The 54,771-nt window shown below is 67.3% G+C and carries 54 protein-coding genes (1 of these 54 only partly in view); 26 read left to right on the top strand and 28 right to left on the bottom strand.

Annotation, left to right across the window (positions count from 1 at the left end):
* On the bottom strand, positions 1-769 hold the beginning of the coding sequence (locus tag HMPREF3014_RS06645) for a UvrD-helicase domain-containing protein (protein ID WP_019726021.1). Its footprint begins 1,187 nt before the window's first position; 769 of the gene's 1,956 nt are visible here — the first part of the coding sequence; the start codon lies at positions 767-769; its stop codon lies beyond the left edge, outside the window.
* Between the two features lie 170 nt (positions 770-939).
* Here HMPREF3014_RS06645 and HMPREF3014_RS06640 point away from each other — a divergent pair, with 170 nt between their 5' ends.
* Positions 940-1,167, top strand: coding sequence for a hypothetical protein (locus HMPREF3014_RS06640; RefSeq protein WP_003082927.1), 228 nt, complete (start codon positions 940-942; stop codon positions 1,165-1,167).
* A gap of 130 nt (positions 1,168-1,297) precedes the next feature.
* On the opposite strand, the gene HMPREF3014_RS06635 is transcribed toward HMPREF3014_RS06640, so the two are convergent.
* Positions 1,298-1,930 carry a TetR/AcrR family transcriptional regulator gene (locus tag HMPREF3014_RS06635; RefSeq protein WP_017148881.1) on the bottom strand — a complete coding sequence of 211 codons (633 nt, stop codon included), beginning with the start codon at positions 1,928-1,930 and terminating at the stop codon, positions 1,298-1,300.
* Between the two features lie 92 nt (positions 1,931-2,022).
* On the opposite strand from HMPREF3014_RS06635, the gene HMPREF3014_RS06630 reads away from it, so the two are divergent.
* Complete coding sequence (locus HMPREF3014_RS06630) at positions 2,023-2,688, top strand: O-methyltransferase (protein WP_003082920.1); 666 nt, start codon at positions 2,023-2,025, stop codon at positions 2,686-2,688.
* A gap of 77 nt (positions 2,689-2,765) precedes the next feature.
* Positions 2,766-3,173, top strand: coding sequence for an ester cyclase (locus HMPREF3014_RS06625; protein ID WP_003145185.1), 408 nt, complete (start codon positions 2,766-2,768; stop codon positions 3,171-3,173).
* Positions 3,174-3,200: 27 nt separating this feature from the next.
* On the opposite strand, the gene HMPREF3014_RS06620 is transcribed toward HMPREF3014_RS06625, so the two are convergent.
* Positions 3,201-6,488, bottom strand: a complete 3,288-nt coding sequence (locus HMPREF3014_RS06620) for an acetyl-CoA carboxylase family protein (RefSeq protein ID WP_023087627.1) — start codon at positions 6,486-6,488, stop codon at positions 3,201-3,203.
* 204 nt (positions 6,489-6,692) lie between these two features.
* On the opposite strand from HMPREF3014_RS06620, the gene HMPREF3014_RS06615 reads away from it, so the two are divergent.
* On the top strand, positions 6,693-7,613 hold the full coding sequence (locus HMPREF3014_RS06615; RefSeq protein ID WP_016851841.1) for a LysR family transcriptional regulator: 921 nt from the start codon (positions 6,693-6,695) through the stop codon (positions 7,611-7,613).
* 15 nt (positions 7,614-7,628) lie between these two features.
* Here HMPREF3014_RS06615 and HMPREF3014_RS06610 read toward each other — a convergent pair whose 3' ends face one another.
* Both HMPREF3014_RS06610 and HMPREF3014_RS06605 read right to left on the bottom strand, forming a co-directional pair.
* A complete protein-coding gene (locus HMPREF3014_RS06610) occupies positions 7,629-7,970 on the bottom strand; it encodes a hypothetical protein (protein ID WP_003082903.1) in 342 nt (113 codons plus the stop codon).
* Positions 7,971-8,050: 80 nt separating this feature from the next.
* A complete protein-coding gene (locus HMPREF3014_RS06605; RefSeq protein WP_003082901.1) occupies positions 8,051-8,683 on the bottom strand; it encodes a response regulator in 633 nt (210 codons plus the stop codon).
* A 145-nt stretch (positions 8,684-8,828) separates the two neighbouring features.
* Between HMPREF3014_RS06605 and HMPREF3014_RS06600 the strand changes: the two genes are divergently transcribed.
* Entirely contained in the window at positions 8,829-10,451 is a 1,623-nt protein-coding gene (locus HMPREF3014_RS06600; RefSeq protein WP_014603138.1) for a two-component system sensor histidine kinase, read from the top strand.
* A gap of 26 nt (positions 10,452-10,477) precedes the next feature.
* On the opposite strand, the gene HMPREF3014_RS06595 is transcribed toward HMPREF3014_RS06600, so the two are convergent.
* From HMPREF3014_RS06595 to HMPREF3014_RS06585, 3 genes are all read right to left on the bottom strand, one after another.
* A complete protein-coding gene (locus HMPREF3014_RS06595) occupies positions 10,478-10,894 on the bottom strand; it encodes a hypothetical protein (protein WP_003082897.1) in 417 nt (138 codons plus the stop codon).
* 15 nt (positions 10,895-10,909) lie between these two features.
* The gene (locus HMPREF3014_RS06590) at positions 10,910-11,164 is read right to left on the bottom strand and encodes a hypothetical protein (RefSeq protein ID WP_009314835.1); all 255 of its coding nucleotides are present in this window, start codon (positions 11,162-11,164) and stop codon (positions 10,910-10,912) included.
* Positions 11,165-11,507: 343 nt separating this feature from the next.
* Positions 11,508-12,473, bottom strand: a complete 966-nt coding sequence (locus HMPREF3014_RS06585) for an AraC family transcriptional regulator (RefSeq protein ID WP_073647861.1) — start codon at positions 12,471-12,473, stop codon at positions 11,508-11,510.
* 91 nt (positions 12,474-12,564) lie between these two features.
* Here HMPREF3014_RS06585 and HMPREF3014_RS06580 point away from each other — a divergent pair, with 91 nt between their 5' ends.
* Positions 12,565-13,398 carry an oxidoreductase gene (locus HMPREF3014_RS06580; protein WP_023087629.1) on the top strand — a complete coding sequence of 278 codons (834 nt, stop codon included), beginning with the start codon at positions 12,565-12,567 and terminating at the stop codon, positions 13,396-13,398.
* A gap of 89 nt (positions 13,399-13,487) precedes the next feature.
* Here the strand turns inward: HMPREF3014_RS06580 and HMPREF3014_RS06575 are convergent, their stop codons facing one another.
* Positions 13,488-13,850, bottom strand: coding sequence for a hypothetical protein (locus HMPREF3014_RS06575; RefSeq protein ID WP_003082890.1), 363 nt, complete (start codon positions 13,848-13,850; stop codon positions 13,488-13,490).
* 142 nt (positions 13,851-13,992) lie between these two features.
* Positions 13,993-14,526: a GNAT family N-acetyltransferase gene (locus HMPREF3014_RS06570; protein WP_003082887.1), complete on the bottom strand. Its 534-nt coding sequence runs from the start codon at positions 14,524-14,526 to the stop codon at positions 13,993-13,995.
* 135 nt (positions 14,527-14,661) lie between these two features.
* On the opposite strand from HMPREF3014_RS06570, the gene aceK reads away from it, so the two are divergent.
* On the top strand, positions 14,662-16,395 hold the full coding sequence (gene aceK / locus HMPREF3014_RS06565; RefSeq protein WP_003082886.1) for a bifunctional isocitrate dehydrogenase kinase/phosphatase: 1,734 nt from the start codon (positions 14,662-14,664) through the stop codon (positions 16,393-16,395).
* Positions 16,396-16,429: 34 nt separating this feature from the next.
* Here the strand turns inward: aceK and pdxB are convergent, their stop codons facing one another.
* Positions 16,430-17,572, bottom strand: a complete 1,143-nt coding sequence (gene pdxB / locus HMPREF3014_RS06560) for a 4-phosphoerythronate dehydrogenase PdxB (protein WP_003102011.1) — start codon at positions 17,570-17,572, stop codon at positions 16,430-16,432.
* Positions 17,573-17,786: 214 nt separating this feature from the next.
* Entirely contained in the window at positions 17,787-18,293 is a 507-nt protein-coding gene (locus HMPREF3014_RS06555; protein WP_003086962.1) for a winged helix-turn-helix transcriptional regulator, read from the bottom strand.
* A gap of 108 nt (positions 18,294-18,401) precedes the next feature.
* On the opposite strand from HMPREF3014_RS06555, the gene fabF reads away from it, so the two are divergent.
* Entirely contained in the window at positions 18,402-19,670 is a 1,269-nt protein-coding gene (fabF, locus tag HMPREF3014_RS06550) for a beta-ketoacyl-ACP synthase II (RefSeq protein ID WP_023087630.1), read from the top strand.
* A gap of 319 nt (positions 19,671-19,989) precedes the next feature.
* Complete coding sequence (locus HMPREF3014_RS06545; protein WP_031633398.1) at positions 19,990-20,550, top strand: hypothetical protein; 561 nt, start codon at positions 19,990-19,992, stop codon at positions 20,548-20,550.
* Positions 20,551-20,949: 399 nt separating this feature from the next.
* Here HMPREF3014_RS06545 and HMPREF3014_RS33165 read toward each other — a convergent pair whose 3' ends face one another.
* A complete protein-coding gene (locus tag HMPREF3014_RS33165; protein WP_071535056.1) occupies positions 20,950-21,417 on the bottom strand; it encodes a GNAT family N-acetyltransferase in 468 nt (155 codons plus the stop codon).
* Positions 21,418-22,067: 650 nt separating this feature from the next.
* Here HMPREF3014_RS33165 and HMPREF3014_RS06535 point away from each other — a divergent pair.
* A complete protein-coding gene (locus tag HMPREF3014_RS06535; RefSeq protein ID WP_023087631.1) occupies positions 22,068-22,904 on the top strand; it encodes a PhzF family phenazine biosynthesis protein in 837 nt (278 codons plus the stop codon).
* Between the two features lie 160 nt (positions 22,905-23,064).
* Here the strand turns inward: HMPREF3014_RS06535 and HMPREF3014_RS06530 are convergent, their stop codons facing one another.
* The 4 genes from HMPREF3014_RS06530 to HMPREF3014_RS06515 all read right to left on the bottom strand — a co-directional run bounded on the left by HMPREF3014_RS06530 (position 23,065) and on the right by HMPREF3014_RS06515 (position 27,499).
* Positions 23,065-25,506, bottom strand: a complete 2,442-nt coding sequence (locus HMPREF3014_RS06530; protein WP_003086926.1) for a TonB-dependent receptor — start codon at positions 25,504-25,506, stop codon at positions 23,065-23,067.
* 77 nt (positions 25,507-25,583) lie between these two features.
* Complete coding sequence (locus HMPREF3014_RS06525; protein ID WP_017002032.1) at positions 25,584-26,426, bottom strand: FecR family protein; 843 nt, start codon at positions 26,424-26,426, stop codon at positions 25,584-25,586.
* Positions 26,423-26,947, bottom strand: a complete 525-nt coding sequence (locus tag HMPREF3014_RS06520) for an RNA polymerase sigma factor (protein WP_003109590.1) — start codon at positions 26,945-26,947, stop codon at positions 26,423-26,425. Before HMPREF3014_RS06520 ends, HMPREF3014_RS06525 begins: the two co-directional genes overlap by 4 nt.
* 228 nt (positions 26,948-27,175) lie before the next feature.
* On the bottom strand, positions 27,176-27,499 hold the full coding sequence (locus HMPREF3014_RS06515; RefSeq protein WP_003082848.1) for a hypothetical protein: 324 nt from the start codon (positions 27,497-27,499) through the stop codon (positions 27,176-27,178).
* A gap of 412 nt (positions 27,500-27,911) precedes the next feature.
* Here HMPREF3014_RS06515 and pmpM point away from each other — a divergent pair, with 412 nt between their 5' ends.
* Positions 27,912-29,345: a proton-coupled multidrug efflux MATE transporter PmpM gene (gene pmpM, locus HMPREF3014_RS06510; protein WP_023087632.1), complete on the top strand. Its 1,434-nt coding sequence runs from the start codon at positions 27,912-27,914 to the stop codon at positions 29,343-29,345.
* Here pmpM and rhtA read toward each other — a convergent pair.
* Entirely contained in the window at positions 29,328-30,221 is an 894-nt protein-coding gene (rhtA, locus tag HMPREF3014_RS06505) for a threonine/homoserine exporter RhtA (RefSeq protein ID WP_003086919.1), read from the bottom strand. The two genes, pmpM and rhtA, sit on opposite strands and share 18 nt — an antisense overlap.
* Here rhtA and HMPREF3014_RS06500 point away from each other — a divergent pair.
* Positions 30,220-30,870, top strand: a complete 651-nt coding sequence (locus HMPREF3014_RS06500; RefSeq protein WP_003082844.1) for a helix-turn-helix domain-containing protein — start codon at positions 30,220-30,222, stop codon at positions 30,868-30,870. The genes rhtA and HMPREF3014_RS06500 overlap by 2 nt on opposite strands.
* A gap of 37 nt (positions 30,871-30,907) precedes the next feature.
* Positions 30,908-31,306, top strand: coding sequence for a VOC family protein (locus tag HMPREF3014_RS06495; RefSeq protein WP_003106807.1), 399 nt, complete (start codon positions 30,908-30,910; stop codon positions 31,304-31,306).
* Positions 31,307-31,321: 15 nt separating this feature from the next.
* Here HMPREF3014_RS06495 and HMPREF3014_RS06490 read toward each other — a convergent pair whose 3' ends face one another.
* The 3 genes from HMPREF3014_RS06490 to HMPREF3014_RS06480 all read right to left on the bottom strand — a co-directional run bounded on the left by HMPREF3014_RS06490 (position 31,322) and on the right by HMPREF3014_RS06480 (position 33,263).
* The gene (locus HMPREF3014_RS06490) at positions 31,322-31,798 is read right to left on the bottom strand and encodes a YbaK/EbsC family protein (RefSeq protein ID WP_003086914.1); all 477 of its coding nucleotides are present in this window, start codon (positions 31,796-31,798) and stop codon (positions 31,322-31,324) included.
* Between the two features lie 68 nt (positions 31,799-31,866).
* The gene (locus HMPREF3014_RS06485; protein ID WP_003123007.1) at positions 31,867-32,973 is read right to left on the bottom strand and encodes a WD40/YVTN/BNR-like repeat-containing protein; all 1,107 of its coding nucleotides are present in this window, start codon (positions 32,971-32,973) and stop codon (positions 31,867-31,869) included.
* Positions 32,974-32,993: 20 nt separating this feature from the next.
* Positions 32,994-33,263: a MoaD/ThiS family protein gene (locus tag HMPREF3014_RS06480; protein WP_003106812.1), complete on the bottom strand. Its 270-nt coding sequence runs from the start codon at positions 33,261-33,263 to the stop codon at positions 32,994-32,996.
* A gap of 257 nt (positions 33,264-33,520) precedes the next feature.
* On the opposite strand from HMPREF3014_RS06480, the gene HMPREF3014_RS06475 reads away from it, so the two are divergent.
* The 3 genes from HMPREF3014_RS06475 (at position 33,521) to HMPREF3014_RS06465 (ending at position 35,777) form a co-directional block, all read left to right on the top strand.
* Positions 33,521-33,946, top strand: coding sequence for a YciI family protein (locus HMPREF3014_RS06475; protein ID WP_003086910.1), 426 nt, complete (start codon positions 33,521-33,523; stop codon positions 33,944-33,946).
* Positions 33,947-33,982: 36 nt separating this feature from the next.
* The gene (locus HMPREF3014_RS06470; protein WP_003082839.1) at positions 33,983-34,396 is read left to right on the top strand and encodes a VOC family protein; all 414 of its coding nucleotides are present in this window, start codon (positions 33,983-33,985) and stop codon (positions 34,394-34,396) included.
* Positions 34,397-34,565: 169 nt separating this feature from the next.
* Positions 34,566-35,777: an MFS transporter gene (locus HMPREF3014_RS06465; RefSeq protein ID WP_016253673.1), complete on the top strand. Its 1,212-nt coding sequence runs from the start codon at positions 34,566-34,568 to the stop codon at positions 35,775-35,777.
* Between the two features lie 7 nt (positions 35,778-35,784).
* On the opposite strand, the gene HMPREF3014_RS06460 is transcribed toward HMPREF3014_RS06465, so the two are convergent.
* The 4 genes from HMPREF3014_RS06460 to HMPREF3014_RS34780 all read right to left on the bottom strand — a co-directional run bounded on the left by HMPREF3014_RS06460 (position 35,785) and on the right by HMPREF3014_RS34780 (position 38,821).
* Positions 35,785-37,008 carry an RNA polymerase sigma factor gene (locus HMPREF3014_RS06460; RefSeq protein WP_003082803.1) on the bottom strand — a complete coding sequence of 408 codons (1,224 nt, stop codon included), beginning with the start codon at positions 37,006-37,008 and terminating at the stop codon, positions 35,785-35,787.
* A gap of 17 nt (positions 37,009-37,025) precedes the next feature.
* Positions 37,026-37,775 (bottom strand): DUF899 domain-containing protein, encoded by a 750-nt coding sequence (locus HMPREF3014_RS06455; protein WP_003107663.1) that lies wholly within the window; start codon positions 37,773-37,775, stop codon positions 37,026-37,028.
* A 174-nt stretch (positions 37,776-37,949) separates the two neighbouring features.
* Positions 37,950-38,300, bottom strand: a complete 351-nt coding sequence (locus HMPREF3014_RS06450) for a YciI family protein (RefSeq protein ID WP_003082795.1) — start codon at positions 38,298-38,300, stop codon at positions 37,950-37,952.
* A 182-nt stretch (positions 38,301-38,482) separates the two neighbouring features.
* Positions 38,483-38,821: a hypothetical protein gene (locus tag HMPREF3014_RS34780; RefSeq protein WP_003112384.1), complete on the bottom strand. Its 339-nt coding sequence runs from the start codon at positions 38,819-38,821 to the stop codon at positions 38,483-38,485.
* A gap of 434 nt (positions 38,822-39,255) precedes the next feature.
* Between HMPREF3014_RS34780 and HMPREF3014_RS06440 the strand changes: the two genes are divergently transcribed.
* Both HMPREF3014_RS06440 and HMPREF3014_RS06435 read left to right on the top strand, forming a co-directional pair.
* Positions 39,256-39,948 (top strand): helix-turn-helix transcriptional regulator, encoded by a 693-nt coding sequence (locus HMPREF3014_RS06440; protein WP_003082787.1) that lies wholly within the window; start codon positions 39,256-39,258, stop codon positions 39,946-39,948.
* Between the two features lie 65 nt (positions 39,949-40,013).
* The gene (locus tag HMPREF3014_RS06435; RefSeq protein ID WP_017002034.1) at positions 40,014-41,579 is read left to right on the top strand and encodes an aminotransferase class I/II-fold pyridoxal phosphate-dependent enzyme; all 1,566 of its coding nucleotides are present in this window, start codon (positions 40,014-40,016) and stop codon (positions 41,577-41,579) included.
* Positions 41,580-41,589: 10 nt separating this feature from the next.
* On the opposite strand, the gene HMPREF3014_RS06430 is transcribed toward HMPREF3014_RS06435, so the two are convergent.
* The 3 genes from HMPREF3014_RS06430 to pagP all read right to left on the bottom strand — a co-directional run bounded on the left by HMPREF3014_RS06430 (position 41,590) and on the right by pagP (position 44,711).
* Positions 41,590-43,179 (bottom strand): RimK family protein, encoded by a 1,590-nt coding sequence (locus HMPREF3014_RS06430; RefSeq protein WP_023087633.1) that lies wholly within the window; start codon positions 43,177-43,179, stop codon positions 41,590-41,592.
* Between the two features lie 183 nt (positions 43,180-43,362).
* Positions 43,363-44,157, bottom strand: a complete 795-nt coding sequence (locus HMPREF3014_RS06425) for an SDR family NAD(P)-dependent oxidoreductase (protein WP_003082773.1) — start codon at positions 44,155-44,157, stop codon at positions 43,363-43,365.
* 95 nt (positions 44,158-44,252) lie between these two features.
* Positions 44,253-44,711 (bottom strand): palmitoyltransferase PagP, encoded by a 459-nt coding sequence (gene pagP / locus HMPREF3014_RS06420; protein WP_003082771.1) that lies wholly within the window; start codon positions 44,709-44,711, stop codon positions 44,253-44,255.
* A 451-nt stretch (positions 44,712-45,162) separates the two neighbouring features.
* Here pagP and HMPREF3014_RS06415 point away from each other — a divergent pair, with 451 nt between their 5' ends.
* From HMPREF3014_RS06415 to HMPREF3014_RS06380, 8 genes are all read left to right on the top strand, one after another.
* Positions 45,163-46,071: a glutamate/aspartate ABC transporter substrate-binding protein gene (locus HMPREF3014_RS06415; RefSeq protein WP_003082770.1), complete on the top strand. Its 909-nt coding sequence runs from the start codon at positions 45,163-45,165 to the stop codon at positions 46,069-46,071.
* 202 nt (positions 46,072-46,273) lie between these two features.
* Positions 46,274-47,020, top strand: coding sequence for an amino acid ABC transporter permease (locus HMPREF3014_RS06410; protein WP_003082767.1), 747 nt, complete (start codon positions 46,274-46,276; stop codon positions 47,018-47,020).
* Positions 47,017-47,685: an amino acid ABC transporter permease gene (locus HMPREF3014_RS06405; RefSeq protein ID WP_003082765.1), complete on the top strand. Its 669-nt coding sequence runs from the start codon at positions 47,017-47,019 to the stop codon at positions 47,683-47,685. Before HMPREF3014_RS06410 ends, HMPREF3014_RS06405 begins: the two co-directional genes overlap by 4 nt.
* Positions 47,682-48,416: an amino acid ABC transporter ATP-binding protein gene (locus tag HMPREF3014_RS06400; protein ID WP_003082761.1), complete on the top strand. Its 735-nt coding sequence runs from the start codon at positions 47,682-47,684 to the stop codon at positions 48,414-48,416. The genes HMPREF3014_RS06405 and HMPREF3014_RS06400 overlap by 4 nt, the downstream gene beginning before the upstream one ends.
* Before the next feature lie 77 nt (positions 48,417-48,493).
* Positions 48,494-50,167, top strand: coding sequence for a gamma-glutamyltransferase (gene ggt / locus HMPREF3014_RS06395; protein WP_003086881.1), 1,674 nt, complete (start codon positions 48,494-48,496; stop codon positions 50,165-50,167).
* Positions 50,168-50,250: 83 nt separating this feature from the next.
* Entirely contained in the window at positions 50,251-51,339 is a 1,089-nt protein-coding gene (locus HMPREF3014_RS06390) for an asparaginase (protein ID WP_003104093.1), read from the top strand.
* Between the two features lie 95 nt (positions 51,340-51,434).
* Positions 51,435-53,336: a sensor histidine kinase gene (locus HMPREF3014_RS06385; protein WP_003140368.1), complete on the top strand. Its 1,902-nt coding sequence runs from the start codon at positions 51,435-51,437 to the stop codon at positions 53,334-53,336.
* Positions 53,333-54,658 (top strand): two-component response regulator AauR, encoded by a 1,326-nt coding sequence (locus HMPREF3014_RS06380; protein ID WP_003104097.1) that lies wholly within the window; start codon positions 53,333-53,335, stop codon positions 54,656-54,658. The genes HMPREF3014_RS06385 and HMPREF3014_RS06380 overlap by 4 nt, the downstream gene beginning before the upstream one ends.
* Positions 54,659-54,771 lie beyond the last annotated feature (113 nt).

Genomic DNA, 54,771 nt, shown 5'->3' with positions numbered 1-54,771 from the left:
AGCACTGCTGGTAGGCCTGCTTCAGCAGGCGCTGCTGGGCCGGACGCAGGCGTCCGGCGGCAAGGGGGTTGTCCGGCTCGGCGGCGGGGTCGCGGTCGTCCAGTTGTTCGAACCAGCGCGGATTGCCGAGCACCTCGCGGGCCAGGCTGCCGAGCGCCGAATGGAAAGTGCGCACGCACTGCCGCGCCTGGGCCGCGTCGAACGGGTACTGCCAGTGCGCGAGCAGCCGCAGCAATTGTTCGCGCAACTGCGTACAGGAGGCGTTGGTGAAGGAAATCACTGTCAGCCGCTGCGGCTCGACGCCCAGGTGGCAGAGCATGAACACCACCCGCAGGACCAGGGTGGTCGACTTGCCCGAGCCGGCACCGGCAAAGATCCGCGCCAGCGGCTGGCGGCAGAGGATCATCGCCCACTGTTCCTCGGACGGCGGGCTGACCACACCGAGCGTCACGGCCTGCGCCACCTGCTCGCGCATGGTGCGCTCCTGGGATTCGTCGACCTTCAGTGCGGCAGCCGGATAGATTCCCTGCGGCGCGCCCTGCGAGGCGGCAGCGGGCTTGCGTGGGGTCCCCCGAACGGCGCCCTTCGCAGGCTTGCCGGCGGCCTTGGCCGGAGCCTTCGCGGCGTTCTTCCTGGAGCGGGCCTTGGCCGGCTGCAACAAGGCTTCGCGAGCCTCGCGCTCGGCCTGCAGGTAGGCGGTGGTACGCGGGAAACAACGCGCCAGGGCGCTGGAGAGCATCGACTTGTAGCGCCGTACGGCAGACAGCATCGGGGACCGGTCCAGACAAAGCATGTGGCTGAATCATAAGTGTTTTCCGCCCTCGGCCGACAGTCGGACGCGGACCGCCCATCGCGCCAGGGCAACCCTTGCGCGACCGCGCCGGTCTACCCTTCGGGCCCTGCCGGCCTGCCAACTCAGCGAAAACAAGGAGCCTACCCATGAGCGATTGGGCAATCACCTACAGCAAGGACGAAGCCACCGAGCGCCAAGTCCTGCCGTTCCCCCACAAGCCGAGCCCCGAAGAGGTCGCCGAGCACCTGCTGGAATGGGCCGAGGCCAACCTCAAGCCGGGCCACTACAGCACCGGCAAGCTGGAAAGCGACGAGCCGGCGGAACTGCTGCTGCGCCGCTTCGGCATCGTCGTCACCGGCATCGCCGAAGCCTGATCCCTCCCGCGACCGGCAGACGCCGGTCGCTTCCGCCGATAAACGCCTGCTCCGCCAAGCCTACGCACGCGCCAGCCGCGTACCTGGGCCGCTGGGCCAAGCGACGGTTTTGCTCCGGCCACCCGGCACCTCAGCGCTCGTCAAGGGCGGCGAGATAGGCGCAGAGCATATCGGCCAGGGCCTCGGCGTAACGCTCGATCTCCGCCTCGCTGCGCGGCTGTTCGGAGAACTGCTTGCCGACCGCGCCGAGGGTGGTGGTGAGCAAGTCGCCGGCCAGGCTGCGCTCGGCCTCGGCGACCTCCGGCAAGGCCTCCCGGAGAAACACCTGGAACACCCGCGCGCCCTCCGCCTTCACCTCCCGCGCCTCGTCGGCGTCGCGATACAGCGGCGCCGCGTCGCTCAGCGCCACGCGTATCGCCGCCTCTTCGCACTCCGAGCGCACGAATGCCAGCACCAGCCGGCGCAAGCGCGCCAGCGGCGGCCGGGTGGTGTCCTCGAGGATCTCGCCGAGCAGACGCGTGGTGCGCCGCCACTCGTCGCTTTGCAGGCGGAAGAGGATCGCCGCCTTGTTCGGAAAATACTGGTACAGCGAACCGATGCTCACCCCGGCGCGCTCCGCCACCCGCGCGGTGGTGAAACGTTGCGCGCCTTCGCTGGCCAGAACCTGAACAGCCGCCTCCAGGATGCTCGCCACCAACTCACTGGAACGGGCCTGCTGCGGCTGCTTGCGCGAGGAAATACGCGGGTTTCGCTTGTCGCTCATGGAAGGCTCCGGAATGCGAATGGCGGAATGCGATGAATCCGTCGCATTCTAGGTCCACGCACTTACGCGCTCAAACATTCCCGGAGCCATCCATGAATACCCTCACCAACGCCCCGCTCGCCGATCTCCTGCAACGCCTGTTCGCCGAAGCCGAAGCCAGCGCACCGGGCGACAGTCCCGCCCTCGCCGACCTCTCGGAGGCCGAACTGAAGCGCCTCATGGGCAGCAAGACCGAATACCGCGAGTTCTACGGTCGCCTGAAGGACCTGGCGCTGCCCGTCTCCCGCGAAACCGGCTGCCTGCTCTACATGCTGGCGCGCAGCAGCTCGGCGCGCAGCATCGTCGAGTTCGGCACGTCCTTCGGCCTGTCCACCCTGCACCTCGCCGCAGCGCTGCGGGACAACGGCGGTGGCCGCCTGATCGGCAGCGAGTTCGAACCCTCCAAGGCCGAGCGGGCACGGCGCAACCTGGCCGCCGGGGGGCTGCTCGACCTGGTGGAACTGCGCGAGGGCGACGCCCTGCAAACCCTCGCCAAGGACCTGCCGGACAGCATCGACCTGGTCCTGCTGGACGGCGCCAAGGCGCTCTACCCGGAGGTCCTCGCCCTGCTGGAAAGCCGCCTGCGCCCCGGCGCGCTGGTGATCGCCGACAACGCCGAGCATAGTCCCGAGTACCTGGCCCATGTCCGCTCGCCGGCCAACGGCTACCTGTCGACGCCCTTCGCCGAGGATGTCGAGCTGTCCATGCGCCTGGGCTGAAGCCTAGCGACTGACGGCGTCTCGCGGGTTTGCTAGGGTCTGGCTCACGCCGCCCGGACAGCTCGAAGGAGACCCGCATGACCCGTGACCGACTCGCCGAGCGCTACCGCGCCTACATCGACTGCCTGAACCGTCAGGACTGGGCGCGCCTGGGCGACTTCGTCCATGACCGGGTGCGCTACAACGACGTGCAGATCGGACTCGACGGCTACCTGCGGATGCTCGAAGGCGACTTCCTGGCAATCCCCGACCTGCGCTTCGAGATCGAACGCCTGCTCGTCGATCCGCCGGGCGTCGCCTGCCGCCTGCACTTCGACTGCACACCCGGCGGCCGGCTGTTCGGCATCCCGGTCAACGGCCAGCGGGTACGCTTCGCCGAGAACGTCTTCTACGAATTCGAAGACGAGCGCATCGCCGGCGTCTGGTCGGTGATCGACAAGGCGGCGGTCGCCGCGCAGGTTCAGGCGACGCCGCCGTCGTCCTGAGGCGCCAGGGCACTGCGGGCCGACCATCTACCAGGTATCCACGAACGGCCGCTTGCGCCCCGCCCTCGGCGCCGGTTCTCCGGCGACGGCCAGGCCGCGCAGGAGCCAGGCGCGGGTCTCCGCCGGGTCGATCACCGCGTCGATCTCCAGGTAGCTGGCCATGTTCAGCGCCTTGCCGTTGCGGTAGGCCGTGTCCACCATGCCGCGGAACAGCGCCTCGCGCCGCTGGGGATCTTCCTCGGCCGCCAGCTCCTTGGCGAAGCCCAGCCGCACCGCGCCTTCCAGGCCCATGGCGCCGAACTCGCCGCTGGGCCAGGCGACGGTGAACAGCGGCGAATGGAAGCTGCCCGCCGCCATGGCCTGGGCTCCCAGTCCGTAGCCCTTGCGCAGGACCACGGTGAAGAACGGCACCGTCAGGCTGGCGGCGCTGACGAACATCCGCGAGACGTGGCGCACCGTGGCCTGTTTTTCCGCCTCCGGGCCGACCATGAAGCCAGGGGTGTCGCAGAGCGAGACGATCGGGATGTCGAAGGCGTCGCACAACTGCATGAAGCGCGCGGCCTTGTCGCCAGCCGCGGCATCGATGGCGCCGCCGAGATGGCCAGGGTTGTTGGCGATCAGGCCGAACGCCCGGCCCTCGATGCGCAGCAGCGCGGTGACCAGGCCGGGAGCGAACTGGCGCCGCAGTTCCAGCACGCTGCCCCGGTCGGCCAGGACCTCGATCGCCTGGCGGATGTCGTAGGCACGCAGGCGGTTCTCCGGCACCAGGTGGCGCAACTCGCGCTGGTCGGCGCAACTCCAGTCGGGCAGCGGGCCCTGGAAATAGCCGAGATAGCGCCTGGCCACCGCGACCGCTTCGGCCTCGTCCTCCACCAGTACGTCGATCACTCCGTTGGGCCCCTGCACGCCCGTCGGACCGACCTCCTCGGCGGCGAAACGGCCCAGGCCGCCGCCCTCGATCATCGCCGGGCCGGCCATGCCGATGGTGGCGTCGCGGGTGGCGATGATCACATCGCAGCAGCCCAGCAACGCGGCATTGCCGGCGAAGCAGCGACCGGAGACCACTCCCACCAGCGGCACCAGCCCGGAGAGCCGGGCCATGCCGACGAAGGTATGGCAATCGAGGCCGGCGACGCCGACGAAATCGGTATCGCCCGGGCGCCCGCCGCCGCCCTCGGCGAACAGCACCAGCGGCAAGCGCCACTGTTCGGCCAGGCCGAGCAGGCGGTCGGTCTTCTTGTGGTTCATCACCCCCTGGGTGCCGGCGAACACCGTGTAGTCGTAGGCCAGTACCAGGCAACGCGCGGCCTGCACGCCGAAGCTGGCGGCCCCCACCGTACCGGTGCCGGCGACCAGGCCATCGGCGGGGCTCAGCTCCAGCAACTCCTCGGCGGAGCGCCGGCGACGCTGGGCGGCCAGGGCGAAACCGCCATATTCGCTGAAGCTGCCCTCGTCCAGCAGGTCGAGCACGTTCTCCCGCGCGGTACGCTGTCCGGTCTTGCGCCGCCTGGCCAGCGCCTGCGGACGACGCTCGTCGCCCAGCGCTGCCTGGCGCTCGAGTACCTCGGCGAGATCGGCGCGGATATGCGCCAGGTCCAGCGCCTGTTCGGTCGGTGCCTGCTCGTCGTCATCCTCCGTCGGTTCGAGGAACAGCAGCGTCGCGCCCTCCTCCAGAGGCTCCCCGAGGCTCGCCGCGAGTCGCCGGACGATACCGCCGCCGGGTGCCTTGACCTCGAATTCCATCTTCATCGCTTCCAGGATCGCGACCCGCTGGCCGGCACGCACCCGTTCGCCCTCGGCCACTTCCAGGGCCACCAGCACCCCGCTGCTCGGCGCAGACAGCGGCAGGCTGCCGAGTGGCGCCTCGACCCGCGCAGGCGCGGCGTCCTCGGCGAGCGGGCACTCGGCGCGGAGCCGCGGATGGCTCGCCGGGATAGGCGCCAGCAGTGTCTCCAGGTGGCTTTCGACGAAGCGGGTGTCGACCCGGTTGGCCTGTACCGCCGGATGCAGCAGAAGGTTGCGCAGCAGATCCAGGTTGCTCGCCACGCCCTCCAGGCGGAATTCGCAGAGCGCCCGGTAGGCCCGGCGCAACGCGGCGGGATAATCCGCACCGCGCACGACCAGCTTGGCCAGCAGCGAATCGTAGCTGGGGCTGACCCGATAGCCGGCATAGCCGTAGCCGTCCACCCGCAGGCCGGGACCGCTGGGCGGTTCGTAGGCGCCGATAGTGCCCACCGCCGGACGGGCGCTGCCGTCGGCCGCCAGGGTCTCCAGGTTGATCCGCAGTTGCACCGCGCAGCCGCCGATCGCCGGCGGTCGCTCCAGGCCGAGGGCGGCAAGCTCCATGCCGGCGGCGAGACGCAACTGGGCGTGCAGCAGGTCGACCCCGGTGACTTCCTCGGTGACGGTGTGCTCCACCTGGATGCGCGGATTGGCTTCCATGAAATAGAAGCGCCCGGGGCGCTCGTCGTCGACCAGGAACTCGAAGGTACCGATCCCCCGATAGCGCACCGCGCCGGCCATGCGCAGGGCGCAATCGATCAGCGCCTCACGAGTGGCCTCCGGCAGGTCCGGGCTGGGGGCGATCTCCAGCAGCTTCTGCTGGCGCCGTTGCAGGCTGCAATCGCGCTCCCAGAGGTGGCTGACCGCACCGCTGCCGTCGCCGAGCACCTGCACCTCGATGTGCCGCGCCCGCGCTACCCGTTGCTCGACGTATAACTCGTCCCGGCCGAACGCCGCCTGCGCCTCGGCACGGCAGCGGCGGTAGGCATCGGCCAGTTGCGCAACCTCCTCCACCGCGCGCATGCCACGTCCGCCGCCGCCGGCAAGGGCCTTGAGCATCACCGCGGCGCCATCGCCGAGCCCTTCCAGGAACGCCTCGGCCTCTTCGACGCTGACCGCACGGTTGATCCCGGCCACCAGCGGCACCTCCAGGCGCTCGGCCAGGGCGCGCGCGGCAGCCTTGTCGCCGAACAGGTCGAGCACTTCCGCTTGCGGCCCGACGAAGTGGATGCCCGCGCGCTGGCAGCGACGGGCGAATTCGCCGTTCTCGGCGAGGAAACCGTAGCCCGGATGGATCGCCTCGCAGCCCTGCTCCAGGGCCAGCGCGACCAGCCGATCCATGTCGAGATAGGCCGCCACGCCACGGCCGGCCAGCGGCAGCGCGACATCGGCCTTGCGCACGTGCAGGGACGCGGCATCGTCTTCCGCGAACACCGCCACCGAGCGGATACCCAGGTCGGCGCAGGCGCGGGCGATGCGAATGGCGATCTCGCCGCGGTTGGCGATCAGCAAGGCGTTGAAGGGAGCGGTCACGGCAGGTTCTCCGGGGAGCGGGTCAGGCGGCCGGCGAAAGGAACTGGCCCGGCGGCGCGTTGGTCATCGTCGCAGGCATCTTAGGCAGCCGAAGGAAGCGGCAGAACTGAGGCTTATTCATCGAAATCCATGAAGCCTATGCATGGTTCTATCGGCGAGCATGCCTGCTAGGCTGGCGCCTTCCCCAGACAGGCGCGCGCAAACATGAATCAGCCACATGAATGGTCGCCCCTCAGCCGTTTCGATCTGAACCTGTTCCGGGTCTTCGAAGTGGTCTATCGAGAACGCAACCTGACCCGCGCGGCGGGCCTCCTGCATCTCAGCCAGTCGGCCGTCAGCCACGCCCTGGCGCGCCTGCGCGACCAGCTCGGCGACCCGCTGTTCGTCCGCCAGGGGCGCGGGGTTGCGCCGACGCCGCTGGCCGAGCGACTGGCGCCGGGCATCCATGACGCCCTCGCCGGCCTGCACCGCAGCATGAATCGCTGCCAGACGTTCGACCCTCGGCGCGACGCGCGGACCTTCCAACTGAACATGCCGGAGCAACTGGAGCCGCTGGTGCTCCCGGCGATCCTCGCCCACCTGCGCCAGGCCGCGCCGCGCATCGAGATACGCTGCAACAGCCTGCACTGGGCGGACCTGAAGGCGGAACTGGGCGCCGGACGCATCGACCTCGCCATCGAGATCGCCCGGCCCACCGACGCCGCCCTGCGCCGCCAGCACCTGCTCGACGACAGCCTGTGCGTGATGGCCGGGCCGGGCTTCGCCGGCGACCTGAGTGCGGAGGAGTACCTGGCGGCGGACCATGTCGCGGTGACCTCGCGGCGACGCGGCATCTGCATCGAAGACCTGGCCCTCGGCCACCTCGGCCTGGCCCGCCAGGTGCGCCAGCGCTGCCAGCACTACCTGTCGGCGGCGTTGCTGGTGGCCCAGGGCGGCTACCTGCTGACCCTGACCCGAGGCTACGCCGAACTGATCAACCGCGGCCTGGGCAACCGCCTGCTGCCGATGCCGCTGGCCCTGCCAGCGGTGACTCTGAATCTCTACTGGTCGCGCCAGGCCGACGACGAAGCCGGCAGCCTCTGGCTGCGCGGCGAACTGGCGGAGCTGGCGACGCGCCTGCGCTGAGCGCGGGCGCTGCGACTAGGGCTTCGCCGCCTTGGCGCGGGCCTTCTGCAGCCACTGCCCGGCCTTCGCCGAACACTCCGTGACATAGGTCGTATCGATCGCGCAGCGCTCCCCGGTGGCCTTGAGCAGGTAGGCGGCATCGGCTACCTCGTAGTCGGTGTGCCGGCGCGGCGTACCGTTCGCCTGGGATTCGCGTTCGTCCTCGCGGATGTCGCAGTACAGCGCATTGCTGCGGGCGAACAGTTCGAGGCACTCGGCATCCTTGCCCAGCAATGGGTTGGCGCTGTCCTCGGCGGACTTGGAGCAGCCGCCGAGCAGCAGGCAGGCACAGGCGATCGTGGCAAGCGGGCTACGCATGTGTCCGTTTCCTTGGCCATGGAGAGTGCGCCATTAAAACAGCCCCGGCGCCTCGGCGCATCCGCGGCGTGCCCATGGTGCTACTCCGCATCCCCCTGCCCCAGCAGCGCCCGGTACTTCACCGCCGCCGCGGTCCGCGACGGCACGTCCAGTGCCCGCAGCAGCGACGACACATGGATGCGCACCGTGTAGTGGGAGATGTCCAGGGCGCGGCCGATCTCCTTGTTGCTCTTGCCCTGGGCCAGCAGGCGCAGGACATCCAGCTGGCGCTCGGTGAGCCCCTCCAGGCGCGGGCTGGGCTGCAGCGGCAGGAGACCGGAGGGTTCGTAGCGCACCAGCACTTCCCCGGCGCGGATGGCCAGAATCGCCTGGCCGAGTTCCTCGGGCGCGATGCTCTTGCCGAGGAAGCCGTCGGCCCCTGCATTCATCACTTCGCCGATGAGCTGCGGGTCGTCGACCATCGAGACGACGATCAGGGTGGTGCGCGGGAACTGGCGGCGCAGGTCGGCGAGCATCTCGATGCGGGTCAGGCCGGGGAAACGCAGGTCGAGGATCAGCGAATCGGGCTGCTCGCCTTCGCCAGCCAGGCGCAGGACCCCGGCGAGATCGCCGGCCTCCTCGATCCTGGCCTCGGGCAGCAGGCGCTGGAGGATACTCAGCATGCCCTCGCGAAACAGCGGATGATCATCGGCGACGATGATGCGGCCAGTCATTCTTGTAGTCTCCAGGAGTCGCAGTTTCCGCCGCGCATGCTACCTTAGCCCGCTACCGCCGCGCCCACCCTTCGTCCGTCTTCGTGACGAAGGGGGCGAAACAGAGGAAAAGGCGCGCGGCGCTCCCATGCACACGGAGGTGCACATGAAGTTCGAGAAGAATACCGAGCTGGACCAGGCCAACCTGCGTTTGATCGTGGCCACCTGCGCGATTCTCTACGTGGTGCTGATCGGCCTGCTGCCCGGCCTGAAGGTCGAGACCTACCTGCCGATCGTTGCCTACTACGGCCTGTTCCTGATCGCCTCCATATTGCTGCGCCAGGCCATCGTGCGCTGGCCGGGGCACTACCCGGCGCGGCGGATCTTCTGCATGCTGCACGACTACGCCGGCACCTCGTTCGGCCTGATCGTGGGCGGCGAGGCAGCGCTGCCGCTGTACGCGGTGATGGTCTGGATCAACCTGGGCAACGGCATGCGCTACGGCTCGCGCTACCTGGCCATCGCCACCGCCCTGGCGCTGCTCGCGCTACTGGTCATCTATCGACTGACCCCGGCCTGGCAGGCTCAGCCGTTCATGGTGCTGATGCTGATGACCACCAGTACCGTCATTCCCTTCTACGCGCACCTCCTGCTGGAGCGCACGCGCAAGGCCACCGAGGAAGCGTTGCAGGCGAACCAGGAGAAATCGCGCCTGCTGGCCCAGGCCAGCCACGACCTGCGCCAGCCGATCCACTCCATCGGCCTGTTCACCGCCTGCCTGCGCGACGCCCGCCTGGGCGACGAGGAACGGCGCCTGGTGGACAACATCGACCGCTCGCTGCTCAACGTCTCGCAACTGTTCCGCTCCATCCTCGATCTCTACACCCTCGACAACGGCCGGCTCCAACCCAAGCAGGAGAACGTCCACCTGGGCGAGTTGCTGCGCGACCTGGTCCGGCGCAACGCCGAAGCGGCGCGCTGGGCCGGGGTGGAACTGCGCCTGCGCCCTTGCCGCCTGTGGACGCGAACCGATCCGGGGCTGCTGTCCACCATGCTGCAGAACCTGCTCTCCAACAGCCTCAAGTACGCCGCCGAGCGCCCGCTGCTGATCGGCGTGCGGCGGCGAGGCGACGGCCTGGCCGTAGCCATCTACGACCAGGGCAGGGGGATCGCGGAGGAACACCTGCCGCGGGTGTTCGAGGAGTTCTACCGGGTACGCGAGACGCGCGACCGCGACGTCGAGGGAATCGGCCTGGGGCTGTCCATCGTCCGCCGCCTGGGGCAGTTGACCGGGATCGAGGTGACGCTGCGCTCGCGGGTCGGACGCGGCACCGCGGTGACCCTGCACGGCCTGCCGGCGGTCGCCGCGCAAGCCCTGCCCCGCCGCGACGATCCCCTGCAGGCCGGCCTGCTCACCGGCTTGCGGGTGTGCCTGGTGGAAGATGATCGCAACGTCCTGCGCGCCACCTCGGCGTTGCTCGAACGCTGGGGCTGCACGGTCCAGGCGGAAACCGAGGCGGACGGCTGGCGAACCGATTGCGACATCCTCGTCGTCGACTACGACCTCGGCCCCCACGCCTCCGGCGTCGAGTGCATCGAGCGGGTACGGCGGCAACGCGGAGAGGCGATACCGGCGCTGGTGATCAGCGGCCACGACATCGAGCGTATCCAGGCCAGCGTCGAAGACACCGACATCGCCCTGCTCTCCAAGCCCGTGCGCCCCACGGAATTGCGCGCCACCCTGCGCGCCCTGCGCGAGCGCCCGGTGGCCGCCAGCCACGCTTCCTGAGACAAGGCAGGTCGAGGAGTTCAGGCCTACGGCGGGCCGTACTTGATGCCGGCGCAGCCGTGGGACAGCAGCAACTCGCCGTCGTCGGCCTCGAACTGGGTGATCCGCTTGCTCTTGTCGACGGTGACGGAAATGATGCAGCGATTGGGGTGGTTGACGGTATCCCAGTAGTTGGTGTTCACCATCACGTTGCCCTGCATCTCCGAGCTGGAGCCCACCACTTCATAGCGGGAATAGCTGGTGTCGGTGTACCACTGCATCACCACCTGCGAGCCGTCGGCGGTGCGCTCCATGTTCTGCGGCGTACCGAAGAAGGCTATCGCTTCCTCGGCGGAACGGCCCTTCCACTGGCTGCGGGCGTAGACCTCGGGCAGCGTGTCCATCTGGATGCAGCCGCCCAGGGAAAGCGACGCCAGTAACGGCGCGATGAATATCCGGCGCATGGGTTGACTCCGTGTCTAAGGGTTCTTCGGCGGGTTGCCAGGCAGCAGGTCGAAGGCTCGCAGGCCCGGCGCGGCGTCCTGCCCGGACGCTTGCGCGCGGTTCGCCTGCTCGGCCACGGCCATTCCGCTCTGTGCGCCGACGGGTTTCCTCGACGCCGCAAGCGAACGCCCACCGGCAGAGAACGACTCGCGCGCCGGCTCGTCGCCGCTGCCGAAGCACCACCAATCGCTGGCCTCCGGGCCGGTGGCGAGTACGGATTGCCGAGTCATGGTTCCTTCCAAGTCGCGTGCGTCCTGCACAACCGGTTTCCGCGAAACGCGGGGATCAAGGGCGGGACTATAGCGTCGCGGCGAAGAAGCTCGAATAGCACAGAGGTACTATTTTCGGTTCGGGCCCTTGACCACGCAGCCACTTCAAAGCAGCCCCTGTTGAAGCTTGTGGCGGGCCTTGCAACGCGACGGGGTCGTGTCGTCCGAGCTCAATCTGCCTGTAGTGGAACTGAAAAGTGTTGCATGACCGGTTGGATCCGTTCCTTTTTCCTCGTCCGAACCCATCCGGGCACCACTAGGCCGATTTTCTATGGCAAGGGCCCACCTCAGCGTCCGCTCCCCACTAATGCGACGACACGTACTCCTCTCCCCCCTGCGCCGGCGGCAGCGAGAATCCCGCGCGCAGGCGCCGGGCCTCGACCAGTGGCGAACGGCCGAACAGACGCTTGAATTCGCGGTTGAACTGCGAAGCGCTGGCGTAACCGACCGCATGGCAGGCGGCCTGGGCGCTCATGCCCTGGCGCACCATCAGCAGACGCGCCTGATGCAGGCGTATGCACTTCAGGTACTGCATCGGCGAGGTCTGGGTGATCGCCTTGAAGTGGCTGTGGAACGACGGCACGCTCATCCCCGCCTCGCCCGCCAGTTGCGCCAGCTCGAGCGGCTCGGCGTATTGCGCGTGGATGCGGCGCAGCGCCCGGGCAATGTTGCCGAAGCGCCCGCGCATGGCCAGTGCCGCGCGCATGGCGCCGCCCTGAGGGCCGGTGAGCACGCGGAAGTACAGCTCGCGCAGTAGTGCAGGCGCGAGGATCGCTGTCTCCAGCGGATCGCCCAGCGCCTCCAGGAAGCGCAACACCGATGCCCGCAGCGGCGCGTCCATAGAGCTGGACATCAGACTGCGCGGCGCTTCGACCTGCGCAAGCGCGCGCTGACGGTCGATCTCCACCGCCAGCCCGGCCGCCAGCGGGAAATCCAGGTGCAGGTAGATCGCCAGCAGCGGTCGCTCTGGCGTGGCATCGGTCTCCATGGTGAACGGCACCGGCACCGCCACGGCCAGGTAGTGCTGCTCGTCGTACAGGTAGATCTGCTCGCCGAAATAGCCGCGCTTTCGCCCCTGGCAAACGATGACGATCCCCGGATCGTAGAGCACCGGAGTCCGCGCCAGCGGACGATCCGAACGCAGCAGACGGACGCTGTCGAGCCCGGTGAGGTTGTAGCCCTCCCGGGGCGCCAGGTTTTCGAGCAACGCGACCATGCGCTGTCGGTCGACGGAGCGGATGGCTTCTGAATCAGGCAGTGATGCGCTCATAGAATCAGGCAATGAAACGAGAAATTCCGGTCTCTGAGATAGGGAAATTTCTGCGTATTGTGCACTCATTCCCCCGTAACGGAGTCACACCATGTCGTTTCGCAAGACCCTGTTGATCACCGGCGCCAGCAGCGGCTTCGGCCAGGCCCTGGCCCGCGAGGCCCTGAATTCCGGTCACCGCGTGGTGGGCACGGTGCGCAGCGAGGAGGCCAGGAGCGCACTGGAAGCCGTGGCGCCGGGCCAAGCCTTCGGCCGGCTGCTGGACGTCACCGACCTTGCCGCCATCGAGCCGACGGTCGCAGCCATCGAGCGCGACATCGGTCCGCTGGACGTGCTGGTGAACAGTGCCGGCTATGGTCATGAAGGCATCCTCGAGGAGTCGCCGCTGGCCGAGATGCGCCGGCAGTTCGAGGTCAACCTGTTCGGCGCGGTCGCGATGATCCAGGCCGTGCTGCCCTACATGCGTCGGCGCCGCCGCGGTCATATCCTCAACATCACTTCCATGGGCGGCTACATCACCATGCCCGGCATCGCCTACTACTGCGGCAGCAAGTTCGCCCTGGAAGGGGTTTCCGAAGCCTTGGGCAAGGAGGTGGCCGGCCTCGGCATCGCCGTCACCGCCGTGGCCCCCGGCTCCTTCCGCACCGACTGGGCGGGCCGCTCGATGGTCCGCAGCCCCCGCACCATCGCCGACTACGACGCGCTCTTCGACCCGGTCCGCCAGGCGCGCCAGGAAAAGAGCGGCAAGCAACCGGGCGACCCGCGCAAGGCCGCGCGCGCCATGCTCCAGGCCATCGACGCGGAAAACCCGCCGGCGCACCTGCTGCTGGGCAGCGATGCACTGGGGCTGGTGCGGCAGAAGCTGAAGGCGCTGGAGGAGGAAATCGCGGCGTGGGAAGAGGTCACGCGGTCGACGGATGGATGAGATTTGGAAAGTCGTAGACGGATAATTCCACGGCATTATCCGCTGATACCGCACCGAACCGGCGGATAACCGCACTGCGGTTATCCGCCCTACGCCATGGCCAGGTTGCTGGCCCGCTCCGACAACGGACAGCCCTTTTCCTGCAAGTACCGAATCGCCTGCCGTGCCGTGGCGGGGTTCATCGTATTGCCGATGAAGGTCGTCAGCGAGTCGGTGAACTCCAGTACGATGTTCTCGGTGTAGTGCCATTTCCGGTAGTCCACCCGGGAAATGCTGGAATACGGCTTCGAGCGCGTGCGGATGACGCGGAACTCGACACGGTCCGCATGCAGGACCAGCCGCGGGGACAGGTCGCTGTGGGCCCAGCACAGCCAGGGAATGCCTTTCCAGCCGGCGAACGCGGCGACCAGGCGCACGTTCAGGCCGCTGTCCGTCGCAGGATCCTTCGTCACGCGCCCTCGCCTCCCAGATAACAGCCGCGCTGCTTGTCCACTGTCACCGTATGCCCGAAGCCCAGGACGAACCTGTCGTGGAACGGAAGCCCGGCGAGCCAGGAGGTCGCGCCGGTCCGCAGCCTCTCGTCGCGCCCGCCCCTCACTCTCCCACCCGCCCCTCGACCCTCCGCAAGCGCGCCATGCTGTACACATCCACGAAGCGCCCGTCCCGCACCGCGTAGTCGCGCATCTCCCCTTCGGTCTCGAAGCCGAACTTGCGATACAGCGCCAGCGCCGGGGCGTTGTCGGTGTAGACGGTGAGTTCGACGCGGCGCAGGTTCATCCAGTTGTCGGCGATGTCCAGCAGTTCGCCGAGCAGGCGGCTGCCGACGCCCTTGCCCTGCCAGGCGACGGCGACGCCCATGCCGATGCTGCCGCTGTGGCTGCGGCGGATGCGCGGGTGCTGTTCGAGGCTGGCGCTGCCGATGACGTCGCCCTGGTGCAGGGCGACGAGGATCAGCAGGCGGTCGTCGTCCGCGCTGTCGTGCAGGCGCTTGCGGCGCTGCTCCACCGACTGGTAGGGCATCTGCAGGACCTGGCGGGCCACGGCGGGGTCGTTGTACAGGGCGGTGAGGCCTTCCACGTGGCGTTCGCTGTAGCGTTCGAGGCGGATCGTCGGCGATTCGGCGGTCATTGCGGTCATCCCTGGGCTGTCTGGCCACCCAGCATAAGCGTCTGCGCCGGGCTCGACCAGCCGGTCGGAGATCGCGCTTTCCCTGCCGCGCGGCTCTGGCTAAGCTCGACCTTCAAACAACGAAAGGACGCCAGCATGGTCCAGAGCGCCCCAGCCAGCGAAATCGCCGCCCTCATCCTGCGCGGTTTCGACGATTACCGAGAGCAGTTCCGCGAGATCACCGACGGCGCCCGTGCCCGCTTCGAGCAGGCGCAGTGGCAGGAAGCGCAGCGCGCCTCGGCGCAGCGGATCAACCTCTACGAGGAAAAGGTCGCCGAGACGGTGGCCGGGCTGCGCGCGGGGCTGGCCGACAGCGAGCTGCTGGACGTGGAGCGCTGGCCGATCATCAAGAGCGCCTACATCGCGCAGATCGACCTGCGGCTGGACGACGAGCTGGCCGAGACCTGGTTCAACTCGATCTTCTGCGGGCTGTTCAGCCACGACAACATCAGCGACGGCACGATGTTCGTGCACACCACCCGGCCCTCGCTGCGCGCCCACGCCCGCGCGCCCTACACCCGCACCTACCGGCCGGGCGGCGACCTGCGCCAGGCGCTGGAGAAGATCTTCGACGACTACCGCTTCGACGTGCCCTACGACGACCGCGAGCGCGACCTCGAACGGATCGACGCACTGCTGCACAGCAACCTGCCGGACTGGGTGTGCAAGGACCCGGACCTGGCCATCGAGCTGATCGGCTCGGTGTTCTATCGCAACAAGGGCGCCTACCTGGTGGGCCGCCTGTTCACCCCGGACGAGCAGTGGCCGCTGGTGTTCCCGCTGCTGCACCGCGAGGGCCACGGTATCCAGTTCGACACGGTGATCACCGACGAGGCGGAAGTCTCGATCATCTTCTCCTTCACCCGCTCCTACTTCATGGTCGACGTGCCGGTGCCGGCCGAGCTGGTGGCCTTCCTCAAACGTCTGCTGCCGGGCAAGCACCTGGCCGAGCTGTACACCTCGATCGGCTTCTACAAGCAGGGCAAGAGCGAGTTCTACCGCGCCCTGATCAACCACCTGGCGACCACCGACGACCGCTTCGTCATGGCCCCCGGGGTGCGCGGCATGGTGATGAGCGTGTTCACCCTGCCCGGCTTCAACACGGTGTTCAAGATCATCAAGGACCGCTTCAACCCGTCGAAGAGCGTCGACCACGCCACGGTGATCCAGAAGTACCAGTTGGTGAAGAACCACGACCGGGTCGGACGCCTGGCCGACACCCAGCAGTTCGCCGACTTCCGCTTCCCGGTGAGCAAGTTCGAGCCGGAGTGCCTGGCCGAACTGCTGGAAGTGGCGCCGTCGACGGTGGTGATGGAAGGCGACGTGGTGCTGATCCGCCACTGCTGGACGGAGCGGCGCATGACCCCACTGAACATCTACCTGGAGAACGCCAGCGAGGCGCAGACCCGCGAGGCGCTGAACGACTACGGGCTGGCGATCAAGCAACTGGCGGCGGCGAACATCTTCCCCGGCGACATGCTGCTGAAGAACTTCGGCGTGACCCGCCATGGCCGGGTGGTGTTCTACGACTACGACGAGATCTGCTACCTCACCGAGGTGAACTTCCGCTACATCCCCGAGCCGCGCTTCCCCGAGGACGAGATGTCGTCCGAGCCCTGGTATTCGGTGGGGCCCAACGACGTGTTCCCGGAAGAATTCCCGCGCTTCCTGTTCGTCGACCTCAACCAGCGCCGGCTATTCGCCAAGCTGCACGGCAACCTCTACGACGCCAAATACTGGCAGGGCCTCCAGGAGCAGATCCGCGAGGGCAAGGTGATCGACGTGTTTCCCTATCGGCGGCAGGAGACGCCTGAGCAGTTGCTCGGGTAGGTGCGGAGACAGGAATCGACCCAGCCGCACGCTCCTAGACCAACTGCGCCCCCAGCGCCCGCACCACCCGCTGCAACTCCGCCCGTCCACCGGTGGCGACGCGCAGGCCGGTGATCTCGCGGCGCGGCGGGTAGTGTTTGCGCAGGGCGTCGAAGGCGGCGCGGCGGGTGGCGCTGTCGCCGGTCAGGCTGCGGCGGAAGGCGGCGTCGTCGCTGCGCGGGTCGTATACCGCGCGGCACAGCGTGGCCAGCGCCCAGGCCGGGTCGCAGCCGGGGTTGAGCTGCAGGCCGGCGAGCCAGGTTTCCGGCAGCACGTCTTGCAGGCTCACGCGTTCGGCGATGCCGCGCCAGGCGCAGTAGGCCTGGTAGATCTGTGCGGTGCCGCGCAGCTTGCCTTCCAGGCTGTAGCCGGCGATGTGCGGCGTGGCGATCAGGCAGCGCGCGGCCAGCTCGGGGTCGGCCTGCGGTTCGCCTTCCCAGACGTCCAGCGCCACTTCCAGGTCGGCGCCGCCTTCGAGCAGGCGGCGCAGGGCCTGGTTGTCGACCACCGCGCCACGGCTGGCGTTGACCAGCCAGGTGCCGGGACGCAGGGCGGCCAGGCGGGGTTCATCCAGCAGGTGGCGGGTCGGGTGTTCGCCGTCGCGGTTCAGCGGAGTGTGCAGGCTGATCACGTCGGCCTCGGCCAGCAGCCGTTCCAGCGAGACGAATTCGCCGTCCGGCTCGCGTGCCTGGCGCGGCGGATCGCAGACCAGCACTTTCCAGCCCAGCCCGCGCAGCACCTCCACCAGCCGCCCACCGACCTGCCCAGCGCCGACCACCCCATAGGTGCGTTCGGCCAGGTCGGCGCCGCGCACCTCGGCCATCGCCAGCAGGCAGCCGAGCACGTAGTCCACCACCCCGCGGGCGTTGCAGCCGGGCGCGCTGGACCAGGCGATGCCGGCCTCGGCGAAGTAGTCGAGGTCGAGGTGGTCGGTGCCGATGGTGCAGGTGCCGACGAAGCGCACCGGCGAGCCGGCCAGCGCGGCGCGGCTGACCTCGGTGACCGAGCGCACCAGCAGCACGTCGACCTCGGCCAGCGCCGCGCGGTCGATGGCGCGCCCGGGCAAGCGGCGAATGGAGCCCTGGTCGGCGAAGAAGGCGTCGACCACGGGAATGTTTTCATCGGCGAGAATACGCATGCAGACCTCCGCGAACGAGGCTGCACACTCTAGCAGGCCGAGGGCTCGCGGTGTTGCCGAACGGCTCGCGAGGCGGACCTGCCAGCGCCATGCGCAAGCCTCGACGATCGCGTTTTTCCCAACCACGACCGCGAACGATGGCCAGCTACAAGGAACAGAACCGCGAACGCCTCGTCCGTCTCCTCGACCAGGCGGCGGACGCCAGGGAGCCCGTTCATCGAGCCGGTAGCTCGCTCCGCTCCGGCATGGCCGCCAGGCGCTGGCGCATTTCCTCGCTGGCGGCAGGCCCGGCCTGCACGGTGCATTGCTCCAGCGGTACCGTTCGGCCATCGGCGAGAGCCGCCATGAACGAGCGCACCGGCCGCCCGCTTGTTCGCTCGACGAGCTGCACGCTCTGCCCTTCCTCTGCGTAGTGGCGATTGCCCCAGGCGACGAAAGCCATGAGCACGACGCGAAAATCCTCGCCCTTGGCCGTGGGCACGTACTGATAGCGCAGCGGACGCTGGCTGTAGGGCTGGCGTTCGAGCAGGCCCGCCTCCACCAGCGCGTTCAGGCGCCGGGTGAGCATGTTCGGCGCGATATCCAGGCTGCGGGAAAATTCGTCGAAGCGGCGCAGGCCCTGTAGTGCATCGCGCATGATCAGGATGCTCCACCATTCGCCGACCCGTTCCAGGCTGCGGGCGATGGGGCATTCGGCATCGGCGAAGGTCTTGCGTTGCATGGTTCTTCCTTGGCGAGGCTCACAAAGTGCTGGTCCGCATGTTACTTTCATGATGATAGTTACGTCCACTGACTGCTATTCCAACGGAACAGAAGGACTCGGACCCTCATGAGCAAACGTATCGTCGTCACCGGCATGGGCGCGGTCAGCCCGCTGGGCTGCGGAGTCGAACCCATATGGCAACGCCTGCTGGCCGGGCAATCGGGCATCGCCACGCTCCCGGCGGAGCTGATCGGCGACCTGCCCATCAGCATCGGCGGCCAGGTCCCCGACCGTGCCCGGGACCCGCAGGCCGGCTTCGATCCCGACCTGCTGCTGGCCGCCAAGGAACAACGCAAGATGGACCGCTTCATCCTCTTCGCCCTGGCCGCCGCGCAAGAGGCCCTGGCGCAGGCCGGCTGGGCGCCGCAGAGCGCCGAGGCGCAGGAGCGCACGGCGACCGTCATCGCCTCCGGGGTGGGCGGCTTCCATGCCATCGCCGAAGCGGTGCGGACCACCGACGGCAAGGGGCCGCGACGCCTGTCGCCCTTCACCATCCCGTCCTTTCTCTGCAACATGGCGGCCGCCCATGTGTCGATCCACCATGGCTTCAAGGGACCGCTGGGCGCCCCGGTGACCGCCTGCGCGGCGGGCGTGCAGGCCATCGGCGACGCGGCGCGGATGATCCGCGCGGGAGAGGTCGACGTGGCGCTCTGCGGCGGCGCGGAAGCGACCATCCACCGGGTCAGCCTGGCCGGCTTCGCCGCCGCGCGCGCCCTGTCCAGCGATTTCAACGACAGCCCCGAGCGCGCCTCGCGCCCCTTCGACCAGGCCCGCGACGGCTTCGTCATGGGCGAAGGCGCCGGCCTACTGGTCATCGAGGAACTGGAGCACGCCCTGGCGCGCGGCGCCAGGCCCATCGCCGAGCTGGTGGGCTACGGCACCAGCGCCGACGCCTACCACATGACCGCCGGGCCGGAAGATGGCAGCGGCGCCCGCCGGGCCATGCAGCAGGCGCTGCGCCAGGCCGGCGTGGAAGCGGCCGCGGTGCAGCACCTGAATGCCCACGCCACCTCCACCCAGGTAGGCGACAAGGGCGAACTGGCCGCCATCAAGGCCGTGTTCGGCACCGGCAGCGGGCTCGCCATCAGCGCGACCAAATCCGCCACCGGCCACCTCCTGGGCGCCGCCGGCGGCATCGAGGCGATCTTCACGGTCCTGGCACTGCGCGACCAGCTCGCCCCCGCCACGCTCAACCTGGAAACGCCCGACACCGACGCCGAGGGCCTCGACCTGGTTCGCGGCGAAGCCCGGCGCTGGCCGATGGAACACGCGCTGTCCAATGGCTTCGGCTTCGGCGGGGTGAATGCCAGCCTGTTGTTCCGGCGTTGGGTGTAGGGTGGGCGACCCCTCTGCCAGTCGTTCCTGAGCACGCTGGCGGAGGGGAAGCCACTCATGTCGCATTGCCCCAGAGCGTGTGGGTTTTCCTATGCTGTAACTGCGTCGTGATGGTCTAGGCGCGATCTGGATTCGTGGGGCAATTGCTTGTGGAGTGGGCGTTCAATGACCGCTTTCGGCCAGAAGCAGCCGCTCGATTTGGGCTGAATCTTACCTGTGGCGTTGCGTAGTCTATTACTAATGTCATCAGTCGGGATTTGGCAGGCTGCGGTGTGAAGCACGCGGCAGGCGAGAGCGAAGTCCAAGCAAGGGGGCAGTCGTGGAAAACTTCCATATTCTGGCGACCGTGCTTTCGATGATTCTGGGCTTGTCCATCACCAGGGTTCTGTTGGGCGCCATGACCGTTTTCAGGATTCGCCGCACGGCACGGCCAGACTGGGTCGCACTTGCTTGGGCACTCGTGCTTTTCCTGTTCCAACTGCAGTTCTGGTGGGCCCTAAACGACCTCCCCACCTTAAAGAATGCCTTTTCGTTCATCGAGTTCCTGCTTTTGGTCTGCCTGTCACTATCGCTGTTTAGTGCGGCGGCGTTGATATTGCCAAGTCGCAGCGAAGACGAGGCCGATGGCCTTCAGGTCTACTTTGAACAAGATGGACGCTTTGCCCTATTGGCGATCTGCATTTATCTAGGATTAGGAAGTACGACCAATATCCTGTTCTTCAACGCCTCACCACTCCAGCTATGGGGTGCGTTGGATTTGGTCATGTTCACAGTATCGCTGGCAGCGTTCTTCTCTCGCTCTCGCCGCTTTTACGCCCCACTGAGACTGGTGTATCTACCCTTGGCAATGATAGATATCGCTGTTTCGTTGGGAGCGTAGAAAGTTAGCGCTTTTCAACACTCAGAGGCTACTGCCCGCTTGTGGCCGGTAGCTATCGCTCATTACCGGCTGCTTTCGCCCCCTGGCTGCCGTCAGCCGCTGGCAGAAAAGGCCACAAGGAGTTTTGTGAAGCCAAGCCAAGGACACGTTCAACCCAAAACTAAAAATCCATGTCTACACAAAACCCTACCGCGACTCATAGAGTTATCGCAGAGCAGTGCAGTGCAGTGCAGTGCAGTGCAGTGCAGCGAAGCGAAGCGAAGCGTGGTATGCTCCAGCGCACACTCAGATATCTGCCAAAGTGCAGGCAATAGCGCTTACTCTGATGGGCAATTTCGCATCATTACCTCGAACTCATTGTAATCAAACGCCAGTACGCGAACGGTAGCAACCTCACTACTAAACGAGCGGCTTGCTCATATTGATACCGGTCACACAAAAGCCACTGCCTTCATAAACATGTTTGGCTCGTTCGTTGTCGCCAGCTACTCGTAATTTTATCTGTTGAAATTCTCGAAGTTTAAGCTCCCGCTCCAAAGACTCCAAGGCCTGCTTGGCGAGACCTTTTCCCTGGTGGACGGGAAGAATGTGGAAATCATTTATAAATGCCAGGGACAGATCCTCTTCGTACCACAGATATCCTATGACTTCTTCGGGGCCATCTGCCGGATCGTACAGGCACAGCAAAAATTGTCCAGCCGTATTGATACCGTCAGGTAAATCATCTGCTATCTCCAATTTGGCTTGCACAAGAGATTCACTGTACGAAAGCCTATGACTGGATGAAATCTCAGATGCATAGGCAGGGACAAAATAATCGAGATAACCTGAGAATTCGCTTTCTCGCATAGGTCTTAACGAGATCATTGGACGCTTCCATTTTTTAATGTTTTTTCTTGGCAGAACATAAGTATTCAAAAAGGGAGAATTTCACAGCGCTAGCGCGATAATAATCAGCTACCAAAGGCATGACAGCATCTCACGATAGAGCCCGAAAGGGTTCCGCCAGCACTAACGGAAAGACCAGACTTACACCCGCCCATGAGAGTTTACCGTATCGTCTCTCTTAAGTCTGGTAAACATCTGGGTCGGCTATTCGACCCGAGAGCCTGCCGATCATTGCCGAGGGCAACTCATGGTGCAAACTCTGTTAGGTAGTTCGTCTTCTTTGGTCGAACGACAGCTTCCGAGCCCTAGCCGCTTCTCGTGGAGGACAGCTAACGCTGGCTCGTCACGCTCCCCACGAGAGCACGCTGCACTACACCGCTTGCACTGACATAAAGTCCAAGGGCGATGGCCATCATGATTGAGTAAGCAAGATCAGTTCAGCGGCCTTCGATCATTCCATTTCCTTACTGACTCCCTGCTGGGCAGATCAATCTAAACGAAAGGGTAAGTCCGCTCTTGGCCGATTGCTGCCCCCGACAAGAAGCCCCAAGCCTCTCGAAAGTCCGCATCCCGGTTTCAGACATCCGCCCCCTGCCCTATCCTCCCCCGCCACAACCCCAGGAGGCGCCATGCCGGTTTCGTTCCCCTTCGAGCAAGTCGATGTCTTCTCCGAACAGCCCTTCAAAGGCAACGCCGTTGCCGTGGTGATTGGCGCCGACCACCTGAGCAGCCAGCAGATGCTCGAGTTCGCCGCCTGGACCCAGTTGAGCGAGACGACCTTCCTGCTGCGGCCGACCACTGCCGAAGCAGACTACCGCGTAAGAATCTTCACCCCGCTGCGGGAGTTGCCCTTTGCCGGGCATCCGACGCTGGGGAGCTGCCAGGTCTGGCTGAACCAGGGGGGCGGCAATGCTGCTGACGAGATCGTCCAGGAGTGTCTGGCGGGCCTGATCCGTATCCGCCGCAAGGGCGCCTTGCTGTCGTTCGCGGCGCCTCCCCTGCTTCGTGGCGGAGCGGTCGAAGACGAGGTGTTGCGACGGATCGAGAGCGGGCTGGGCCTTTCCCCGGGGCAGGTACTCGGCAGCCAATGGGTGGACAACGGACCCGGCTGGGTCGCCGTTCGGCTGGCCACGCGTGACGAGGTCCTGGCCATTCGCCCGGACTACGCGAAGCTCGACGGGCTCAACGTGGGCGTGGTCGCGCCCTGGCAAGGTCCCCAGGCGGAGGCGGATGTGGAAGTGCGCGCCTTCATGGGCGAGGAACTCAATGAAGACCCCGTTACCGGTAGCCTCAACGCGAGCCTGGCGCAATGGCTGATCGGCACGGGAGTCATGCCCGGGCGCTACACGGCGAGCCAGGGCACGGCCTTGGGTCGCCGGGGGCGGATAAGCGTCGAGCAGATCGGCGGCGATATCTGGATCGGCGGTGAGGTGCAGCCGGGCATGTCGGGGCAGGTCGTGTTCTGAGCGGGACGGCGTACCCTGTCCTTCCCCATTACCTGGCCGACCTGGATCGGCGTCCGGCATTGGACGGAAATGCCCGCCCATGACAACGGGGCCGCCTTCCCTCTGGAAGCACCCTCCCTGCCCACCGGGCCCGCCCAGGCCCGGTGGCTCCTCCCTCCCCTCACCAGTTGTGCGTATAGCTCGCCGTCAGCACCGTGCCCGGCGCCGGCAGGTGGCTGGTGTTGTTGTTGTTGCGCAGCAACTGGCTGTAGAGCGGGTAGTAGTCGCGGTTGAACAGGTTCTGGATGCCCAGGCTCAACTGGTCGTCGGGGGTGATGCGGTACTGGCTGACCAGGTCGACCGTGGTGTAGGTGCTGACCTGGCGCCGGCCGAAGCTTTCCACGCCGTCGAGACGGTAGTCCTTGGAGTCGAAGAAGGTGGCCTGCAGGCGGTTGTTCCAGTCGGCATCCGGCTTGTATTGCAGGTAGGCGGTCAGCTTCAGCGGCGGCACGCGGTAGCCGGTCATGTCCTGCCAGTCCTTGCCGTCCGGCTTCTCGCGTCCGCGCATCCAGGTGGCGCTGCCGCCCGCGCCCCAGACTTCGTCGTCGCTGAGCCAGTCGGCGCTGGCCTCGACGCCGTAGATGCGCTCCTTGGTGCGGGTGAGGATCAGGCCGTTGTTGAAGCTCTGCACGTCGCCCAGCTTGGAGGTGGTGTAGAACAGCGCCAGGCTGCCCAGGGTGTTGCCGCCGATGGCGCCACGCCAGCCGAGTTCGTAGTTGTTGGTCTTCACCGGTTCGAGGTTCGAGGAGCCGATATCGAAGCCACGGCGGGCGTTGCGCAGCTGGATGCCGACATCGGGCAGCTGGAAGCCCTGGCTGAAGGAGGCATAGATTTCCTGGCCAGCCACCGGCGAATAGACGATGCCGAGGTTCGACAGCACCGCGTCGTAGTCGAGGTCGCCGCCCTTGACGGTCACCGGCGAGGCGGCCTTGGACTCGGAGAGCGGGATGAAGTCGTCGAATTCGGCGGTGGAGTATTCGTAGCGCAGGCCGCCGTCGATCGACCAGTGTTCGTCGAAGCGATGCTGCAACTGGGCGAACGCGCCGGCGCTGCGGGTGCGTAGCGGCGGCATGTAGGTGAGCTTGCCGATCTTGTCGAAGACCAGCCCGCCGCTGGCGTCGTAGGCCGCCGGGTCGAACACGTCGAGCGGCATGTCGCTGCGTTCCTGGTTGTAGTCGCCGCCCCAGACCAGTTCGGTATTGCCGCTTTCGCCCAGCGGCGTGCGCAGGGTCAGGCGGCTGCCGAACACTTCGCTGTTCTGCATGATCTGGTCGACATTGCCGCCGCGGGTGGAGACGGCGCGGGCGTCGAACGGAGTGAAGCGGGTGAAATAGTCGCGGTAGTAGAGCTGCGCGGAGAGCCGGCTGCCGAGGATGTCGAGGTTCTCGTACTCGAGGTTCGCCAGGGTGTTGCGGATTCGGTTCTGCTCGTCCAGCTCCAGGCCTTTGATCGCGTTGGCCGGGACCGAGCCCGGCGGCAGCCTGGCGACCCTCGGGTCGGTGGCGTAGTCGGTGTCCTGGCGGGCGTCGTAGTGGCTGAGGGCGAGCTGCACGCGCTGGTTCTCGTCGATGCGCAGGCCGAGCTTGCCGCCGATGTTGTAGACGTTCGAGTCGAACAGGTCGCCCTGGCTGGGTTCCGGGGCGATGCGGTCGCCATGGGCGTCGTAGGAAGCGCCGACGTGACGGGTGCCGAAGTCGAACGAATAGTCGAGCGCCCCCAGGGAGCCGGCGAAGTATTGCTGGAACTGGCCGCCGAGGCCATCGCTGCCCAGCCGGGTCAGCGGCGAGGTGGCGCTGAGGCGGGTTTCCGCGCGGTTCTCGCCGCCGGCCGGACGGGTGGTGATGGAGATGATCCCGCCGGTGGCGCCGCTGCCGTAGATGGCGCTGCTGCCACGGATCACCTCGATCCGCTCGATCAGCGCCGGGTCGATGTTGGCCAGGTTGCGCGAGGAGTCGCGGTTGGTGTTCAGCGGCACGCCGTCGACCATCACCAGCATGCTGCGCCCGCGCAGGGTCTGGCCGTATTCGGTGATGGTGCGGCTGGAATCGGACATCCCCGGCACCGCCTTGGCCAGCACGGTGGCCAGGCTGTCGGAGCCCTGGCGCAGCTCCTCCAGTTGGGCATGCTCGATGACGGTGGACTGGCGCGTGGCGGAGACCAGGTCGCTGCTGGTGCGCGAGGCGGTGATTTCCATCTGCTCCATGTCCAGCGGTTCGCTGCGGGCTTGCGTAGCGGGCACGGCGGCTTCGCTGGCCGGAACGACGATGAAGGTATGTTCGTCCCTGGCCTGCGCCTTCAGGCCGCTATCCCTGAGCAACTGGCGCAATGCTTCTTCGGGGGTGAAACGCCCCTTCAGCGCGGGCGCCTGGCGGCCGGCGCCGAGATCGCCGGCGAAAAGGATCTGTACCGAGGATTGTTGCGCGAGGGCGTTGATCGCCTGGCCGAGCGGCGCGGCGGGCAGATCCACGTCGAGCTTTTCCTGGCCCTGGGCCGACACCGCCAGGAGCAGGCTGCTGGCGAGCAATGAAGGACGCAGGTGGCGACTGCGGAGGGAAAAATGCACGTCTCGATTTCCTATGCAGGTTGGCTTTTCCTGGATAGCCGCCACGGCGCGCGGGAAACCCTACCTGCGTCCGAGAATTATTTTCGCGTCGATTTGCGTTGGATCTCGACGCTGCCGTCCTCCTGCCGCGACACGGCCACGGGAAGGATGCTCGGCAGCAGGTCGAGCAGCCGGTCGGCGTTGTGCGCGGCGAAGACGCCGGTCAGCCGGAGGGAGGCCAGGCTGGGGTCGTCCAGGAGAATGGGCGCCTTGCGATAATGGCGCAGCAGCGCGACGGCTTCGCCCAGGGGCGTGCGCTCGAAGACCAGGCGGTCGTCTTTCCAGGCCATCGCCGTGGCGGCATCGACCTTGGCCAGCGGCATCAGTTGCCCGCCAATGGCATCGACCTGCTGGCCCGGCAGGAGCACGACTGGCGCTTGCGCCGTAGCCGAGGTGCCGACCTCCACCCGGCCACGCTCCAGGGTCACGCGGACATCGTCGTCCAGGCGGCGCACGTTGAACCGGGTGCCGAGCACGCGGATGTCGGTCGAACCCACGGACACCACGAAGGGCCGATAGCGCGCCGGGGATACCTCGAAAAGCACCTGCCCCGCGCGCAACGCGACCCGGCGGCTGAGCGGGTGCCAACTGACCTCGATCTGGCTGCCACTGTCGAGCAGGAGCTGGCTGCCGTCGGCCAGGGTCACGTCGCGCCGCTCACCGATGGCGGTGGCGAAGCGCTCGCGCTTGTAGGCCGGGTCCAGCCAGGCCAGGGCGCCGATGGCCAGCGCCAGCAATAGCGCGACGCCGGCCGCCTTGCTTGCCTTGCGCGATTTCGGCCGGGAGGGCGGCAGCGGGAACAGGTCCTTCAGCGCGTCGCGATGGCGCTCCAGGGCGTCGTCCAGCGGAACCTGCCCATTCCGTTTCGAGGGCTGGGTCATGGCCGTGCCTCGCCGCGGCCGAGCCGTTCCCGGCAGGCCGCCAGTCCGAGGCGCAGGTGCTTTTCCACGGTCTTGACGGAGATGCCGAGCCGGTCGGCGACTTGCGCCTGGGGAATTTCGTGGATCTTGTGCATGACGAAAACGGCCTGGCAGCGAGGAGGAAGCGTGGCGATGGCGTCGACCAGTGCCTGGAACTCGCGCTCGGCCTCATGGCGACCCATGGGCGTCGCCGCCATGCAGGCGACTTCCGGAAGCTCGGCGACGGCTTCTACCCAGGCGGTTCGACGACGGTCGCTACGATAGCGGCTCACGGCGGTGTCGTGGGAGATTTTCCGCAGCAGGGCCAGGGGCGTGTGCACGTCCTCCTTCTCGTCGCGTTCGAGCAACTGCACGCACACGTCGTGCACCACTTCGCGCGCCATGCCCCGGTCGCCGAAGCGCCGGCGAACATGGTCGACCAGTTCCTCGTAGTGACGAACCAGTGTGGACAACAGCGTCGGCTTGGCGGGATCGAACGGCACGATGCACCCAGGAAAGGAGCCTGGCTCCGAAGAATGGGGGTCGAGTGTAAATGAGAAACAGTCGCAGATGAAAGACCGGTCATCGTCAGGGATTGCCTGGGTTGGCGTGCGTAGCGGGCAGGTGGCTTTCGCCCGACCGCGCAACTGCCGAGCCAGGGCGGAGAGGGATCCCCTTTTCGCCCCGCTACTCAACCCCCCGGCCTTGCCGGGGGGCACCGCCTCCGTCGGTTATCGGTGTCTGCGTGCGTATTCCGCCTCGAACAGCGACAGGGCGTCGCTGAGCAACGACAGCAGGGAACCGGTGATGCGGCAGATGCTTTCACCGGGCTCTTCGGTTTCGTCGAGCAGGTCGAGGACGCTCAGCGTTCCGATCGCCGACTCCAGCCGGCGGCGGGCGGTGTCGAACAGGTCTTCGCTGGCTGCGCTGCTGTCCAGGTAGAGGGTGGCGCAACCGGGGTGCTGGTTGCATTGCGAGGTGCGTCGCAGGGGGATGAAGGTGGAAGGGGACTGTGCGGTTATTGCGGGATTCGACGTATCATCGGCCTTAGCCATGGGTCAGCTCCTTGATTAGCTGGTCTCTGGTTAGCGGGTCGTAGGTGTTCCTGCACCTGCGGCCCGCGTCTTTTCTGCCCCCAAGAAAACAGATGGACTTGGCGACCCCTCCATCTTCCTCCTACTGGTTTTTTATCCAATTCCTGGGCGTCTGAGAGAGGCTGCGGAAAAGTCTGGGGGAGATGTCCGGCGTTTCCAGGGCATGTCATCCGCCGCTGTCACGGGTATCCGGCGGATAACCGCCAGGCGGTTATTCGCCCTACGGGGTCGGGCCTCAAGCGGGCAGCGCGGGGTCGTTTGTCTGCGCGTAGCGCGGTGGGGGGCTGGGCAACCGGCACGACCCTGCTGACCCTTCCTGACCACCCCGTCAACCCGTAAACTACGCGGTTCCCCTGCCCAGACAAGGACTGCCGTGAACAGCCCCGCCCTGCCCCTTTCCCGTGGCTTGCGCATCCGCGCCGAACTCAAGGAACTGCTGACCCTCGCCGCGCCGATCATGATCGCGCAACTGGCGACCACCGCCATGGGCTTCGTCGATGCGGTGATGGCCGGGCGCGCCAGTCCGCACGACCTGGCAGCGGTGGCGCTGGGCAACTCGATCTGGATCCCGATGTTCCTGCTGATGACCGGCACCCTGCTCGCCACCACGGCCAAGGTCGCCCAGCGCCATGGCGCCGGCGACCAGCCCGGCACCGGGCCGCTGGTGCGCCAGGCGCTGTGGCTGGCGCTGCTGATCGGACCGCTGTCGGGGGCGGTGCTGTGGTGGTTGTCGGAGCCGATCCTCGGCTTGATGAAAGTGCGCCCGGAACTGATCGGGCCGAGCCTGCTGTACCTCAAGGGCATCGCCCTGGGCTTCCCGGCGGCGGCGCTGTACCACGTACTGCGCTGCTACACCAACGGCCTGGGACGGACCCGGCCGAGCATGGTGCTGGGGATCGGCGGGCTGCTGCTGAACATCCCGATCAACTACGCGCTGATCTACGGCCACTTCGGCATGCCGAAGATGGGCGGCCCCGGCTGCGGCTGGGCCACCGGCTCGGTGATGTGGTTCATGTTCCTCGGCATGCTGTTCTGGGTGAACAAGGCCTCGATCTACCGCGCCAGCCAACTGTTCTCGCGCTGGGAGTGGCCGGATCGCGCGACCATCGGCCCGCTGGTGGCGGTCGGCCTGCCGATCGGCATCGCGGTGTTCGCCGAGTCGAGCATCTTCTCGGTGATCGCCCTGCTGATCGGCGGGCTCGACGAGAACGTGGTGGCCGGCCACCAGATCGCCCTGAACTTCAGCGCGCTGGTGTTCATGATTCCTTATTCGCTGGGGATGGCGGTGACCGTGCGGGTCGGCCACAACCTCGGCGCCGGCCTACCGCGCGACGCGCGCTTCGCCGCCGGCGTGGGGATGGCCGCGGCGCTGGGCTACGCCTGCGTCTCGGCGAGCCTGATGTTGTTGCTACGCGAGCAGATCGCCGCGATGTATTCGCCGGACCCGGCGGTGATCGCCATCGCCGCCTCGCTGATCGTGTTCTCCGCGCTGTTCCAGTTCTCCGACGCCCTGCAGGTCACCGCCGCCGGGGCCCTGCGCGGCTACCAGGACACCCGGGTGACGATGATCATGACCCTGTTCGCCTACTGGGGCATCGGCCTGCCGGTGGGCTACAGCCTCGGCCTCACCGACTGGTTCCAGGAACCCACCGGACCGCGCGGCCTGTGGCAGGGCCTGGTGGTGGGCCTGACCGGCGCGGCGATCATGCTCTGCATCCGCCTGGCGCGCAGCGCGCGGCGCTTCATCCGCCAGCACGAGCGCCTGCAGCGGGAGGACGCGACGGCCGCCTCAGTCCTTGGCCGGTAGCGCCGGGGCGGCGCCACGCGACTTGACGCTGAGGGTAGTGCCGACCGAGGCGAGGATGATCGCGCCGATGGCCAGCCATTGGGTCGGGCTCAGCCGCTCGCCGAGGAACAGCAGCCCGGAGAGCGCGCCGAAGGCCGGCTCGATGCTCATCAGGGTGCCGAAGGTGCGCGCCGGCAGGCGGGTCAGCGCGACCATTTCCAGGGTGTAGGGCAAGGCCGTGGAGAGCACCGCGACGCCCAGCGCCAACGGGATCAGCGCCGGGTCGAGGAGGTCGGCGCCGGCGTGGGCGACGCCGATCGGCACAACCAGGATCGCCGCCACCAGCACCCCCAGCGCGGCGCCCTGGGCGCCATGGTCGGCGCCGGCGCGCTGGCCGAAGAGGATGTACAGCGCCCAGCACACGCCGGCGCCGAGGGCATAGGCGGCGCCGACCAGGTCGAGCGGCTCGGCGCTGTTGCCCAGCGGCAGCAACAGCCAGATGCCGAACACCGCCAGGCCGATCCAGAGGAAGTCCAGCAGGCGCCGCGAGGAGAGGATCGCCACCAGCAGCGGCCCGGTGAACTCCAGGGCCACCGCGATGCCCAGCGGCACGGTGCGCACCGAGAGATAGAACAGCAGGTTCATGCCGCCCAGGGCGATGCCGTAGACCACCACCGAGCGCAGCGATTGCAGGCTCAGGCGCTTGCGCCAGGGACGCAGGAGCAGCAGCAGGATCAGCGCGGCGAAGAACAGCCTTAGGGCCGTGGTGCCCTGGGCGCCGACCAGGGGGAACATGCTTTTCGCCAGGGAGGCGCCGCTCTGGATCGAGGCCATGGCGATCAATAGCAGGCCGACCGGCAACAGCGTTCCGGCGAGGCCGCGGGAGGTGGAGGTCATGGAAGAGGTCCGGCAGTGGGAAGCAGCCCGATGGACTGCGGGAAACGGGATGTGCACTATAATGCGCAAAACCGCGACAGTGAGCAATATATTGCCCAACCCTACCGAACGCCCCAGCGTCCTCGAACATGTCTCCGGCAACGTCCGCCGCCTGCGCCTGCAAGCCGGCCTCAGCCAGGAAGCGCTGGCCCGCGCGGCCAGTGTCAGCCGGCGGATGCTGGTGGGCATCGAGAGCGGCGACGTCAATGTCAGCCTGTCGACCCTCGACCGTATCGCCGCCGCCCTCGGCGTGCTGTTCCCCGACCTGGTCCAGGCACCGGCCACCGACCGCTCGCGGATCAATGCGGTGGCCTGGGTCGGCCACCACCCCGAGAGCCGCGCCACCCTCCTCGCCAGCGCACCGGCGCGGCGCGAGGTGGAACTCTGGGCCTGGTCGCTGGGACCGGGCGAGCGCTACGTATCGGAACCCGACGCCGCCGGCTGGCGGGAGATGGTTCTGGTCATCGAAGGTCGCCTGCGCCTGGAACTGGCCGACGGCGAACGGCGCATCGAGGCCGGCGACTTCCATGCCTTCGCCAGCGACCAGCCGTACGCCTACGTCAACGACGGCGACGAGGTGGTGCGTTTCACCCGCAACGTGGTGAGCTAGGCTCTAGCCTCGAGCCAGCCTTCCAGAGGAGACCGCGATGAGCGCACGCGTACGACCCTTCCTGATGTTCCAGGGGGTCCAGGCCGAGGCGGCCATGAACTTCTACCTGTCGCTGTTCGACGACGCCGAGATCCTCCAGATCCAGCGCTACGGCGCCGAGGGGCCGGGCCCGGAGGGCTCGGTGCTGAAGGCGCTGTTCCGCCTCGGCGACCAGAGCGTGCATTGCATCGACAGCCATGTGCGGCACGCCTTCGATTTCACCCCGGCGTTCTCCTTCTTCGTCGACTGCGAGAGCAACGCGCAGATCGAGCGCCTGGCCGAGGCCCTGAGCGACGGCGGCAAGGCCCTGATGCCGCTCGGCGACTACGGCTTCAGCCAGCGTTTCGCCTGGCTGGCCGACCGCTTCGGGGTGTCCTGGCAGCTCAATCTGGCCTGAGCCCGGCAGTTGCCGTCAGGCTTCCTGGAGGACTTCCTGGCATACATCGACCCACTGCGCATCCACCAGCTCGGCCATCCGTTGCGGGGCGATACGGACCGCGCTGTGCACCGCCCCGGCGGCCGGAAGCACTTCGTCGAAGGCTTGCAGCGAGACGTCGCAGTACACCGCCAGCGGCGTCGCCAGGCCGAACGGGCAGACTCCGCCGACCGGGTGCCCGGTCAGCTCGACCACGTCCTCGGCGCCGAGCATCTTCGCCTTGCCGCCGAAGGCGGCCTTGATCTTGCGGTTGTCCAGCCGCGCGTCGCCGCGCGCCACTACCAGTACGGTGCGCTCGCCGACCCGCAGCGACAGGGTCTTGGCGATCCGCCCCGGCTCCACGCCATGGGCCTCGGCGGCCAGGGCGACGGTGGCGGTGCTGGTTTCCAGCTCGATGATGCGCAGGTCCGGGGCTTTCTCGGCGAAGAACCGCCGGACGGATTCGAGGCTCATGGGGTGGGCTCCTTGGCGAAAACCCACGAACTTATGCAAGCGCGCCGAGGCTGTCCAGCGCCGCGCGCTCAGGCGAAGCGCACGCAGTAGATCGGCGGCAGGTTGGCGGAGAGCTGCTGCCAGTCCTCCCCGCCGTTCTCGCTGAGCCACAGGCCGCCGGTGGTCGAGCCCATGGCCAGGCGCTCGCCGCTGGGGTCGATGTCCAGGCCGTGGCGGTAGACCAGGTCGTAGGCCGGGCCATCGGGCAGGCCGCGCTCGAGGGTCTCGAAGCTGTGGCCACCGTCGCGGGTGCGGGTGACCACGAAACGGGCGTCCCTGGGAATGCGGCATTCGTCCTTGGTCGCCGGGACGAACCAGGCCGTGTCCGGCTGCCGCGGATGCACGGCGACGGCGAAGCCGAAGCTGGACGGCTCGGCGACCACGCCCTGCCAATGCAGGCCGCCGTCGCGGGAACGGAAGATGCCGTTGTGGTGCTGCACCCAGAGGAACTCCGGGCGCGCCTGGCACTGCACCAGGCGGTGCGGGTCCTGGATCGCCGCCTCCTCGCTCTGCTCCGGCGGCATGTAGTCGGCGCGCATGCCTCTGGTGGTGCAGGTCCAGCTGCGGCCGTCGTCGTGGCTCTGCCAGACGCCGCCGCAAGACACCGCGACGGTGAGGTGGCGACTGTCGCGTGGGTCGACGCAGATGGAATGGATGCCGGGATGGTCGTAGCCGCCGCCGAACCACTGGGCGCGTTCGGGTCGTTCCCAGAGTTCGCGGTTGAGGCGCCAGCTGGCGCCACGGTCGTCAGAGCGGAACAGGCCGCCGGGGATGGTCCCGGCCCACAGCGTGCCGGGCCGGTCGGCGCCGCCTGGCTCGAGGATCCACAACTGCTGTAGCGACCAGGGTGGCTCCGCCGCCTGGCCTTCCAGCGGTTCGGCCGCTGGCGGCTGCGGCGGATAGACCGGCACCGCGCATTCCTTCCAGTCCGTCGCGCCGGCGTCGCGACGCCACAGCTTGACGCCGAAATGGCCGAGATTCAGCGCCGCGTAGAGCGCGCCGTCGCGCGGGTCGGCGAGGAGCATGCTCAGCGGCTCGCCGAGGAAGTGGCTGGCCATCGGCAGCCACTGGCCCGCCGCGTTGCGCCGCAGCTCGAACAGGCCCTTGCGGGTGCCGACATAGAGTCGCTCGCTCACCGGATGTTCTCCTCTGTTGGTCAACCGCCGCTCAGCGCCTGCACCACGTAGATCTCGCTATCGTCTTGGAGCGGATCGCCCAATCCCCGGCGATCGCGGACCTGCACGCCATCGACGAACAGCGCCACATGCCGGCGCAGACTGCCCTGGTCGTCGAGCAGGTAGCCGCGCAAGCGAGGCTCGCGGGCGAAGGCCGCCTGCAAGGCGGAGGCGACGGTGGCGGCGCCGACGTCCAGCGCGGGCATGGCGACGTGCCGCTGGATGGCCGGGGCGAAGACGATACGGGGCATGCCGAGGCTCGCGGAAATGGCTCTGCCGGAACAGTGTAGAAGCCCTGCAGGCCACGGCTGGCGCGGCCCGCCCAGCGGTCGGCACACTCCGCAGCGACGCTCGTCGGCCATCCCGGCCGCTCGGCGCGGGCCTCCTATACTGCCCCGGCCAGCGAAAAAACCGCCGTCGCCTGTCGATCCGCCGGCCTGCCGTTCGACCAGTTCGGGAGGCGGGCCAGAACGGGCCGTCATTGCGCAGAACAACAAGGAGAACGCAGATGAGATTCATGGTGATCGTCAAGGCCACCCAGGCTTCCGAAGCCGGCGAGATGCCCAGCGAGGAACTGCTCGCGGCGATGGGCCGCTATAACGAGGAACTGGTCAAGGCCGGGGTGATGCTCGCCGGCGAAGGGCTACAGCCCAGCGCCAAGGGCGCCCGGGTGCGTTTCTCCGGCAACGCGCGGACGGTGATCGACGGCCCCTTCGCCGAGACCCGCGAGCTGATCGCCGGTTTCTGGATGTTCCAGGTGGCCTCCCTGGAAGAGGCCATCGAGTGGGTCAAGCGATGCCCGAACCCATTCGACGGCGAATCCGAGATCGAGATCCGCCAGGTCTTCGAGGCCGAGGACTTCGGCGAGGAGTTCACCCCGGAACTGCGCGAGCGCGAGGAGCGCCTGCGCGCCGAGCTGGAAAAACGCAACTGAACCGCCCCGCACTCCGCCAAGAACGAGGAAAGCGCCATGCAAATCGTCCCCTACCTGATCTTCAACGGTAATTGCCGGGAGGCCTTCAGCTGCTACCACCAGCACCTGGGCGGCACCCTGGAGGCCATGCTGCCGTTCGGCGACAGCCCCGAGTGCGGCGACATCCCGGCCGACTGGAAGGACAAGATCATGCACGCACGGCTGGTGGTCGGCAGCTTCGCCCTGATGGCCTCGGACAATCACCCGGCCTATCCCTACGAAGGCATCAAGGGCTGTTCCATCAGCCTTAACGTCGACAGCAAGGCCGAGGCCGAGCGCCTGTTCAACGCCCTCGCCGAGGGCGGCTCGGTCCAGATGCCGCTGGGCCCGACCTTCTGGGCGGCGAGCTTCGGCATGTTCACCGACCGCTTCGGCGTGGCCTGGATGGTCAACTGCGAGCAGGACCGGTAGCGTCCGCTACGCGGGCCCGCCGCCAGGTGAATCAGCGGCGGGCCCGCGTTCCACTGTGCGCGAGTCGCGATCGATAGACGCACTGCTGCGATAATATAGGTTGCATTTTAAAACCAAAATTCCTAGCCTCCGCTTTAGTTTCATATTGAAACCTTACGGAGCGCTTCGCATGCCATCCTCGCCATCCTCCCTCCCCTCCGCGCTGGTGCTGCTGTTCGCCGTCGCCTGCGGTCTCAGCGTGGCCAACGTCTATTACGCCCAGCCGCTGCTGGACGTCCTCGGTGCCGAGTTCGCCATCGGCCAGGCCGGGGTCGGCCTGCTGTTCGGCGCGACCCAGGCCGGTTGCGCCCTGGCGCTGCTGCTGGTGGTGCCGCTGGGCGACCTGCTGGAGCGGCGCCGGCTGATGTTCGTCCAGCTCCTGCTGCTGGTGCTGTCGCTGCTGCTGGTGGGCTTCGCCGGCGATACCCTCGGCCTGGCGCTGGGGCTGCTCGGACTGGGCCTGCTCGGCACCGCCATGACCCAGGGACTGCTGGCCTACGCCGCGGCGCTGGCGGCGCCTGGCGAGCGCGGGCGGGTGGTCGGCGCGGCGCAGGGCGGCGTGGTGATCGGCCTGCTGCTGGCGCGCAGCCTGGCCGGGCTGCTCGCCGACCTCGGCGGCTGGCGCAGCGTCTACCTGGTCTCGGCAGCGAGCATGGGCGGGCTCGGCCTGCTGCTCTGGCGGGTACTGCCGGCGGCGCCGAGCAACGAACTGGGGCTGACCTACCGGCAACTGCTCGGCTCGATGTTCGGCCTGCTGGCGAGCCAGCGCGTGCTGCAGGTGCGCGGCCTGCTCGGGCTGTTGATGTTCGCCGCCTTCGGGGTGTTCTGGAGCAGCCTGGTATTGCTGCTCGGCGCGCCGCCGCATTCGCTGTCGCACAGCGCCATCGGCGCCTTCGGCCTGGTCGGCGCGCTCGGCGCGCTGGGCGCGGCGCGGGCCGGCAGCCTGGCCGATCGCGGCCACGCCCAGGCGCTCAGCGGCGGCGCCCTGCTGCTGTTGCTGCTGTCCTGGCTGCCGCTCGCCCTCGGCGCGCATTCGCTGGCGGCGCTGATTCTCGGCGTGCTGCTGCTCGATCTCGCCGGCCAGGCGATCCATGTGCTCAACCAGAGCCTGGTCTTCGCCATCGACCCGCGCGCCCACAGCCGCCTGGTGGGTTGCTACATGCTGTTCTACGCCGCCGGCAGCGGCCTCGGCGCCAGCGCCGGCACCGCCATGTACGCCTGGGCCGGCTGGGACGCGGTGAGCCTGCTCGGCGCGGCGATCAGCCTGGCGGCCCTGGCGTTCTGGTGGTTCACCCGTGGCGTTGGCGGCGAAGCGCGTACGGCCTGCGCCAACGGCGCCTGAGCCGGCTTCAATCGAGTTCGCGCAGGCGCTGCTCGATGAAGCGCCGCTCCGGCTCCTGGCGCGCCAGGGCCAGCGCCGCGCGGTAGGCCTCGCGGGCCTCGCGGCGGCGACCGAGACGGCGGCAGAAGTCGGCACGCGCCGAGTGCGCCAGGTGGTAATCGGCCAGTTCACCTCGCGCCAGCAACGCATCGACCACGGCCAGCCCGACCTCGACGCCATCGCGCATGGCCAAGGCCACGGCGCGGTTGAGTTCGACCACCGGCGACGGCGCCAGGTACAGCAGCGCGTCGTAGAGGGCGACGATCCGTGCCCAGTCGGTGTCCTCGGCGCGCGGCGCCTGGGCATGCACCGCAACGATCGCCGCCTGCAGGGTGTAGGGCCCGACGCGGCGGCTGGCCAGGGCCCGCTCGACCAGGCCGAGCCCCTCGACGATCAGTCCACGATCCCACAGAGCGCGGTCCTGCTCGTCGAGCCGCACCAGTTCGCCGCTGGCCGAGATCCGCGCCTGGCGCCGCGAGTCGTGCAGCAACATCAGGGCGAGCAGGCCGAGGGCCTCGGGGTCGGGCAGCAGCTCGACCAGCAGGCGGCCGACGCGGATCGCCTCGCCGCTGAGATCGGCGCGGGTCAGGCTGGCGCCGGTGGAGGCCGAGTAGCCCTCGTTGAACACCAGGTAGATCACTTGCAGGACGTTGCCCAGCCGCTCGGGGAGTTCCTCCAGGGTCGGTACCTGGTAGGGAATCCGGGCCTCGCGGATCTTGTTCTTGGCCCGCACGATGCGTTGGGCGATGGCGCTGGGCGCGGCGAGGAAGGCGCGGGCGATCTCCTCGGTGCGCAGGTCGCAGACCTCGCGCAGGGTCAGCGCCACCTGTGCCTCGGGGGTCAGCGCCGGGTGGCAGCAGGTGAAGATCAGGCGTAGCCGGTCGTCTTCCACCGCATCGCCCTCCTCCGCCGGCGCCTCGGCCTGCTCTTCCAGTTGCTCGGCGAGCAGTCGCTGCGAGGCGTCGAAACGCGCTCGCCGGCGCAGGTTGTCGATGGCCTTGAAGCGCCCAGCGGAAACCAGCCAGGCGCGCGGGTTGCGCGGGATACCGTCGCGCGGCCACTGCTCGACGGCGGCGATGAAGGCGTCGTGCAAGGCCTCCTCGGCCAGCTCGAAATCGCCGAGCAGGCGGATAAGGGTCGCCAGCACGCGCCGCGACTCCTCGCGGTACAGCGCCTCGATGCGGCTGCGCAACGGCTCGCCGTGCTCCCTCAATGGCTGGCCTGCGCATGGCAGCAGGCGCTTTTCGGCGCCTCGTCGTAGCGGTCGTGGTGACGCAGCCAGTCCATGATCGCGTCCTCGTTGCGCCCCTTGGGCGTCAGGTCGAGGAAGTTGTAGGTGGTGAGCAGGATGTCGAGGCCGCGCGCATAGGCCGAATAGGTGTGGAACACCTCGCCCGCCGGATTGCGCAGGAACACGCTGGCACCCGGCATTTCCTCGCCGGCGTCGGGGGTCGGCTGGTAGTTGTAGTCGACGCTGCCGGCGGCCAGTTGCGCCTTGTCGAAGGACACCCCGAAGTCACGGTTGAAATCGCTGCCGTACGAGGAGTACCAGTCGAAACGCCAGCCCATGCGCCGGCGGAACGCCTGGAACTCTTCCAGGGGCGCGCGCGATACCGCCACCAGGCTGACGTCGTGGTGCGCCAGGTGCCGGTTGGCGCCGTCGATGTGGTCGGCGAGGAACGAACAGCCGACGCAGCCTTCGCTCCAGCCCGGCGCGAACATGAAGTGGTAGACGATTAGCTGGCTATTGCCGCCGAACAACTCGGCCAGCGAACGCTCACCGCGCTCGCCCTGGAAGCGGTAGTCCTTGTCCACCCTGACCCAGGGCAGTTCGCGTCGTTCGGCGGCGACCTGGTCGCGCAGGCGGGTGAGTTGCTTTTCCCGCGCCAGCAGGCGGCGACGGGCGTCCAGCCATTGTTCCCGGTTGCTCACCGGGTGGTCCTGCAAAGAAGGATTCATTGCCGATTCTCCACGGAAATTCTCGGTTTTCCAGCCTGCCCGGGGTCGTTCCGCCAGCGGCGCCGGCGCCCGGTCGCCAGGGCGAAGCCGGCCAGCGAAGCGCCGCCGGCGCACACCAGGGACAGGGATGCGATGCACAGGGGGCACATGCTTCACCTCCGGCGCCGGGCGCCCTCACTCCCATTCCTTGACCGGTCGCACCTCGACGCAGCCGAGCCGTCCCGGCGGAATCTTCGCGGCGATCTGCAGGGCCTGGTTGAGGTCACGCGCCTCGATCAGGTAGAAGCCGCCGAGTTGCTCCTTGGTCTCGGCGAACGGCCCGTCGGTCATCGCCAGCCGCCCGCCCTGGTGGCGCAGGGTGGTGGCGGTCTGCACCGACTGCAGGGCGTGCGAGGCGATGTAGTGGCCGGCCTTGCCCAACTGGTCGGAGTAGGTCATGCACTCGTCGACGATGGCGGCAAGCTCCTCGGCCGGCACGGCGGCCAGCTTCGCTTCGTCGAAATAGATCAGGCAGAGGTATTTCATGGCGGTGGGCTCCTGGTGCGGATCGACGATCCGTTCGTTCGGTAGTCGCCCGGCGAGGGCGCCTTTCGACAGTGGCGGGGAAAAAAGCCCGCGGCGCGGACGAACGGTCGGCGCTCGCCGTGGAACGCCGCCGACCGCAGCACAAGCCTAGACCCGCCCGACCACCGGGCGCGGGCCGTCGGTCAGGGCTGACGCGGTGCGTAGGGATTCAGGCGGGGATCGCGCAGCGGGCTTTCCCGGGTCGGCCCGGGATCGTCCTGGCGCAGGCGGAGACTGCCGTTGCCGATCTTCAAGCCGTCCTTGGTCGTCGCCTCCCCGTCGGCGCTGGCCGCGTCGCTACCCGGCAGGTCCGGCTCGGCGGCCTCCGGTTGCGGCTGTGGCGCGCTGCCCATGGGCAACGGCGCGACCGGCGGCGCGGCGGGCAACGCTGCCGGCAGCTCGTCCGGCAGGGGCGCGGCGAGGGTCGGTTGGCCCAGGCCGGCGAGCACCATGGCCAGGAGCAGGAAAAGCACACGCGACATGACAAAGCCTCGATAGGCCTCGGGACTTCCACCATAGCCGCGCAACGGCCCCGGCGAGCGAAGTACGGACCGGTGGCATCGCGCATTGGAAAAAGGGAATTCCTGGAATTGTTCGATAGGACCCTGGCCACCTCCGTCAGCTGTCAATCGACTTTTCGAACAACGCGCCCGCCCCCTATTAGAACAGCGCAAAAAAACTCGATCAAAAGTACAGCCTGGGCATGAGGTCGCGGATATAACCTGAAATCGAATTGCGCCCCGGCGTAGTTGCTCCGGTAACACTTCGCAGACGCAGGAGTCGAACGCCACCGAAAAGAAGATAGCACTTGCCAGAGAAACTTCCGCAGGTCCCAACGAACATCCCGGCACGCACTCGCCTCGCCATCTTTCTTCCATTCAAAGACCCGCCCACATGTAAATGAGTGGAGTAGCCAATGACGCTATTGGATATCGAAAAGCTGCTGGACATGACTCACCACATGTCGGTGCACATTCCCATCGAACTGATCATTTCCTGGGAGCAGAGCGAAGAGGCCTGGAGTGTGAAAGACAACTGTCTCAACTTCGTCTATGTCAATCGTCGCTATACCGAACTGATCACCCCGCGGTTCGGCCAGAAGAACTCCCTGCTGTCCCCCTTCAGTGCCAGCATCGAAGAGCACGACAAGCTGGTCATCCAGACCGGCAAGCGCATCGAGGCCCTGGCGCTGCTCAGGCCGGACGACCATCCGGCGCCCTGCTGCCTGTACTTCGAGCGCATGCCGCTGTATGACCGGCGCGGCAACCGCACCGGGGTGATCGCCCATGCCAAGACCCTGACCTCGGTCGCCCCGCGCGGCTTCATCGCCACCGACGGCATCGGTACCTTCACCTTCACGCCCCCCTCGGAGTTGTTCACCTCGCGCGAATGGGACGTGATCTACCTGCTGCTTTCCGGTCTCTCGGAAAAAGAAATAGCCGAACAGATCAGCCGCTCCCTGAGTACCGTCAAGTTTCACAAGAGCAACATCTTCCAGAAGGTCGGTTGCAGTTGCATCGGCGCCTTCAAGGCACTCGCCCGGCAAAAGAAGTGGAACTTCTATATCCCGCCGACCTTCGCCAGCGCCAAGTACATCATCAATCACTAGTCGCGCCTCGCGAGAGCCTTCGGCGTGCCGGGCGACGCTTTTGCCGGCGAAACCGAGCGGTTCGAATGGACAAGGACAACAGCATGTCTCGAAACAATCCTTCGCGTCATTCAATACTCGTCACTTCCAACATAAACGCGGCCAATGATGCGAATCGTCTTTCCGAGCTTTGTCGACAACTGGAAATACGCGGCTATCGGCTCTTCCAGGCGCCAAGCCGCAAGGTCGCCCTGGATTTTCTCGGCAACGCCGCGCACCCCGCCGGCATCCTCCTGCTCGTCGCGGAGCCGACAGGCGAGAACGAAGCCGCACAATTGGCGGCGCTCGATGAACTCCGCCAGGTCGCGCCGTCCATCCCGCTGTTCCTGTTGTTTCGTCAACTGCGCATCGAGCAGTTGTCCAGCCAGCTACTGGACGAGGTCCAGGGATGCTTCAACCTGGCCGCCGGCCCCGCACGCTTCATCGCCGAGCGCATCGACAGCGACCTGCGCGAATGGCGCGCCCCGGCGGGCCCCAGGCGGCTGCGCGACTATGCCCCGCCGGTCCCGCGCACGCCGGTGAGCGCCCGCTACAACGGCCGCGCACGCCTCGACCTGGCGCCGGCCAAGCAGTGGCGGATCGGCTCGGGGAGCACCGCGGAGCGCCTGGCGACACCGCTGAACGACCTCTCCACGGCCTACCGCAAGACGTCCGCGGGAGCCCCGGCGGCGCACGCCGGCGACATCGCCGAGGCCTTTCGCCGGGCGCTCTGGGAAGCCGCCGCGCGGCTCGCCAGGGAGGATGGCGATACGTGGTTCTTCGAGATACTGCGGGGCAACCCGGGGCCTGGCATCGAGGCCGGCCGGGAGACGCCGGCGAAGCGCTGGCACGGGCTCGCCGAGACACTCGACAGCAGTCCTCGGCTGGACCCGCTGCGCGTCGCCCTGAGCGCCCCCGGCCTCGATTCGCGCGGTCGCCCGGCCAGCTTCGGAGTACCCGCCGCGGTGGTCTGCCGCTACCTGCGCCGGCACGGCATCGCCCCGTTGCGCACCGGCGACTATCGCTTCCTGCTGCTGTTTCCCCAGGGCGCCAGGGCGGAACACGCGCAGCCGCTGGTGGACAGGCTGTGCGAATTCAAACGCCGGCACGACGACGATGCGCCGCTGAAGCAGGTGTTGCCGGAGTTGCTCGACAGCTCGCCGCTGTACCGCTACATCGGCCTGCGCGAACTCTGCGCGATGATCCACGAAGCCAGCCTGCGGCTGCACCTGACCGCCCTCGCCGACGCCGCCGCCAGGACTGCCGGCCACGCCGCGCTGGCGCCGGCCACGGTCTATGGGCACCTGGTCAGGGACGAAACCGAAGCGGTGGCGATCGACAGGCTCGGCGGCCGTGTGGTCGCCAGCCTGGTCGGCGTCCATCCGGCGGCCACGCCGCTGCTATTGCCCGGCGAACGGGTGGCCGAGGAATCGCCGGCGCTGATCGACTACCTGCTGGCCTTGCAGGCCTTCGGCGAGCACTTTCCCGGTTTCGCTCCCGAGTTGCAGGGCATCGAGATCGATGAGCGCGGCCGCTACCGGGTCCGTTGCGTCAGGCCGGCCGCCCTCGCCCGCGGCTCCGGCCTGCGCCTGGCCACGCGCCGGCCGGACTGAGGCGCGCCGTTCAGCGCAGCGCCTTGCTCAACTGGCCACGGTGCTTGAGTTCCAGGCGCTGGACGAAGGCCTGGAGGATGCGCCGGTAGAGTTCGTCGCCGAGCTGGCCGTCCTCGACGCCGGCATCGATATTCGGGTTGTCGTTGACCTCGATGACCAGCACCTTGTCGCCGGCCTGCTTCAGGTCCACCCCGTAGAGGCCGTCGCCGATCCGCCCGGCGGCCTCCAGGGCCAGCTCCAGCACCGCCGGCGGCACCTGCTCCAGCGGCACGGCGCGGCACTCGCCGTTGACGTCCTGGCCGTCGGCCTTGTGGTTGTAGATCTGCCAGTGGCCGCGCGACATGAAGTACTGGCAGGCGTACAGCGGTTGGCGGTCGAGCACGCCGATGCGCCAGTCGTACTCGGTGTAGAAGAACTCCTGGGCCAGCAACAGGACCGAGCGCTCGAACAGCTCGCTCGCCGCCGCCAGCAGTTCGCTGTCGTCGTTGACCTTGACCACGCCACGGGAGAAGCAGCCATCGGGAATCTTCAGCACCAGCGGGAAGCCCAGGCGCCGGGCCACCCGCTGCCAGTCCTGCGGGCGTTCCTTGTAGAGGATCTCGGTGAGCGGCATGCCCAGTTGCCGGCAACCAAGCAGGTCGGCCAGGTAAACCTTGTTGGTGCAGCGCAGGATCGATGCCGGGTCGTCCATCACCACCAGGCCTTCGCGCTCGGCCTTCTCGGCGAAGCGATAGGTATGGTGGTCGACCCGGGTGGTCTCGCGGATCAGCAGGGCGTCGAACTCGGCCAGGCGCGCGTAGTCCTTGCGTCCGATCAGTTCGACGTCGATGCCGAGGCTGGCGCCGACCCGTACGAAGTTGGCCAGCGCCTGCGGGTTGGACGGCGGCAGCGCTTCGTCGGGATCGTGGAGGATCGCCATGTCGTAGCGTGCCACCCGCCGCGAACGCGGCATGCGCCAGGCGCGCCGGCTGAAACCGTCGAGAGCGTCGGCGAAAACGTCCTCCTGGTCGCTGCGCAGGCGGTTCAGCACGCCAGGGCGCACGCCCTCGATATGCCAGCCCTGCTGGCGACGGAACTCCACCAGCAGGATCGGACAGGGAAAGGCTTCGAACAACTGGCGGGCGAGGTCGGCCAGCGGCTCGAACTCGGTATGGCCGAAATACAGGGTCAGGGTGAAGCCGTCGGTGGCGCCATAGGGCGTACGGCACAGCGCCTTGTCCAGGGCCTTGTCGAGGCCACCCAGGGCCAGCCCGTACACCGACTTGCGAGCCAGTTCGCTGATGCAGCGCAGCGACGGGATCACCCGGTGGCCACGGGCCTCGGCCAGCAGCGAACAGTAGTAGCCGAGGCCGAGGTACTTGTAGCCGCGGCACAGGTTGATCACCTGCACGCGGCGGCCGCCGTGGTCGCGCGCCGATTGCTCGAGGTATTCCTGGGCGGTGAGTACTTCCTCGCTGGGCAGGTAGGAGGCCCAGTCCTCGCGTCGCTCGACGACGATCATCAGGCGGCTGCCGAGGTCGGCGAGAGCCGGCGGTCGGGGTTGCTCGACGAGGGTCATGCGGAGCGACCCGTCGAGGGTGGCTAACGAGGCTGCTGACATGAGTGGCGGTATCCTCTGAATGACGGTACCTGCCGTTCTAGACCTGCCGGCGCCTCCTGTCGCGCCTCGTTACGCAAGCTTTACGAGCGCCGCCGCCAGACGCCGGCGCGGCAACCGGCCAGGGCCGCCGGGCACCGCGCCGCGAGTGCCGAGGAGCATTTTTACGCTGGCGTTGCGCGCTCGTCAGGCCAGGCTGTCGAGCACCCCGCCGTCGACCCGCAGGGCCGCGCCGGTGGTCGCCGAGGCCTGGGTCGAGCAGGTGTAGACCACCAGGTTGGCGACTTCCTCGGGCGTCGCCAGGCGCTGGATGATCGAACTGGAACGGTGCTGCCGGACAAAGGCGGTGCCGGCCTCTTCTATGCTCTGCCCGGCTTTCTGCGCATCCTCGCGGAGCATCTCGGCGACGCCTTCGGTGAGGGTCGGTCCGGGCAGCACCGCATTCACCGTCACCCCGGTGCCGGCCAGGCGCTTGGCCAGGCCGCGCGACACCGAGAGGTTGGCGGTCTTGCTGAAGCCGTAGTGGATCATGTCCGCCGGGATGTTCAACGCCGATTCCGAAGACAGGAACACCACTCGCCCCCAACCGCGCTCGACCATTCCCGGGACGTAGGCGCGGGCCAGGCGCACCCCGGACATCACGTTGACCTCGAAGAAGCGGCTCCACTCGGCGTCCTCGATGTCGAAGAAGTCCTTCAGCTCGAAGATGCCCAGGTTGTTGACCAGGATGTCCGCCTTCGGCTCGGCCGCAACGAAAGCCGCGCAGCCTTCCGCCGTGCCCAGGTCGCCGGCGACGCCGCGCACCCTGGCATCCGGCTGGCCGTTCCGGATCGCCGCGATCGCACGGTCCACCGCCGCCTGGCTACGTCCGTTGACCACCACGGTGGCGCCGGCGGCGGCGAGGCCGCTGGCGATGGCGAAGCCGATGCCGGCGGTGGAACCGCTGACGATTGCCAGTTTGTCGCTCAGATCGATCTGCATGGGAGTCTCCTGTCGAGTGACGAACCGCTCAGGAACGCGGCTCGGGGAACAGACGACAGCCTAGACCAGCCAGCGTTCCGTGCTCGTTCCTGGCCTCAGAGACGCAGGCCGAGGTTGATCATCGCCGCCGAATTGCCGAGCAGCACCAGCTCGCTGCCCAGCGGGCCGAAGCGAACGCCCACCGAGGGGATGATCGCCGGCGCGACGCCGAAGCGGTTCAGCGGGATCTTGTCGCGGTATTCGCCGCGATAGCCCTGCAACAGGCCGCCGGTGAGCTTCAGGTAGACCGGGTAGCTGTCACTGTCGAAACGCTTGCCCAGGTAGGCGTAGTTGGAGCGCTGGCTGAACGAGTTGCGGAAGGTCGCACCGCCGGCCAGCACGCCATCGGCGCGGTTGTATTCGAGGCCGAGCAGGTCCTGGTGATTGTTGTGTTCAGGATCCGGGTTGAAATGCCGGGTGTAGACGCTGGTCTGCAGGTACCAGAAGTCGCCGTCGTCGGCAGCCCAGGCAGGTGCGGCGAGCACGGCCAGCAGGCTGAGGATGAGATAGCGCATGTGGACTCCAGGCGGCCGTCGCCAGGGAAGGAAGGCAAGACGTGACGGCTTGCGCCTCGCAGCGTGAATTCTGCTGAACCCGGCCTGAATCGGGCCTGAACGAAGCCTGAACAATTTCTGAACGAACCGTCAGAAAACCCCGGAATGGCTCAAGAACGGACCTCGGCGAAACGTTCGGAAAACCGAACGCCATGCCCCGAAAATATTCGGAAGAGCGGACGAAAGGCCATTTCGGGGCATTTTCATCCAAATTTAATTTCTTTTACTTTCAAACGGTTAGGCTAAAAAAAACCGGATTTCATAAGCTGGCATGCATCCTGCCACTACACTGTTCGGCAAGCACGATACTCTCGTGGCTTCCCCCGCCGGGGAAAACCGCGAAACACCCTGTCCCGGAGAGGCCAGGCGCTCGCGGCTCAATAAAAATCAAAACAAGTCGAGGAAGAAATTCATGCGTATCGCTCCCAGTCTGCTGAGCACCGCCATCGTGGCCGCTCTGTTGTCCGCTCCGGTCGTCGCTGACGAGCTCACCGGCACGCTGAAGAAGATCAAGGAAACCGGCACCATCACCCTCGGTCACCGTGACGCTTCGATTCCCTTCTCCTACCTCGGCACCGAGCCGGGCAAGCCGATCGGCTACTCCCACGACCTGCAACTGAAAGTGGTCGAGGCGGTGAAGAAGGAACTCAACCTCCCCGAGCTGAAGGTCCGCTATAACCTGGTCACCTCGCAGACCCGCATCCCGCTGGTGCAGAACGGCACCGTGGACATCGAGTGCGGCTCCACCACCAACAACGAAGAGCGCCAGAAGCAGGTCGACTTCTCCGTCGGCATCTTCGAGGTCGGCACCCGCCTGCTGTCGAAGAAGACCGCCAACATCAAGGACTTCGACGACCTCAAGGGCAAGAACGTGGTGACCACCGCCGGCACCACCTCCGAGCGCCTGCTCAAGGCCATGAACGCGGACAAGAAGATGGGCATGAACATCATCTCCGCCAAGGACCACGGCGAGTCCTTCATGATGCTCGAATCCGGCCGCGCGGTGGCCTTCATGATGGACGACGCGCTGCTCTACGGCGAAATGGCCAAGGCCAAGAAGCCGGACGACTGGGTCGTCGGCGGCACCCCGCAGTCCTTCGAGATCTACGGCTGCATGGTGCGCAAGGGCGACGCGGCGTTCAAGAAAGTGGTCGACAAGGCCATCACCGATACCTACGCCTCCGGCGAGGTCAACAAGATCTACGACAAGTGGTTCACCCAGCCGATCCCGCCGAAGGGCCTGAACCTCAACTTCCCCATGAGCGAAGAGCTGAAGAAGCTGATCGCCAGCCCGACCGACAAGGCCGCCGAGCAGATGTAACGAGCGCCTGGCGTTCCTCCCGGAGCGCCAGCGCTTCGCGCGTCGCCCCCGCCTCGCGGCGGGGCCTCGGGGACGCGGGAGGGGCCTGCCCCTCCCCAGCCGTCTCCCCCGGAAGAGCAGCGCCGCCGGCCCGCACGGCCGCGCCGGCGCCTGCCTTCCCCGCCAGTGTCTGCAACCGATTGAACCGAGGGGAAACCCCAACATGAATTACAACTGGGACTGGGGCGTGTTCTTCAAGTCCACCGGGATCGGCAGCGAAACCTACCTCGACTGGTACATCGCCGGTCTGGGCTGGACCATCGCCATCGCCCTGGTCGGCTGGATCATCGCCCTGGCGCTGGGCTCGCTGCTCGGCGTCATGCGCACCGTGCCGAACCGCCTGGTATCGGGGATCGCCACCGCCTACGTGGAAATCTTCCGCAACGTGCCGCTGCTGGTGCAGCTGTTCATCTGGTACTTCCTGGTACCCGACCTGCTGCCCGAGGGCCTGCAGACCTGGTTCAAGCAGGACCTCAACCCGACTACCTCGGCCTACCTCAGCGTGGTCGTCTGCCTCGGCCTGTTCACCGCCGCGCGGGTCTGCGAGCAGGTGCGCACCGGCATCCAGGCGCTGCCCTACGGGCAGACCTCGGCGGCCCGCGCGATGGGCTTCCGCCTGCCGCAGATCTACCGCCACGTGCTGCTGCCGCAGGCCTTCCGGATCATCATCCCGCCGCTGACCTCGGAGTTCCTCAACATCTTCAAGAACTCCTCGGTGGCGTCGCTGATCGGCCTGATGGAGCTGCTGGCGCAGACCAAGCAGACTGCCGAGTTCTCCGCCAATCTGTTCGAGGCCTTCACCCTGGCCACGCTGATCTACTTCACGCTGAACATGAGCCTGATGCTGATCATGCGCCTGGTGGAGAGAAAGGTCGCCGTACCGGGCCTGATCTCCGTAGGAGGTAAATGATGGACTTCAGTGGAATCGTTCCCGCCCTGCCGAGCCTCTGGGAAGGCATGCTGATGACCCTCAAGCTGATGGTCCTCGGCGTCCTCGGCGGCGTCGCGCTGGGTACCGTGCTGGCGCTGATGCGGCTGTCGCACAGCAAGTTGCTGTCGAACATCGCCGGCTTCTACGTCAACTACTTCCGCTCGATCCCGCTGCTGCTGGTGATCACCTGGTTCTACTTCGCGGTGCCCTTCATCCTGCGCTGGATCACCGGCGAGGACACCCCGGTGGGGGCGTTCACCTCCTGCCTGGTGGCCTTCATGATGTTCGAGGCGGCCTACTACTGCGAGATCGTCCGCGCCGGCATCCAGGCCATCCCGAAAGGCCAGATGGGCGCCGCCCAGGCACTGGGCATGACCTACGGGCAGACCATGCGCCTGGTGATCCTGCCGCAGGCGTTCCGCAAGATGACCCCGCTGCTGCTGCAACAGAGCATCATCCTGTTCCAGGACACCTCGCTGGTCTATACCGTCGGCCTGATGGACTTCCTCAATTCGGCCCGTTCGCGCGGCGACATCATCGGCCAGGCCAACGAGTTCCTGATTTTCGCCGGCCTGGTCTACTTCGTCGTAAGCTTCACCGCCTCGTTCGCCGTCAAACGTCTGCAGAAAAGGTTAACCGTATGATTTCCATCAAGAATGTCAGCAAGTGGTATGGCGACTTCCAGGTCCTGACCGACTGCTCCACCGAGGTTGCGAAAGGCGAAGTGGTGGTGGTCTGCGGGCCGTCGGGCTCGGGCAAGTCGACCCTGATCAAGTGCGTCAACGCACTGGAACCCTTCCAGAAGGGCGACATCGTCGTCGACGGCACCTCCATCGCCGATCCGAAGACCAACCTGCCCAAGCTGCGCTCGCGGGTCGGCATGGTGTTCCAGCATTTCGAGCTGTTTCCCCACCTGAGCATCACCGAGAACCTGACCATCGCGCAGATCAAGGTACTCGGCCGCAGCAAGGAAGAAGCCACCAAGAAGGGCCTGGCCCTGCTCGAGCGTGTCGGTCTCAAGGAGCACGCGCACAAGCACCCCGGCCAGCTCTCCGGCGGCCAGCAGCAGCGCGTGGCGATCGCCCGCGCGCTGGCGATGGACCCGGTGGTGATGCTGTTCGACGAGCCGACCTCGGCGCTCGACCCGGAAATGGTCAACGAAGTGCTCGACGTGATGGTCCAGCTGGCCCACGAAGGCATGACCATGATGTGCGTGACCCACGAGATGGGCTTCGCGCGCAAGGTCGCCAACCGGGTGATCTTCATGGACCGCGGGCAGATCGTGGAAGACTGCGAGAAGGAGGAGTTCTTCGGCGACGTCAGCGCCCGCTCCGAACGTGCCCAGCAGTTCCTCGCCAAGATCCTCCCGCACTGATGTACCCGCCCTCGCCGGCCCGCCCGGCGGGGGCCTGCTCCACCCTCGCCTGCGATAACAATAAATAGGGAAAGCCCATGCAACCTGTGCTCTTCAGAACCCTGTCCCTCGGCGTCGCCATTGCCGCCGCATCCTCCTCGGCCTTCGCCGCCACGCTCGACGGCGGCGCCGTCGCCGCGCCCGACGAGTACGGCGCCAAGGTCGCCGCGCAGATCCTCAAGGCCGGCGGCAACGCGGTGGACGCCGCGGTGGCCACCGCCTTCACCCTGGCGGTCACCTACCCCGAGGCCGGCAACATCGGCGGCGGCGGCTTCATGACCCTGTACATGGACGGCAAGCCGTACTTCCTCGACTACCGCGAGGTGGCGCCGAAGGCCGCGAGCAAGACCATGTACCTGGACGACAAGGGCGAGGTGATCGAGAACCTCAGCCTGGTCGGCGCCAAGGCCGCTGGCGTGCCGGGCACCGTGATGGGCCTCTGGGAAGCCCACAAGCGGTTCGGCAAGCTGCCCTGGAGCGAGCTGCTGACCCCGGCCATCGGCTACGCGCAAAAGGGCTTCAAGGTCGCCGACAAGCAGTTCCAGTACCGCCAGGACGCCGTCGCCCTGTTCAACGGCAAGACCAACTTCGGCGACTACTTCGGCCACATGAAGGCCGGCGAGGCGTTCCTCCAGCCGGACCTGGCGAAGACCCTGGAGCGTATCGCCGACAAGGGCCCGGACGAGTTCTACAAAGGCCATACCGCCGACCTGCTGGTGGCACAGATGCAGCAGGACAAGGGACTGATCACCCACCAGGACCTCGCCGACTACAAGGTCAGGTGGCGCGAACCGATGCGCGTCGACTGGCAGGGCAACACGCTCTATACCGCGCCGCTGCCAAGCTCCGGCGGGATCGCCCTGGCCCAGTTGCTGGGCATCAAGGAAAACCGTGCCGCCGACTTCAAGGGCGTCGAGCTGAACTCCGCGCGCTACATCCACCTGCTGGCGGAGATCGAGAAACGCGTGTTCGCCGACCGCGCCGACTACCTCGGCGACCCGGACTTCTCCAAGGTCCCGGTGGCGCGCCTGACCGATCCGGCATACCTGAAGCAGCGTGCCGCCGAGGTCAATCCGACGGCGATCTCGCCGACCGAGAAGGTCCGTCCCGGCCTGGAGCCGCACCAGACCACGCACTTCTCCATCGTCGACGCCGACGGCAACGCGGTGAGCAACACCTACACCCTCAACTGGGACTTCGGCAGCGGCGTGGTGGTCAAGGGCGCTGGCTTCCTGCTCAACGACGAGATGGACGACTTTAGCGCCAAACCGGGCGTGGCCAACGCCTTCGGCGTGGTCGGCAGCGACGCCAACGCCATCGAGCCGGGCAAGCGCATGCTCTCCTCGATGAGCCCGAGCATCGTCACCCGCGACGGCAAGGTCAGCCTGGTGGTCGGCACTCCCGGCGGCTCGCGGATCTTCACCTCGATCTTCCAGGTGCTGAACAACATCTACGACTTCCACCTGCCGCTGGAGAAGGCCGTGGCCGCGCAGCGCGTGCACCACCAGTTGCTGCCCAAGGACACGATCTACTACGACGCCTACGCGCCGCTCGCCGGCAAGGTCGCCGAGGAGCTGAAGGCGATGGGCTACACCCTGGAGGACCAGGGCTGGAACATGGGCGATATCCAGGCCATCCGCGTCGACGGCAAGGCCCTGGAGACCGCCTCCGATCCCCGTGGCCGCGGCGTCGGCCTGGTGGTGAAACCCTGACAGGACGGCGGGCGGCCCGCCGCCCGCGCCTGATTGCGTGCAACGACGATAACCCTACCAACCTACCGACACGAGATATCGCCATGAAGCCATTGCTCCACGCGTTCGCCCCCGGTGTTATGGCCCTGATGCTCCTGCTGCCGCAGGCCGCCCAGGCCAAGGAAGTCGCACCGCAACAGAAACTGTCCAACGTGGTCATCCTGGCCACCGGCGGCACCATCGCCGGCGCCGGCGCCAGCGCCGCCAACAGCGCCACCTACACCGCCGCCAAGGTGCCGGTCGACCAGTTGCTGGCCAGCGTGCCGCAGCTCAAGGACATCGCCAACGTCCGCGGCGAACAGGTGTTCCAGATCGCCTCGGAAAGCTTCACCAACGAGAACCTGCTGGAACTGGGCAAGACCGTCGCCAAGCTGGCCGATAGCGACGACGTCGACGGCATCGTGATCACCCACGGTACCGACACCCTGGAAGAGACCGCCTACTTCCTGACCCTGGTCGAGCACACCGAGAAGCCTATCGTGGTGGTCGGCTCGATGCGCCCGGGCACCGCGATGTCCGCCGACGGCATGCTCAACCTGTACAACGCCGTGGCGGTGGCCGGCGACAAGTCGGCACGCGGCAAGGGCGTGCTGATCACCATGAACGACGAGATCCTCTCCGGCCGCGACGCGAGCAAGATGGTCAACATCAAGACCGAAGCGTTCAAGAGCCCGTGGGGCCCGCTGGGCATGGTGGTCGAGGGCAAGAGCTACTGGTTCCGCGCACCGGTGAAGCGGCACACGGTGAACTCCGAGTTCGACATCAAGCAGATCTCCGCGCTGGCTCCGGTGGAAATCGCCTACAGCTACGGCAACGTCAGCGACACCGCCTACAAGGCCCTGGCCCAGGCGGGCGCCAAGGCGATCATCCATGCCGGCACCGGCAACGGCTCGGTGCCCGCGCGCGTGGTGCCGACCCTGCAGGAACTGCGCAAGCAGGGCGTGCAGATCATCCGCTCCTCGCACGTCAATGCCGGCGGCTTCGTCCTGCGCAACGCCGAGCAGCCGGACGACAAGAACGACTGGATCGTCGCCCACGACCTGAACCCGCAGAAGGCGCGCATCCTGGCCGCGGTCGCGATGACCAAGACCCAGGACAGCAAGGAGCTGCAACGGATCTTCTGGGAATACTGAGTGAACCCTTCCGGCGCCGCCTGCCGGCCGTGCCGGAAAACCGCCCGCTCCGCCGCCCATCGTGGCGGCGGGCTGGCCTAGCCGCGACGACTGTGATGGAATCCCCCGACCCGCCCTGCAGCGTACCTCCGTCACTGACCGTGAAGCCCCGCCTCGTCCGCCAGTTGCTGCTCCCCATTCCCCTGCTCCTGCTGATGCTCGGCTTCGGCTACGGCGGCTACCGGATCAGCGAGAGCGCCGGCATCCGTGCCCTCGCCGAGAATGGCGAACGCCAGCTGGAGCTGCATGCACGGACGGTCGAGAGCGAGATCAGCAAGTACACCTACCTGCCCAGCCTGCTGGAGCTGGAGCGCAGCGTCAGTCACCTGCTCACCGACCCGACGCCATACCGGCGCAACCAGGTCAACGCCTACCTCGAAGGCCTCAACCGCCGCGCCGGCAGCCGCGCGGTGTACCTGCTGGACACCAACGGCCGGGTCCTGGCCACCAGCAACTGGAGCGACCCGGACAGCTACCTCGGCGAGGACCTGTCGTTCCGCGCCTACTGGCAGGACGCGATGAAGGGCAAGCCGGGCCGCTTCTACGGCATCGGCAGCACCCGCGGCGAGCCGGGCTACTACCTGGCCCACGGCCTGGTCCACGGCGGCCGGATCATCGGCGTGGCGGTGGTCAAGGTGAAGATGGACGCCCTCGAGGAGCGCTGGGAGAAGGCGCGCCTGGAAGCCTTCGTCAGCGACGAGAACGGCATCATCATCCTCTCCAGCAACCCTGCCCTGCGCCTGAAGGCGGTGCGCTCCCTGAGCGCCGACGACAAGGAGCGCCTGGCGCGCAGCATGCAGTACTACTGGTGGGCGCTGAACGAGTGGCAGCCGCTGCTGCGCGAGCCGCTGGCCGCCGGAGTGGAGAAGCTCAGTTTCCCCGCCGATGAGCAGCACCCGCGCGGCGAAGCGGTCACCTACCTGGCGCAGACCCGCGCGCTGAATGACACGCCGTGGAACCTGACCCTGCTCAGCCCGCTGGAAGACCTGCGCCGCGACGCGGTGCGCAACGGCATGCTGGCCGCCATCGGTTTCGCCCTCCTGGCATTCCTGCTGATCGCCTGGAACGAGCGGCGCAAGGTACTCGCCACCCGCCTCGCCGCGCGCGAGGCGCTGCAACGGGCCAACGGCGAGCTGGAAGTGAAGATCGCCGAACGCACCGCCGACCTGCAGGCCAGCAACGCACGCCTGACCGCCGAGATCCACGAGCGCCAGCAGGCCGAGGACACCCTGCGCAAGGCCCAGGACGAACTGGTCCAGGCCGGCAAGCTGGCGGTGATCGGGCAGATGTCCACCAGCATCGCCCACGAACTCAACCAACCACTGGCGGCGCTGCGTACGCTGTCCGGCAACACCGTGCGCTTCCTCCAGCGCGGCAAACTGGAGACCGCCAGCACCAACCTCGCCACCATCAATGAACTGGTCGACCGCATGGGCCGCATCACCGCCAGCCTGCGTGCCTTCGCCCGGCGCAGCGACGACGCCGGCCAGGCCAGCCTGGCCAAGGCGGTGGACGCGGCGCTGCTGATCCTGCACGGGCGCCTGGAGCAGGACCCGCCGACCCTGCACCGGCATTTCGACGATGTGCGCCTGGGCATCGACCAGACCCGCCTGGAGCAGATCCTGGTCAACCTGCTGGCCAACGCCCTCGACGCCATGAGCGGGCAGGCCGACCGCCAGCTCTGGCTGGAAGGCCGGCGCGAGGAGGAGCGCTACGTCCTGCGCGTGCGCGACAACGGCCCCGGTATCCCGCCGGCGGCGCGCGTCCACCTGTTCGAACCCTTCTTCACCACCAAGCCCGGCGAACATGGCCTGGGCCTCGGCCTGACCCTCTCGGCCAGCCTGGCCACCGCCGCCGGCGGCAGCCTCAGCGTGCAGCACCCCGAAAGCGGCGGAACCGCCTTCGAGCTGAGCCTGTCCCTGGTTCCCGATTCCCCGACTGCGAGTCCCGCCCGATGAACGAGCCGCTTTCCGTCCTGATCGTCGAAGACGATCCGCATGTCTTGCTCGGCTGCCAGCAGGCGCTGGAGCTGGAGGACATCCCCTGCATCGGCGTCGGCAGCGCCGAGGAGGCGCTGCAACGGGTCGACCGCGACTTCGCCGGCATCGTCGTCAGCGACATCCGCCTGCCCGGCATCGATGGCCTGACCCTGCTGGAGCGTCTCAAGTCCCTCGACCCGAGCCTGCCGGTGGTGCTGATCACCGGTCACGGCGACATCTCCATGGCGGTACAGGCGATGCACGCCGGTGCCTACGACTTCATGGAGAAGCCCTTCTCTCCGGAACGCCTGGTCGAGGTCGCCCGCCGCGCCCTGGAGCAGCGCGGGCTGGCCCGCGAGGTCAGCGCGCTGCGTCGCCAGTTGGCCGGCCGCCAGGACCTGGCGCAACGGATCATCGGCCGCTCGCCGGCGATCCAGGCGTTGCGCGAGCTGATCGCCAACGTCGGCGACACCTCGGCCAACGTGCTGATCCTCGGCGAGACCGGCACCGGCAAGGAGCTGGTGGCGCGTTGCCTCCACGACTATAGCCGGCGCCACCAGCATGCCTTCGTCGCGCTGAACTGCGGCGGCCTGCCGGAGAACCTGTTCGACAGCGAGATATTCGGCCACGAGGCGCACGCCTTCACCGGTGCCAACAAGCGGCGGATCGGCAAGATCGAGCATGCCAACGGCGGCACGCTGTTCCTCGACGAGATCGAGAGCATGCCGGTCAACCTGCAGATCAAGCTGCTGCGGGTGTTGCAGGAACACACCCTGGAACGCCTCGGCTCGAACCAGTCGATCCCGGTGGACTGCCGGGTGATCGCGGCGACCAAGGCAGACCTCGCCGCCATGGGCAAGAGCGGCCAGTTCCGCAGCGACCTCTACTACCGGCTCAACGTGGTGAGCCTGGAACTGCCGGCGCTGCGCGACCGCCGCGAGGACATCCTGCTGCTCTTCGAACACTTCCTCCAGCAGTCCTCGCTGCGCTTCGACCGCCCCGCGCCGGAACTCGACCGTGCCACCGTGGCCAGCCTGATGGCCCACGACTGGCCGGGCAACGTACGCGAACTGCGCAACGTCGCCGAACGCTTCGCCCTCGGCCTGCCGGTGTTCAACAAGGGCGGCCAGGCCGTACAGACCGGCGGCCCGCGCTTCGCCGAAGCGGTGGAGGCATTCGAGAAGGCCCTGCTCGGCGACGCCCTGGCCCGCCACCACGGCAACCTGACCCAGGCCAGCCAGGACCTGGGCATGGCCAAGACCACACTGTTCGACAAGGTGAAGAAGTACGGCCTGCAATAGGCCGGGGGCCCTCTTCGCCCTGCCCGCCTGGCGCAGGGCGCGATGCTTCATCCGACATTTCTCACCCGCCAGCGATTCCGCTCGGCGGATAACGCCGGGGGCGTTATTCGCCC

It is taken from the genome of Pseudomonas sp. HMSC065H01, from assembly GCF_001815235.1.
In the GTDB taxonomy this organism is placed as follows: Bacteria; Pseudomonadota; Gammaproteobacteria; order Pseudomonadales; family Pseudomonadaceae; genus Pseudomonas; species Pseudomonas aeruginosa.
This window is presented reverse-complemented; position numbering and strand designations above follow the sequence as displayed.

What these genes read in the sequence shown, in the direction of transcription:
- HMPREF3014_RS06640 (WP_003082927.1), top strand. Translation starts at nt 940, where the DNA reads ATGAGCGATTGGGCAATCACCTACAGCAAGGACGAAGCCACCGAGCGC.
- HMPREF3014_RS06635 (WP_017148881.1), bottom strand. Translation starts at nt 1,930, where the DNA reads ATGAGCGACAAGCGAAACCCGCGTATTTCCTCGCGCAAGCAGCCGCAG.
- HMPREF3014_RS06630 (WP_003082920.1), top strand. Translation starts at nt 2,023, where the DNA reads ATGAATACCCTCACCAACGCCCCGCTCGCCGATCTCCTGCAACGCCTG.
- HMPREF3014_RS06625 (WP_003145185.1), top strand. Translation starts at nt 2,766, where the DNA reads ATGACCCGTGACCGACTCGCCGAGCGCTACCGCGCCTACATCGACTGC.
- HMPREF3014_RS06615 (WP_016851841.1), top strand. Translation starts at nt 6,693, where the DNA reads ATGAATCAGCCACATGAATGGTCGCCCCTCAGCCGTTTCGATCTGAAC.
- HMPREF3014_RS06610 (WP_003082903.1), bottom strand. Translation starts at nt 7,970, where the DNA reads ATGCGTAGCCCGCTTGCCACGATCGCCTGTGCCTGCCTGCTGCTCGGC.
- HMPREF3014_RS06605 (WP_003082901.1), bottom strand. Translation starts at nt 8,683, where the DNA reads ATGACTGGCCGCATCATCGTCGCCGATGATCATCCGCTGTTTCGCGAG.
- HMPREF3014_RS06600 (WP_014603138.1), top strand. Translation starts at nt 8,829, where the DNA reads ATGAAGTTCGAGAAGAATACCGAGCTGGACCAGGCCAACCTGCGTTTG.
- HMPREF3014_RS06595 (WP_003082897.1), bottom strand. Translation starts at nt 10,894, where the DNA reads ATGCGCCGGATATTCATCGCGCCGTTACTGGCGTCGCTTTCCCTGGGC.
- HMPREF3014_RS06590 (WP_009314835.1), bottom strand. Translation starts at nt 11,164, where the DNA reads ATGACTCGGCAATCCGTACTCGCCACCGGCCCGGAGGCCAGCGATTGG.
- HMPREF3014_RS06585 (WP_073647861.1), bottom strand. Translation starts at nt 12,473, where the DNA reads ATGAGCGCATCACTGCCTGATTCAGAAGCCATCCGCTCCGTCGACCGA.
- HMPREF3014_RS06580 (WP_023087629.1), top strand. Translation starts at nt 12,565, where the DNA reads ATGTCGTTTCGCAAGACCCTGTTGATCACCGGCGCCAGCAGCGGCTTC.
- HMPREF3014_RS06570 (WP_003082887.1), bottom strand. Translation starts at nt 14,526, where the DNA reads ATGACCGCCGAATCGCCGACGATCCGCCTCGAACGCTACAGCGAACGC.
- aceK (WP_003082886.1), top strand. Translation starts at nt 14,662, where the DNA reads ATGGTCCAGAGCGCCCCAGCCAGCGAAATCGCCGCCCTCATCCTGCGC.
- pdxB (WP_003102011.1), bottom strand. Translation starts at nt 17,572, where the DNA reads ATGCGTATTCTCGCCGATGAAAACATTCCCGTGGTCGACGCCTTCTTC.
- HMPREF3014_RS06555 (WP_003086962.1), bottom strand. Translation starts at nt 18,293, where the DNA reads ATGCAACGCAAGACCTTCGCCGATGCCGAATGCCCCATCGCCCGCAGC.
- fabF (WP_023087630.1), top strand. Translation starts at nt 18,402, where the DNA reads ATGAGCAAACGTATCGTCGTCACCGGCATGGGCGCGGTCAGCCCGCTG.
- HMPREF3014_RS33165 (WP_071535056.1), bottom strand. Translation starts at nt 21,417, where the DNA reads ATGATCTCGTTAAGACCTATGCGAGAAAGCGAATTCTCAGGTTATCTC.
- HMPREF3014_RS06535 (WP_023087631.1), top strand. Translation starts at nt 22,068, where the DNA reads ATGCCGGTTTCGTTCCCCTTCGAGCAAGTCGATGTCTTCTCCGAACAG.
- HMPREF3014_RS06525 (WP_017002032.1), bottom strand. Translation starts at nt 26,426, where the DNA reads ATGACCCAGCCCTCGAAACGGAATGGGCAGGTTCCGCTGGACGACGCC.
- HMPREF3014_RS06515 (WP_003082848.1), bottom strand. Translation starts at nt 27,499, where the DNA reads ATGGCTAAGGCCGATGATACGTCGAATCCCGCAATAACCGCACAGTCC.
- HMPREF3014_RS06500 (WP_003082844.1), top strand. Translation starts at nt 30,220, where the DNA reads ATGGAAGAGGTCCGGCAGTGGGAAGCAGCCCGATGGACTGCGGGAAAC.
- rhtA (WP_003086919.1), bottom strand. Translation starts at nt 30,221, where the DNA reads ATGACCTCCACCTCCCGCGGCCTCGCCGGAACGCTGTTGCCGGTCGGC.
- HMPREF3014_RS06495 (WP_003106807.1), top strand. Translation starts at nt 30,908, where the DNA reads ATGAGCGCACGCGTACGACCCTTCCTGATGTTCCAGGGGGTCCAGGCC.
- HMPREF3014_RS06490 (WP_003086914.1), bottom strand. Translation starts at nt 31,798, where the DNA reads ATGAGCCTCGAATCCGTCCGGCGGTTCTTCGCCGAGAAAGCCCCGGAC.
- HMPREF3014_RS06480 (WP_003106812.1), bottom strand. Translation starts at nt 33,263, where the DNA reads ATGCCCCGTATCGTCTTCGCCCCGGCCATCCAGCGGCACGTCGCCATG.
- HMPREF3014_RS06475 (WP_003086910.1), top strand. Translation starts at nt 33,521, where the DNA reads ATGAGATTCATGGTGATCGTCAAGGCCACCCAGGCTTCCGAAGCCGGC.
- HMPREF3014_RS06470 (WP_003082839.1), top strand. Translation starts at nt 33,983, where the DNA reads ATGCAAATCGTCCCCTACCTGATCTTCAACGGTAATTGCCGGGAGGCC.
- HMPREF3014_RS06465 (WP_016253673.1), top strand. Translation starts at nt 34,566, where the DNA reads ATGCCATCCTCGCCATCCTCCCTCCCCTCCGCGCTGGTGCTGCTGTTC.
- HMPREF3014_RS06455 (WP_003107663.1), bottom strand. Translation starts at nt 37,775, where the DNA reads ATGAATCCTTCTTTGCAGGACCACCCGGTGAGCAACCGGGAACAATGG.
- HMPREF3014_RS06450 (WP_003082795.1), bottom strand. Translation starts at nt 38,300, where the DNA reads ATGAAATACCTCTGCCTGATCTATTTCGACGAAGCGAAGCTGGCCGCC.
- HMPREF3014_RS34780 (WP_003112384.1), bottom strand. Translation starts at nt 38,821, where the DNA reads ATGTCGCGTGTGCTTTTCCTGCTCCTGGCCATGGTGCTCGCCGGCCTG.
- HMPREF3014_RS06440 (WP_003082787.1), top strand. Translation starts at nt 39,256, where the DNA reads ATGACGCTATTGGATATCGAAAAGCTGCTGGACATGACTCACCACATG.
- HMPREF3014_RS06435 (WP_017002034.1), top strand. Translation starts at nt 40,014, where the DNA reads ATGGACAAGGACAACAGCATGTCTCGAAACAATCCTTCGCGTCATTCA.
- HMPREF3014_RS06430 (WP_023087633.1), bottom strand. Translation starts at nt 43,179, where the DNA reads ATGTCAGCAGCCTCGTTAGCCACCCTCGACGGGTCGCTCCGCATGACC.
- HMPREF3014_RS06425 (WP_003082773.1), bottom strand. Translation starts at nt 44,157, where the DNA reads ATGCAGATCGATCTGAGCGACAAACTGGCAATCGTCAGCGGTTCCACC.
- pagP (WP_003082771.1), bottom strand. Translation starts at nt 44,711, where the DNA reads ATGCGCTATCTCATCCTCAGCCTGCTGGCCGTGCTCGCCGCACCTGCC.
- HMPREF3014_RS06415 (WP_003082770.1), top strand. Translation starts at nt 45,163, where the DNA reads ATGCGTATCGCTCCCAGTCTGCTGAGCACCGCCATCGTGGCCGCTCTG.
- HMPREF3014_RS06410 (WP_003082767.1), top strand. Translation starts at nt 46,274, where the DNA reads ATGAATTACAACTGGGACTGGGGCGTGTTCTTCAAGTCCACCGGGATC.
- HMPREF3014_RS06405 (WP_003082765.1), top strand. Translation starts at nt 47,017, where the DNA reads ATGATGGACTTCAGTGGAATCGTTCCCGCCCTGCCGAGCCTCTGGGAA.
- HMPREF3014_RS06400 (WP_003082761.1), top strand. Translation starts at nt 47,682, where the DNA reads ATGATTTCCATCAAGAATGTCAGCAAGTGGTATGGCGACTTCCAGGTC.
- ggt (WP_003086881.1), top strand. Translation starts at nt 48,494, where the DNA reads ATGCAACCTGTGCTCTTCAGAACCCTGTCCCTCGGCGTCGCCATTGCC.
- HMPREF3014_RS06390 (WP_003104093.1), top strand. Translation starts at nt 50,251, where the DNA reads ATGAAGCCATTGCTCCACGCGTTCGCCCCCGGTGTTATGGCCCTGATG.
- HMPREF3014_RS06385 (WP_003140368.1), top strand. Translation starts at nt 51,435, where the DNA reads ATGGAATCCCCCGACCCGCCCTGCAGCGTACCTCCGTCACTGACCGTG.
- HMPREF3014_RS06380 (WP_003104097.1), top strand. Translation starts at nt 53,333, where the DNA reads ATGAACGAGCCGCTTTCCGTCCTGATCGTCGAAGACGATCCGCATGTC.